Raw genomic sequence first — 56,875 nt, 5'->3', positions numbered from 1 at the left:
GCCAAGAGTTCGAGGTCGTCGCGGTCGCCGGCCTGCAGGAGAGCGTGTGGCCGAACCTCCGACTTCGCGGCTCGCTGCTGCATCCCCAGGAACTCGCCGACGCGGTGGAGGGCCGGGCCACCGAGACGGAGGACGAACGGGCCGAGGTGCTCGGCGACGAGCTGCGGATGTTCGCCCTCGCCGTGTCCCGGGCCCGCGGCCAGGTCATCCTGACCGCCACGGCGAACGACGACGAGCAGCCGTCCCCGTTCCTCCGTCTCGCGGGCGAGCTCGCGTTCGACGACCCGGACGACGGCGCCCATCCGCTGTCCCTGCGCGGCATGGTCGGCCGGCTGCGGCGCCGGCTGGTGACCACGGGAGCGCCGGATGCGGCGGAGGCGCTCGCCCGCCTGGCGGACGCCGAGGTCGAGGGCGCCGATCCGGCGTCCTGGTACGGACTGCTCGAGCCGTCGACCAGCGAGCCGCTGGTCGACCTCGATGACCCCGAGGCGATGGTCCGGGTGTCGCCGTCGCGGCTGGAGACGTTCGAGAAGTCGCCGCTCGCCTGGTTCATCGACACGATGGCCGCGTCGCCGAGCGGCCTGGCCGCCGGGATCGGCACCGTCGTCCACGCCGTGATGGAGGAGGCGAGCACCAGCGACGAACGCGACCTCAGCATCGAGCGACTGTGGCAGGGCATCGAGCGGCGCTGGGGCGAGCTGGCGTTCGAGTCCCCGTGGCTGGAGGAGAAGGAGCGCCGCCGCACGCGGACGCTCACCGCGGGCGTCTCCGAGTACCTGCGCGACTTCGAGCGTGCCGGCGGGGTGCTCCTCGGTTCCGAGGGCGCGTTCGAGTTGCGCGTCGGTCGGGCGCTCGTGCGCGGCACCATCGACCGGGTCGAGCACACCCCCGACGGGACGGTCGTCATCGTCGACCTGAAGACCGGCAACCGCACGCCGACCGCCGCGGAGGCGGCGGAGCACGCCCAACTCGGCGCCTACCAGCTCGCGCTGGAGCACGGCGTGATCGAGCAGGCGGCGGAACTGCCCTCGGGCGGGGCGAAGCTGCTCTTCGTCGCCAAGGGAGTCCGCGGGAAGGGCTACCGGGAGGTCGCGCAGGATCGCGTCGACGACGAGGGACTGGAGCGGCTGCGCGAGCGCGTCGCGCGCGCTGCGGAGGGGATGGCCGCCGCCGGATTCGCGGGCGTGGTCGACCTCGGCGAACGCGACCCGCACGGCAAGTACGAGTACCGCATCCACCTGGTGCCTGCGGTGAGCGCGGGAGGGGGAGCATGACCGACGAAGCGACGCACGTCGACGACGAGGGCCTCCTGGAGTGGGCGACCGAGCAGGCCGGGCTGGACCTGGTGGAGCAGGCGTTCTCGCTGGCGGAGGAGGAGGCGGAGACCTCCGACGATCGCCGGCGCCCGGCGCGGGCCATCAGCGCGGTGGCCATCGCGGACGCCCTCGGGCTGCCGACGCCGACACCCCAGCAGCAGGCGGTCATCGAGGCGCCGCTGCGCCCGGCCATCGTGGTGGCGGGTGCGGGCAGCGGCAAGACGGAGACCATGGCGAACCGGGTCGTCTGGCTGCTCGCGAACGGCCACGTCCGGGTGCCCGAGATCCTCGGGCTGACGTTCACCCGCAAGGCCGCGGGCGAGCTGGCCGGGCGCATCCGCACGCGCATCGAGCAACTCGTCGCCTCGGGTGTGACCGAGGTGGAGTTCGACCCCTTCGAAGCCCCGGAGGTCGCCACCTACAACGCCTTCGCCAACGCCATCTTCCGCGAGAACGCGCTGCTGATCGGCCGGGAGCCGGAGTCGGCGGTCCTGAGCGAGGCGTCGGCCTGGCAGCTCGCGCGCCGGCTCGTCGTGACGAGCACCGACGACCGCCTGGTGGAACTCGACCGGGGAGTCGAGGCCGTGACCAGTGCGGTCGTCGCGCTCAGCAGGGCCCTCAGCGAGAACGTCGCCGATGCCTCCGACGTCGAACGCATGGTCGAGCAGTTCGGCCGCATCGCCGAGCTGCCGACCGGCAACAGCCGGATCAAGGAGGTGTACGCCAGCGTCCGCTCGGCGGTCGAAGCGGTCGGCTCCCTTCCGCCGCTGCTCGATCTCGCGCGGGCGTTCGCCGACGAGAAGCGGCGCCGCGGCTTCGTCGAGTACTCCGATCAGGTGGCGCTCGCCCTGAGCGTCTGCGAGCGGTTGCCCGAGGTGGTCGCCGACTACCGGCGCCGCTACCGCGTGGTGCTGCTCGATGAGTACCAGGACACCTCCGTCGTCCAGACGCGTCTCCTCTCCACGCTGTTCGCCGGCCGGCCGGTGATGGCCGTCGGCGACCCGCACCAGTCGATCTACGGCTGGCGCGGCGCGAGCGCCGCGAACCTGGGCCGGTTCTCCGCCGACTTCACCGGGGAGCGCGCCGGAGCCGACGGCTCCGCGGACGAGTACGCGCTCAGCACCAGCTGGCGCAACCCGACCCGGGTGCTGGATGCGGCCAACGTGCTGGTCGCGCCTCTTACGGCCGCCTCGCCCGTGCCGGTGGAGAAACTGCAGCCCCGCCCGGGCGCGGTGGCCGGCGAGCTGTCGGCGGTGTTCGAGCAGACGGTCGCCGACGAGGCCGAGACGGTCGCGCGCTGGCTCGGCGCACGGCTCGGCGAGCGCGATGGCACGGGCGCACCGCCGAGCGCGGCGATGCTGTGCCGGTCCCTGAAGAAGATCGACGTGTTCACCGCTGCTCTCGCGCGGCACGGCATCCCGTATCACGTGCTCGGGCTGGGCGGGCTGCTGGAGCAGCCGGTGATCGCCGACCTCGTCAGCGCGCTGCGGGTCATGCACGATCCGACCGCGGGATCCGAACTGATCCGCCTGCTGACGGGCGCCAAGTGGCGCGTCGGAGCGAAGGACATCGCCGTCCTGCGGGACGTCGCCTCGTGGCTCGCCGAGCGCGACCACCGCTTCCAGCGGCTCGAGCCGGAGCTGCGGGACCGCCTGAGGCGGTCGGTCGCGGGGGAGGAGTCCGCCTCCCTTGTGGATGCGCTCGACTTCGTCGTCGAAGCACCCGACGGGCACGGCCGGCTGGCCGGATTCAGCCCGGAGGGCCTCGAGCGGATGCGCGACGCCGGACGGCGGCTCGACCACCTCCGCTCCCGCGTCGGGCTCGACCTGCTCGACCTGGTCACCCTGGTGCAGCAGGAGCTGCTGCTCGACATCGAGGTCGCCGCGAATGAGACCGCTCAGTTGGGGCAGGCCAGCCTCGACGCCTTCGCCGAGCAGGTCGCCTCCTACCTCGCGGCCGACGACCAGGCCACCCTGGGATCCTTCCTGTCCTGGCTCGCCGAAGCCGAACAGCGCGACAACCTGGCGCCGCGGAGCGAGGAGCCGGAGCCGGGCACGGTGCAGATCCTGACCATCCACGGCGCGAAGGGGCTGGAGTGGGACGTCGTGGCCGTCCCGCGACTGGTCGACGGCGAGCTCCCCGGGCCTCCGCAGAGCCGCAAGGGCTGGCTCGCGTTCGGGCAGCTGCCCAACGAGTTCCGCGGAGACTCGGCCGAGCTGCCGGTCATCGCCTGGCGCACGGCCGAGTCGCAGAAGGACGTCAACGATTCGATCGCGGAGTTCGAAGCGGAGAACCTGGCGCGGCACCTCGACGAGCAGCGCCGCCTGATCTACGTCGCGGTCACCCGAGCGAGGGTGCGACTGCTGCTCTCGGGCTCGTACTGGTCGACGCAGACGCGGCCCCGGGGACCGGGGGCATACCTGCTCGAACTTCAGCAGGCCGGTCTGCTGCCCGAGGATGCGTTCCCCGACTGCGACGAGCCCGACGAGAACCCGCTGGCGCTCACCACGGCGACGGTGATGTGGCCGCTGGAGCCGCTCGGGTCGCGCCGCAGCCGGGTCGAGGCGGCGGCCGAGGCCGTGCGCCGGGCGCGCGAGCGCGGCCCGGCCGACGGCGGCGTGTACGCGCGCGACCTCGACCTCCTGCTCGCCGAGCGCACCCGCCAGTCGCAGGAAGCGGGTCTGGTCGAGCTGCCCGCGCGCATCCCGGCGTCCCGGTTCAAGGACTACGTGAGCGACCCGGGCTCCGTCGCCGCGTCGCTGCGGCGCCCCATGCCCGAGCGTCCGTACCGCCAGACCCGCCTCGGGACGCTGTTCCACCACTGGGTCGAGGCGCGTTTCGGCACCCTGGCGGGGTCCGCCGACGAGCTCGACGCGCACCCCGCCGAGTCCGACGACCTCGCGGGCGACGTGCTCGAGGCGGAGCGGTTCGAGGAGCTGAAGGCGACGTTCGACCGGAGCGAATGGTCGGGCCGGCGTCCGGAAGAGGTCGAGCTAGAGATCCACATCACGCTCGCCGGCCAGGTCGTGGTCTGCAAGCTGGATGCGGTGTACCGCGCAGAAGACGGAGCCCACGACTTCCAGATCGTCGACTGGAAGACGGGGAAGGCTCCGCGCGACGCGGAAGACCTCGAGCGCAAGCAGCTGCAGCTGGCGCTGTACCGGCTGGCGTTCGCGCGTTACGCGGGCATCGACCCGGAGCGCATCGACGCCGTCTTCTACTTCGTCGCCGACGACCGCGTGGTGCGGCCCGAGCGGCTCTACGCCGAAGAGGAGCTGACGTCGCTCTGGTCGTCGGCCACCGGCTTCATCCCGCCCGAGCGGCGGTAGCCGTCCGGTCGGTCACCGGGGGTGCGGTCGAGCATGGCCTCGACATCGCCGACGGCCATGATCGGGCCGGTCGCGGTCGACAGGGCGTTCATCGAGTTGCTGTGCACCCGATCCACGAGTCCGTCGAGCATCTCGACCGCGTCGTCGACGATCGACTGGTCGCGGACCTCACGGCCGTGGAGCAGCCAGCGTGCGACCTCGAGCTCCGCGTACAGCATGGCGCGCTGCGTGAACTGACGGTCGGTCGCGACCTGACGGGTGGATGCGTAGGCTCCGAGCGCTCCGTCGGTCGCGTCGGGGTTCATGGCGAGCAGCCAGTGCAGGTCGCGCGCCGGATCCCCGACCCGCAGCGCGGACCAGCCGAGGACAGCGGTGACGACGTCGCGATCGACGAGGAACGAGTCGGCGGTCAGCGACCCGTTGATGACGGTCGGCTGGAACTGCCAGATGGAGTGGTCGGCCGCGGCATCCCGCCACCGGTCGCGCAGCGCCGTGGGCAGCAGCCCGGTGGATGCGGCGGACTCGATCACCGAGTTCGCGGCGGTCAGGCACTCGGCCGCGGACATCACCGGCAGTCCCGCCTCCCCGACGAACGCCGTGGGAAGAGCGTGGATGGCCGCGATGGCGTGCCCGATGGAGCCGGCCAGGCCGTCGCCCGGCGGCACCTCCTCGACGGCGATGTGCTCACCGGAGAGGAACTCGTAGACGACAGCGCGGGTCCCGGCCACCGGCGCCTGGCCGAGGTAGCGGGGCACGTCGAAAGGCAGCCGGCTGCGGATGCCGGTGGTCAGTGCGCGGAGCGCGACGAGGTCGGCGCTCTGCTCGGTCTCGGCGATCTGGGAGGTGGGCACGCGCACGATCACCGTGGAGCCGTCCCGCGTCGTCAGCAGCGCGGAGTCGAAGTCGCCTGCGCCGCCGTGGCTGAAGCTGCGGGCGCCCGAGACGTCGAGGTCGGGGACGGCCGAGGTGGCCAGCGCGGCTAGAGTGAAGTGGGATCTGGCCATGCACCTAGGCTAATTGGACCTCCCTGCGACGGCCGTCCGCCACGCCCCGAAAGGACCTCGATGTCGTCCGCCCCGACTCCCACCCTGCCTCTCGCCGCTCTGCCGCTGTCGCGGCACGCGACCGACCGTGACCACGCGGCGCGCTCGCGTCCCGCGCTGTTCGACGAGCTGTGGCAGGAGCCGACGACGCGGGTGCTGGCGTTGTGGAAGGGTCGCGCGCTGCTGACTCCCGCGAGCGTCGAGGCGGCGACTCCGGCGGCCGACGGCTGGTCGTCTCCGGACGCCGGTCCCGCCGAGCTCGACCTGCTGCCGGTGGACCGAGTGACGTCCGCGCTGATCCGCGTCTATCTCGGCCGCACCACCGTGGCCTCGGGCAGTGAGCCCGCGGGCACTCCCGTCGTCTTGCACGTGCTCACGGACGCCGCCGCGCAGGAGCTCGAACCGGACGAAGCCCGCTGGGGCAACCTCCGCACGGTCGCGACCGCGCTCAGCGACCGCGACGCCGGGCTGTTCACCGAGGCGCTCGCCATGGCGAACTGGCACGCCTCGCACACCAACTGCCCGCGCTGCGGGTCGCCGACCGTTGTGGAGCAGGCGGGATGGGTCCGCCGCTGCCTCGAGGACGGCTCGGAGATCTTCCCGCGGACCGACCCCGCCGTCATCGTCACCGTGCTGGATGACGACGACCGCCTGCTGCTCGGCTCCAACGCCATGTGGGAGAACTCCCGCTACTCGCTGCTCGCCGGCTTCGTCGAGCCGGGGGAGTCGTTCGAGGCGGCCGTGGAGCGCGAGATGTTCGAGGAGGCCGGCATCCGCGTCACCGACGCCCGCTACAAGGGATCGCAGCCCTGGCCGTTCCCCGCATCGGTGATGGTGGGGATGACGGCCCGGCTCGCCCACGACCAGGCGGCGAACGAACTCGACCCGGACGGCGAGGAGATCCTCGACGTGCGCTGGTTCAGCCGCGAGGAGCTGTGGGAGGCGCGCGAGCAGATCATCCTGCCGGGGCGCTCCTCGATCGCGCGCGCCCTCATCGAGGACTGGTACGGCGGCCCGCTCGACGAGCCGCCCGCGTCGTGAGCACCGCGCTGTCCGGCCCGGACGCTCTGCTGGCCGGTCTGGATGCGCAGCAGCGGGTGGCGGCGGAGGCGCTGTTCGGCCCCGTCTGCATCCTCGCCGGCGCCGGCACGGGCAAGACCCGCGCGATCACGCACCGGATCGCGTATGGAGTGGCCTCCGGTGCGTACGCACCGAACCGCGTGATGGCCCTGACTTTCACCGCGCGCGCGGCCGCCGAGCTGCGCGGCCGCCTGCGGCAGCTGGGCGCGGGCGGCGTCTCCGCCCGCACGTTCCACTCCGCCGCGCTCGCGCAGCTCAACTACTTCTGGCCCCAGGTGGTCGGCGGCCAGCTCCCGTCGGTGCTGGACGGCAAGGGCCGCGTGCTCGGACACGCGGCCGAGCGGCTCCGCGTCAAGGTGGACACCGCCACGCTGCGCGATGTCGCGGCGGAGGTCGAGTGGCGCAAGGTCTCGGGCCTCACCATCGAGCAGTACACCGCCGCCGGCCGTCCCACTCCCGGGTCGCTCAGCGAGCAGCAGGTGGCCGACCTGCTCCAGAGCTACGAGGACCTCAAGGACGAGCGCAAGCAGATCGACTTCGAGGATGTGCTGCTCGCCTGCGCCGGGATGATCGAGTCGGAGCCGTCGGTCGCGCTGCAGGTGAGGGAGCAGTACCGCTTCTTCGTGGTGGACGAGTACCAGGACGTCTCGCCGCTGCAGCACCAGCTCCTGAAGCTGTGGCTCGGCACCCGCAACGACCTGTGCGTCGTCGGCGACGCCAGCCAGACCATCTATTCGTTCGCGGGAGCCCGCAGCGAGTACCTCCTCGGGTTCGAGCGGGAGTATCGCGGTGCGACCGTGCTGCGGCTGGAGCAGAACTATCGCTCCACGCCCGCGGTGATCGACACCGCGAACCGGCTCATGCGCGGACGGTCCGGTGCGCTGACCCTGCGCCCGGCCGAGGCGGGCGGGCACGCGGACGGGACGGATGCGGTCGTTCCCGAGCCCGCCGCGTACGAGGACGACCGTGCCGAGGCCCGGGCCGTCGCCGAACAGATCGCCGCCGAGCTGGCGGCGGGCGCCCGGCCCGAGCACATCGCGATCCTCTACCGCGTGAACGTCCAGTCCGCGGTGCTGGAACAGGCGCTCGGCGACCGGGGGATCAGCTACCAGATCCGCGGCTCGAAGCGATTCTTCGACCTGCCCGAGGTGCGGCAGGCCGTCATGTCGCTGCGCGCGGCCAGCCTGGCTGCGACCGACGACCCGCTCTTCAAGTCTGTCAGCGACGTGCTGCGGTCGCTCGGCTGGTCCGTCCAGCCTCCGGAGGCCCGCGGCGCCGTCCGGGAGCGCTGGGAGTCGCTCAACGCGATCATGGGATTGGTCGACGAGCAGCCGCCGAATCAGACGCTGCGCGGCTTCACCGACGAACTGCTCGCCCGGCAGGCGGGTCAGCACGAGCCGACCATGTCGGCCGTGACGCTGGCGACGCTTCACGCGGCGAAGGGACTCGAGTGGCCCTCGGTCTACCTGGTCGGCCTGAGCGAGGGGCTCGTCCCGATCAGCTACGCGGGCACGTTCGAGCAGGTGGATGAGGAACGCCGCCTGCTCTACGTCGGCATCACCCGGGCACGCAGGCGCCTGCGCCTCAGCTGGTCGGCGCGCGGCAACCAGCCGGGGCGTCCCTCCCTGCGCCAGCCGTCCCGGTTCCTCGCCGAACTGCGGCCGGCGCTCACCCGGGAAGCGCAAGGCACCCGCACTCCGGGTGCGGATCCCACGCCCGGCTGACCCACTCCGCTCCACCCTGCTCGAGCCGCCAGCTGACCGCGACCGGCGGCGCCGGACCCGTGTCGGCGCGTCGACCCGTCGGCAGCGCGAGCACCTCCGCGACCGCGGTGGCGGCCCGGGCTGCGGCCGCGACCGCGGTGGGCGTCCCGTCACCCGGCGGCGGAAGAGAGTGCAGCTGCGTCGCCATCGCGGGCCACGCCGCATCCGCATCCGTCCGGTGCAGGTCGAGACACCGCAGGCACGGCCCCCGGCCGGGATGCACGAACGGCCCGACCGTGACACCCGCGTCGCTGAGCACGACGGCGAGGTGCGGCACATCGCGCCGCAGCCACCGCACGTGCCGCTGCGGCGCGACCGCGTAGGACGCGACGATGACCGCGGCGTCGGCCCGCTCGACCGCCGGATCCGACCAGCGGAGCCCGCTGAGCACGTCCGCCCCCGCTTCTGCGAGCATCCGCGCGACGGACGCGGCCGTCGCCCCGGCGCCGTCCAGCACCACCAGCGGCGTCGGCAGAGGCAGGGGAGGTTCGGCGCTCCGGAGCACCGGCGCGACCAGCGCGAGCAGGTCCTCCACCGCCCCGGGCGGCGCTCCCGCGCGGCTGGCGATCAGACGGAGCCCGTCGTGCGTCACTCCCGCGGCGAGGGCGGCCAGCATCCGTTCTTCGGCCGCGCTGACCGAGTCGAGCACCAGCACGGCGCGGTCGACGCCGAACTGCAGGCTCTGCGGTGTACGCCAGACGCGCTGGATGCGGGGATCAAGAAGCAGGGTCACTCCGGAATCCTGCACGACACCGACGCCCGATCGGCCCTTCTCCACAGCCCGGCCCGAAGCAGCCGGCCTGTGGATGCGGGAGCAGCAGGTGAGGCCCGGGTCAGCTTTCGGTGGGCCGGTCGCGGTCGTCGCGCAGCAGATCCTCGATCGCCTGGTCGAGCGCATCCTGCTCCGGCAACTGGCCGGTCGCGGCTGCGGTGAGCCGGGCCACCAGGGCCGACGGGTCGTCGAGGTCGGAGGACTGCGGCAGGAGGTCCGGGTGCGACCAGAGGTCGTCGCGCGCGTCCATCCCGACGGCCTCGGTCACGGCCTGCCACATGGCCGCGGCGTCGCGCAGCCGGCGCGGCCGCAGCTCGAGACCGACCAGCGTCGAGAACGCCGACTCCGCCGGGCCGCCGGACGCCCGGCGACGGCGCACCGTCTCGGCGATGGCGTCGGCGCGGGGGAGCAGCCGCGTGGCGTTGGCCGTCACGACGTCGACCCAGCCCTCGACCAGGGCGAGCACCGTCTCCAGGCGCGCGAGCGCCTCCTGCTGCTCCTCCGTCCGTGGCGGGATGAGCCGTCCGCTGACCATGGCTTCGCGCAGCTCGTCGGGGTTCGACGGGTCGAAGTTCTCCGCCAGCGACTCCAGGGCATCGGTGTCGATGGTGATGCCCTTGGCGAAGGCGGTGATCTGGGTGATCAGCTGCAGCCGCAGCCACTTCGCCTGGCGGAACAGGCGCGCGTGCGCGAGCTCGCGCACCGCCAGGTACAGCTGGATCTGGTCGGCGGGGATGTCGAGGCCGTCGCCGAACTCGGCGATGTTCTGCGGGATGAGTGCAGCGGCGCCGTCCGGCAGCAGCGGGATGCCGATGTCGCCGCCCGAGACGACCTCCTTCGAGAGCTGGCCGACCACCTGGCCGAGCTGCATGGCGAACAGGGCGCCGCCGATGGAGCGCATGACCTGGCCGGCGTTCTGCAGCATCGCCTGCATCTCCTCCGGCGCCTGCTCGGCCAGCACCCGCGTCAGGGCGTCGGAGATGCTCAGGGCCACCGGCTCGGCCAGCTGGGTCCATAGCGGCATCGTCTGGCGCGCCCACTCGGCACGGCCGATGAGCTCGGGGGAGGCGCTGAGCCCGGCGACACCGGTCGCCTGGTCGAGCCAGAGCGCTGCGACGTGGAAGGCCTGGTCGAGGGAGGCGCGCTCGGCCGGGGTGACCGCATGCCCGCCGTCGGAGGCGAGCTGGCGCGCCTGCTGCTCCGCGATGTCCCAGTTGATGCCGCCGCCCGGGTTCATCAGCGCGTTCTGCAGCTGACCGAGCAGGGCCTGGATGCTGGCGGGATCGTTTGGCAGACCGGCCGCGCCGGCGAGGCGGCTCGGGTCGATCGACGCGCCGTTCCCCGACAGGAACTGGTTCAGCATGTCGCGGAACTCGTCGTCGTCCCGCTCCTCGTTCTGGTCGTCGGCCATCGTCGCGTCCCTACTTCTCGAAGTGAGCCGGCCGTCCGGTGAAGCTGCCGTCGGGCTCGGCTCCAGGCTTGTCATCTACGCTAGCCGCTGGCACCGGGGAGGCGAGTGAGAATTGGCCTATGCTCGCATCCGGGCCGTGCGCCAGTGGCGAACACGCCCGGGAGCCGCATCCACCGCCGCCGGCACACAGATCGAGAGGACGGCCCCGTGACTCTGTACAGCGACGAGGACCCGACGCTGCAGCAGGACCGCGTGAAGGTGGCGCCCCCGCGCCGCGTCATCATCGGCTGGGTGGCGATCGCCGTCGCCATCGTCCTGGCGCTCGTGCTCGCGCTCGTGCCGGCCCCCTTCGTGATCGAGCAGCCGGGCCCCGTGTTCAACACCCTCGGCACCGACCAGAGGGTCGGCGCGCCGCCGAGCGACGATGCGAAGCCGCTCATCACCATCTCCGGAGAGAAGACCTATCCGACCTCCGGCTCCCTCGACCTGCTCACCGTGTCGGTGGTCGGCAACCCCGAGCAGCGCCCGTCGTGGCTGGAGATCGCCGGCGCCTGGTTCCAGCCGAGCAAGGCCGTCCTGCCGCTCGAGACCGTCTTCCCTCCCGGGACGACGACCGAGCAGTCGAACGCCGAGAACGCGGCGCTGATGGTCGACTCGCAGCAGGATGCGATCGCCGCGGCGCTCAGCGAGCTGGGGTACACCTTCCCGGAGAACGTGGCCGTGAAACAGCTCATCAAGGGCACGCCGGCCGCCGAGGTGCTCAAGGTCGGCGACGAGATCACGTCGGTGAACGGCGAGAAGATCTCGAGCGTGGATGCGCTCCGCGAGGCCGTGAAGAAGAACGGCACGGACAAGGCGGCCGAACTCGGCATCGTGCGCGACGGTGCGGCATCCACCGTCTCCATCACCCCGATCGAGTCGCAGGGCCAGGTCGTGCTGGGCATCGGCGCCGGGATGGACTACACCTTTCCGTTCGACGTCAAGATCCAGTTGAACAACGTGGGCGGCCCGAGCGCCGGCCAGATGTTCGCCCTCGGGATCATGGACAAGCTGACCCCCGACTCGCTCACCGGCGGCAAGCGGATCGCGGGCACCGGGACGATCGACAACGCGGGGGAGATCGGGCCGATCGGGGGCATCCGGCAGAAGATGTACGCCGCTCGGGACACCGGAGAGGCGAGCTACTTCCTCGCGCCGGCGTCGAACTGCGACGAGGTGACGGGCCACATCCCGTCGGGGCTGAAGGTGTTCGCGGTGAAGACCCTGGACGACTCGCTCAAGGTGCTGAAGGCCGTGCGCGACGGAGCGAGCACCTCGGGCCTGCCCACGTGCCCCGCCGGTTGATCCGACGGCACGGCGCGCGCGGTCATAGCCACACCGCAGCGTTCTCCAAGCGTCGGCTGCCTAGGATGGTTCTCATCCCCGCCACGCGAGACCAAGAGGGCCATACGTGAGTTCAACAGCAGCAGCTCGACCCCCAGGCCGCCGTCGCGCGGCCGTCTGGATCACTCTCGGGGTGATCGTCGCGGTCGTCATCCTGTTCTTCGTGTTCGCCGGGCTGTACGCCGACATCCTCTGGTACTCGCAGCTCGGGTATCTCAAGGTGCTGACGACCCAGTGGTTCGCCGGCATCGCCATGTTCTTCATCGGGTTCCTCGGCATGGCGCTCCCGCTGTGGCTGTCGATCCAGCTCGCCTACCGTCTGCGGCCGGTCTACGCGAAGCTCAACTCGCAGCTCGACCGGTACCAGCAGGTCATCGAGCCGCTGCGCCGTCTGGCGATGTACGGCATCCCGATCGTCTTCGGCATCTTCGCGGGCGTCTCGGCCGCGAGCCGCTGGCAGACGGCGGCGATGTGGCTGAACGGGACCGCGTACGGCAAGACCGACCCGCTGTTCCACCTCGACATCGGCTTCTACCTGTTCGCGCTGCCGTTCTACCGCAGCGCGGTCGGCTTCGCGTCGGCCGTCGTGCTCATCTCGCTGCTCGCGACACTGGCGACCTGCTACCTGTACGGCTCGATCCGTGTGAGCGGCCGCGAGGTGCGCATCTCGCGGGCGGCGCGCGTCCAGATCTCCGTCATCTCGGCGCTCTACCTGCTGCTGCAGGGCATCAGCATCTGGCTCGACCGGTACGCGACCGTGACCGACTCCAACGTCAACGACATGATCAACGGCGCGGCCTATACGGACGTTAACGCCACCATCCCGGGCCGTGCTGTCCTGGCCGGGGCCGCCGTGTTCGTCGCCCTGCTCTTCATCGCGACCGCATTCGTCGGCCGCTGGCGCTTCCCGATGGTGGGCACGGCGCTCCTGATCGTGGCAGCCCTCGTGGTCGGCGCGATCGTCCCGTGGGTCGTGCAGCGCTTCCAGGTCGACCCGAGCCAGAAGACGCTCGAGTCCCCCTACGTCCAGCGCGGCATCGACTACACGCGCGAGGCCTACGACCTCAGCGACATCGAGACCATCCCGTACAACGCGAAGACGACGGCCGAGCAGGGAGCTCTCCGGCAGGACGCCCAGACGACCGCGCAGATCCGCATCCTCGACCCTGCGGTGGTCTCGCCGTCGTTCCGCCAGCTGCAGCAGTTCCGGCAGTACTACGCCTTCCCCGAGAAGCTCAACGTCGACCGCTACAAGCAGAACGGCCAGCTCCAGGATGCGGTGGTCGCCGTGCGCGAGCTGCAGCAGTCGGGGCTCGGCTCGGCTCGCAACTGGTTCAACGACACCATCGTCTACACCCACGGCTACGGCCTGGTGGCGGCCTACGGCAACCAGCGCTCGAGCGATGGACAGCCGGTCTTCATGGAGTCGGGCATCCCCACCACGGGCACGCTAGGCACCTACCAGCCGCGCATCTACTTCGGCGAGCAGTCGCCCACGTACTCGATCGTCGGAGCGCCGAAGGACAGCAAGTCCGTGGAGCTCGACTACCCCGGCGGTGACGACGGTGCACAGCAGACCTACACGACCTTCAGCGGCAACGGCGGGCCGAAGCTCGACAACATCTTCAAGCGGCTCGTCTACGCGCTGAAGTTCCAGGACGAGCAGATCGTGCTCTCGGACGCCGTCAACAGCAACTCGCAGATCCTCTACGACCGCGACCCGATCAAGCGCGTCCAGAAGGTGGCGCCGTACCTTACGCTCGACTCGCAGGCCTACCCGGCGGTCGTCGACGGCCGCGTCAAGTGGATCATCGACGGCTACACGACCAGCGACCAGTTCCCGTACTCGCACGTGGGCAGTCTGAGCGACGCGACCGCCGACAAGGACACCCCGAAGCCGGCGTACGCCTTCGACGACATCAACTACATCCGCAACTCGGTGAAGGCGACGGTCGACGCGTACAGCGGCGCCGTCACCCTCTACGCGTGGGACACCTCCGACCCGGTGCTGAAGACGTGGCAGAAGGTCTTCCCCTCGACGGTGAAGCCGGCGAGCGACATGAGCGCCCAGCTGATGAGCCACGTGCGGTACCCCTCCGACCTGTTCAAGGTGCAGCGCTCGGTGCTCGGCCAGTACCACGTGACCGACCCGGGTTCGTTCTACTCGCGCGAAGACGCCTGGACCACGCCGAACGACCCGACGTCGCCCTCCAGCAACCCGGCCCTTCAGCCGCCGTACTACCTGACGATGAAGATGCCGGGACAGACGGCGCCCGCCTTCTCGCTGTACTCGACCTTCATCCCGCAGGGGACGAGCGAGTCCAGTCGCTCGGTGCTGAAGGGCTACCTGTCGGTCGATGCCGATGCGGGCTCGACCAAGGGCGAGATCTCTCCCGGGTACGGAAAGATGCGCCTCCTGCAACTGCCGTCCGGCGACAGCATCCCCGGTCCAGGCCAGATGCAGAACCAGTTCGACTCCGATCCGACCGTCTCCACGCAGCTGAACCTGCTGCGCCAGGGTAAATCGGAGGTCATCAACGGCAACCTGCTGACGCTGCCCGTCGGTGGCGGTCTGCTCTACGTGCAGCCGGTGTACGTCCGGTCGTCGGGCGAGACCAGCTACCCGCTGCTGCAGAAGGTGCTGGTCGCCTTCGGCGACAAGATCGAGTTCGAGGACACGCTCGACCAGGCTCTGGATGCGCTGTTCGGCGGCGACTCGGGTGCCACGGCGGGCGACAACAATGTCCCGTCCAGCGGCGCCACGGGTGGCACCGGCCAGACCGGCAGCGGCACCGGGGGAGGCCAGCAGACCGGCGGAGGCTCGACCGGCGGCTCGTCGGCGGGGAACGCCGCTCTGCAGGAAGCGCTGCAGCGCGCCAACCAGGCGCTGTCCGACAGCCAGGCGGCGCTGAAGTCCGGCGACTGGCAGGCGTACGGCGAGGCGCAGAAGCGCCTGCAGCAGGCGATCTCCGACGCGGTGGCAGCGGAGGGCAAGCCCGCCGCGAAGTGATGCCTGCCGTATCGACGGCATGAGCCAGACGGCCCGCGCGGTTCTCCGCGCGGGCCGTCTCTATGCTCGGGCACCGTGCGAAGTCCCGTCGCGGACGCACCGCGGATGTGCATCCGAGGCCCCACGAGTGCGCCTAACGCATACGAAACATCGTCGCGCTCTTGCCAGGACTTTGATTGTCAGCTTTACTAACAAACATGTCGATCGATCTGGGCAAGCGCGCGGGAGCACCCGAGCGCGCCTCCGCAGCCGACCACGGGCTGGTGCCCGGACGTGCGCTCCGCCCGCGCACCAAGGTGCTGCCAGAGCACGCGCGCGGCCACAACCGGTCGCTCGTCCTACAGTCGCTCTACCGCTCGGGCCGGGTGAGTCGCGCCGACCTGGCGCGGACGACCGGCCTCACCCGGGTCACCATCTCGGATCTGGTGGGGGAGCTGATCGCCGAGGGGCTCGTCGTCGAGCTCGGTCAGCGTGACGACGCCCGGCCGGGCAAGCCGGCCGTCCTTCTCGACGTCAACCGGAGCGCGACGCAGATCATCGGCGTCGACCTCAGCGAGCACGCCGTGTTCCGCGGGGCGGTCCTCGACATGGACGGTCACCTCCTGCACACCGCCGAGGTGGAGCTGGCCGGCAGCCGCGGCCCGGAGGCGACCGCCAAAGTCCTCTCTCTGGTCGACCGCCTGGTCGCGCTCACCACCGCTCCCATCCTGGGCATCGGGATCGGTTCTCCGGGCATCGTGGAGGCGGACGGCGTGGTGGCCGCCGCCCCCAACCTCGGCTGGGTGGACGAGCCGCTGCAGCGCCTGGTCGCCGAGCGCACCGGGCTGCCGGTGTTCGTCGCGAACGACGCGAACGTCGCCGTTCTCGCCGAGCACGGCTTCGCCGACGCCGAGGGCGACATGATGCTGGTGAAGGTCGGGCACGGTGTCGGCTCGGGCCTCCTGGTCGCCGGCGCGCTGGTGTTCGGCAGCCGCTTCGCCGCCGGCGAGATTGGCCAGGTGATGGTCGGGACCGACGCGGGGCCAGAAGCGCCGTACGACCGTGAGCGCTGCCTGGAGGCGTGGCTCGCGGTTCCGCGCCTGGAGTCGCGGGTCGCCGCCGCACGAGCGTCCGGCCAGCCGGTGGAGCCTGTGCTGCGCGAGGCCGGTCAGCGGCTGGGCGTGGCACTGGCGCCGATCGTCGGCGCGCTCAACCTGTCGGAGATCGTCCTCGCCGGTCCGGAGGAGCTGCTCGACGGCATCCTTCTGGATGCTCTGCGCGAGACCCTGCGCAACCGCACCATGGCGGGCTTCCACTCGGGCGTCACCGTCCGGATGACGGGCCTCGGCCGCGACATCGTCCTCCGCGGCTGCGTGGTGATGGTGCTCTCCGCACAGCTGGGGGTGTCCTGATGACGTTGCTCGCGGACGCTCCCGCATTCGTCGACGCGACGACGGCCTTCCGGTTCGCGCCCGGCGTCCGCGAGGCCCTGGGCCGGTTCCAGGGCCGCTGCACGGTCGTCCGGCTGGCGACGGTGGACAACGACGTGCTGGGCGTTCCCCGCTGGTACACCCTGCAAGAGGCCTGGGGCGTGCCGGGGAGCGACGCCGCGTCCACCTGGTCGGCCAATCCGGTGGTGGCGGTCGGCCCGTCGGATGACCCCGACCTGGTGCTCGCCACGGCCACTCCGGTCATCGTGGTCGGCGCGGACATCGCTGCGTCACGCTGGACCCGCCTGGTGGTGGATGCGGTGCGGGCGACGTGCCGCGCGGTCCTCGTCGTCGACGTGGGGGAGCGGCCCGCTCCGCCGTACGCGGACATCGCGACCTTCGGTCACGACCGCGCGCACGGCGCCGCGCTGCTGGGGCTGCTGACCGGCCGCTGAGCGTCACGCCGGCCAACCCGGCGACGCCTGCTCACAGAGACCAGGTCACCCCGAGGGTCGACTTGAGCGCGTGCTGAGCGGCACCACGGTACGGGTGCTCCTGAGCAACCCGCGCGTACCGGAACCCGAGCGGCATGGCCGCCTTGACGGGATGCCGTGCGGCTTCCGCGCGGAGATGCCCGATGAACTCGGGGCCGAGCCGTGGCGCGGCGCCGCCGAGCACGATGTTGGGCACGTCGAGGGCCGCGCCCACGAGGAGCAGTGCGCGGGCCAGCACGCGGGCGCCCTCGGCGATCCGCCGGCGCGACTCCGGCGTCGCCGCGAGCGCCGCCAGGTCGAGCGCTTCCAGGTCGGTGCCGTGGGGGAGGCCGAGCAGGCTCGTCACCGAGACGATCTCCTCCAGGCACCCGCGGTTGCCGCACGCGCACAGGGGCGCATCCGGGCCGAACAGCACCGGGACGTGCCCGATCTCACCGGCGCGGTGCGCCGCCCCGCCGACCACCTCGCCGTCGATGATGACGGCCGCTCCGACCCCGGTGCTCAGGGAGACGAACAGCTGGTTCGCGCCGAAATCGTCCGAGACGGTGGAGTCGGCGACCGCCTCGGCGTCGGCGTCGTTGATGAGGTGCAGCGGGGCGTCCACGATCCCGGACAGCTCGCGGGAGAGGTCGACGTCGGTCCAGCCGAGCTGGACGGATTCACGGATCAGGTTGCCGTCCGCGATACCGGGGACCTGCACCCCGACGGCGACCACCCGGGCCGACGTGGCCGCCACCAGACGGCGGGAGACCGAGCGCACATCCTCGATGGAGCCGGGCGCAGCGGGCCGCTGGCTGACCGTGCTCACCTCGTTGCCGAGCAGGTCGACGACGGCCCCGCGGACGAGGCCGGGCTGCACGATCAGGGACAGCACCACGTGGTCCTCCGCGGCGATCCGCAGCGTCGTGGCGCGCTTGCCCCCGGTGCTCTCGGCGAGCTGCCCCTCGATCACGAGGCCGTCGGCGATGAGCCCGGCCAGGAGGGACGAGACGGTCGCGCTGGTGAGGCCGGTGCGCCGGGCGATGCCGGCCCGGGTGGCCGTCCCGTTCCCGGACAGGACGAGCTGGAGCGCGGTCGTCAGGTTCCGCTCCCTGACGGCGCCCTGGGTCGCCTTGCCGTGCTCCTCTGCCACGCCCCCGACCCTAGCGAATGCCGACCGGGCACGCGCAGAACGGGCGTTCTTCCGCCGTTCACCGGGCCGGGCTATCCTTGCCGCACATTCGGCTGAGGCGGCGCGGGGGCGACATGGATGTTCTGGGCACGGACCGAAGCTTCGCGAGTCTGTCGACGGCGGACCTGATCGAAGCGCGCGACCTCTATCACTGGCACCTCCTCAACAAGAAGAACGTCGTCGGCACGGCCGTGGGGCTCTACCTCATCCGGACGAGCGACCCCTGGCCGAGCGCCGATCGCGGGAGGCGTTCCCGGACGTCCCAGGCGCACGAGGTACGGAGCGAGCGCACCTTCGAGAACTCCGAGGTCCGGGACTACTCGTGGCCGTGCATCCTGGTCCTCGTCGACGAGTGGATCGCGGCCGACCGGTTCGGAGTCGGCGAGTCGCAGGAATCGCCCGAAGACCTCGTCCCGCGCACGCTCTACCTGCCGGACGGCCGGACGGTGCCGGTGTGCGTGGTGAAGGTCACGCCGTCCGTTCCGGACGGGTCGTACCTCCCTCCGCGTACGTGGCCGAGCTCGCGGGTCGGTGGCGGCTTCCCGCTCGTCAGCGACTCCCAGGGGGTGCAGAACCTGGCCAGCGTCGGGACGCTGGTCACCGATGGCCACACGGTGTTCGCCCTGACCAGCCGCCATGTGGCCGGGCCGGAGGGCAGTCCGGTCTCGAGCATCCTGCACGGCGAGGTGACCGAGGTGGGGCATGCGAGCTCCCGTCAGCTGACCCGGATGCCGTTCGGCGAGGTGTACCCGGAGCTGTCGGGGCGGCGGACCTATCTGACCCTGGATGCTGCGCTGGTCGAAGTGAACGACGTGACCGAGTGGACGTCGCAGGCGTACGGCCTCCCGCGCGCCGGCCGGCTCGCCGATCTCAACGAGCTCAACATGGGGGTCCAATTGATCGGCGCGCGGGTCCGGGCCTTCGGGGCCGCCTCCGGCGAGCTCGAGGGACGCGTCGCCGCGCTGTTCTACCGGTACCGCAGCACCGGCGGCTACGACGACGTCACCGACTTCCTCATCGCCCCGCTGCCCGGCGAGCAGGATTCGCGACCCGGCGACTCGGGGGCCGTCTGGTATCTGGTCCAGGCGGACGATGCTCCACTCCGGCCGATCGCCCTGCAGTGGGGCGGCCAGAGCTTCCTCGCCTCGTCCGGTGCCGGCTTCGACTTCACCCTGGCCACCAGTCTCGCCAGCGTCCTCCGGCTGCTCGACGTCGAGTTGGTGGTCGACTACAACACCGGGCCGCAGCCGTACTGGGGGAAGACCGGGCACTACACGATCGCCTCCTTCGCGTGCGACCAGGTGCGACCGGCGAAGCTCCACACGCTGATGACCGGCAACATCGACCGCATCAGCTTCAGCCTGCAGGGTCTCGGGCACGGCCCGATCGATGTGTCGACCGTGGCGGCCAAGAAGAACGGCGGCTTCGTCCCGCTCGCCGACGTTCCCGACCTGATCTGGAAGAACCTGCCGACCGCGGTGAAGGGCGGCCGCGACACCGCCTTCCGCACCGGGCCCGAGCATCCCACTCACTTCGCCGACATCGACCAGCCGCTGGACGGCACCACCCTGCGCGAGCGGTGCGTCGCCGATCCTGCGAACGTCGCGGTGCCGGTCTGGCAGGACTACTACACGCGGCTCGGTCACACGGATCCCGGCGACCGCGGGCTCCTGCCGTTCCGCGTCTGGCAGTTCTTCGACGAGATGGTCGCCGCCGTCTCCGCGGGGGACATCACCCGGTACGTCGCGGCCGCCGGCCTCGTCGCGCACTACGTCGGCGACGCCTGCCAGCCGTTGCATGGTTCGTTCATGGCGGACGGGCTGGAGGACGGCACCGGCAAGGGCGTCCACTCGGCGTACGAGTCGACGATGATCGACCGGCACGACACCGAGATCGCGACGGCCATCGCCGCGGCCCTGACGACGGCGAAGGGTCCTGCGGTCGTCGCCTCGGGCGCGGATGCCGCCGTTGCTGTGGTGCAGCTCATGGACCGGTCGGCGAAGGCCGTCGATCCCCTCACGCTGGTGACCGCGTACGCAGCCGTCGCGACGAAGCCGGGGGATGCTTCGGTGGCGGTGACCGACGCGCTCTGGAGCCGCTTCGGCACGCAGACCGTCGGCCTGCTGGTGGATGGCGCACTGACGCTGGCCATGGTCTGGCAGAGCGCCTGGAAGGCCGCCGGCGGCGACACCGCCTTCACGGCCGGGCAGCTGGCCGCGATCGACACGGCAGCGCTGCAGAAGCTCTACGAGAACCCCGGTTTCGTGCCCTCGCTGGTGCTGGACGACATCGCCTCGGCGCTCAGCGGGGGAGCGAAGACGAGCCGAAGGAAGAAGTAGCCGGCCGCAGCGGTGTCAGTCGTTCTTCAGCGCCTGCGCGAGCATGACCAGGATGCCGCTCGGCCCGCGCAGGTACGTCAGCTTGTAGACGTCCTCGTAGGTCGCGACCCCGCGGAGCGGGTGGCAGCCGTGCGTCGCGGCGATCGCGAGCGCCTCGTCGATGTCGTCGACGGAGAAGGCGACCCGGTGCATCCCGGTCTCGTGCGGCAGCGTCGGCTCGGTCTCGATCGCGTCCGGGTGCAGATACTCGAACAATTCGAGGCGGCCGTCGCCCTCGGGCGTCTGGAGCATCGCGATCCTGGCGTGGTTGCCGTCCAGGCCGACGGCGGTGTCGGCCCAGTCGCCGCTCACGGTGTCGCGCCCGACGACGGTGAGACCGAGATCGGTGAAGAAGGAGATCGCCTCATCGAGATCGCGGACCGCGATGCCGACGTTCTCGAATCTGATTCCCATGCGTCGAATGCTACCGAGCCGGGGAACAAGCCAGAATGGACAAGGCCCCCTGACCGGAGAATCCCCGGTCAGGGGGCCTTTCTTGTTGCGGGGGCAGGATTTGAACCTACGACCTCTGGGTTATGAGCCCAGCGAGCTACCGAGCTGCTCCACCCCGCGGCACAAGAAGAAACTCTAGCACGGGATCGGGGCGGCGTGAAATCGCGAACACGCACCCGGGCGCGTCCGCCGTGTGAACCGGTCGTCCTACTAGAGTCGTTCCGAGATAGGGGATGCGATGGCGAGTGTCGTGACGAAGTACCGGGTTGTCGTGGTCGAAGACGACCCGGATGTGGCCTTCTTCATGAAGACCATCCTGGAGAAACGAGCGGATGCGGTCGCGATCGCGGTCACCGATCCCTCCATAGCCCTGTCGGAGATCGCGGCGTTCGAGCCCGACCTCGTCATCACCGACATCGAGATGCCCGGCATCTCCGGTCTCGACCTGCTCAAGGAGCTCCGCAGCCAGTACCCGGGCATGCCCGTTGTGGTCATGACCGCGCACGTCTCCGTCGATTACGCCGTGTCCGCGCTGCGCGCTCAGGCCGACGAGTTCCTCACCAAGCCGGTCGCATCGGCCGAGCTCGTCGCCATCGTCAACCGCCTCGCCGCCGAGGGACGCGTGAAGCGGGCCGCGAAACGCCAGCAGGTGGTCCTCGCCGTCGGCGCGCATCCGGATGACGTGGAGATCGGCGTCGGCGGCATCCTCGCCGCGCACCGCGAAGCCGGCAACCAGGTGGTCATCCTCACGCTCTCGCGGGGCGCTCGCGGCGGCGACGTCGACGACCGCCAGCACGAGTCGCTCGCGTCGGCCGAGCTGCTGGGCGCACGCCTCTTCCTGGAGGACCTCGAGGACACGCACATCTCGGCCGCCGACCCGACGGTCAGCATCATCGAGCGCGTCGTCGCCGAAGTCCAGCCGGACATCGTCTACACGCACTCCTCGCACGACCGCCACCAGGATCACCGCGCCGTGCACGCCGCGACCGTCGTCGCCACCCGCTCGGTCCGCACGGTGTGCTGCTTCCAGAGCCCCTCGGCGACCATCGACTTCCGCCCGACGCGCTTCGTCCCCATCGACGGGTTCACCGCGACCAAGTTGCAGCTGATCGACTGCTTCCGGTCGCAGACCGAGTTGCGGGACTACCTCGAGCCGGACTTCGTCCTCGCCACGGCCCGCTACTGGTCGCGCTTCGGCGGCGGTAAGAACTGCGAACCCCTGGAGGTGATGCGCGACACGGCGGACATCTCCGTGCCCGCCTCATCCCTCCAGACCGACGCCCGCATCCGAGTGAACAGGACCGCTGAATGACCGACACCCCCCGCACCCGCGTCCTGGTCACGGGCGCTGGAGGCCCGGCCGGCGTCGCGGTGATCCGCTCGCTCCTCGCACGGGACGACGTGGAGGTCTACGCCGCCGACATGGACGGGTGGGCCAGCGGCCTGTACCTCGTCGAGGAGGGCCGTCGCCGCATCGTGCCGCCGGGCCGCTCCGACGGTTTCGTGGATGCGCTGATCGCGATGAGCAGCGAGGACGGCATCGACGTGCTCTTCTCGACGGTCGACGTCGAACTGCCCGGCCTTGCCGCGCGCCGCGACGAACTGGAGGCGGTCGGCACGACGCTCGCCGCGCCCTCGCACGACACGCTCGTCACCTGCCTCGACAAGTTCCGGCTGGTGCAGCGGGTCGATGGCCGGGCCCGGATTCCCGAGACGCACCTCCTGAACCGCGAGGGCGTGGGAGCCGACTGGAGCTTCCCGGTGATCATCAAACCGCGCAGCGGGGCCGGCTCGCGCGGCGTCCGCCTGATCCCGGATCGCGGGACCCTGGAGGCGCTCGGCACGGACGAGAGCATCATCATCCAGGAGAACCTGCCCGGCGAGGAGTTCTCGGTGGATGTCATCGCCGGCCTCGACGGCAACGTCATCGCCGCGGTGCCGCGCTCCCGTGAGCGCGTCGACTCCGGGGTCTCGATCGCCGGCCGCACGGTCCGCCGGCCCGAGCTGTCGGACACGGCCGCTGCGGTCGCCCGCGCCATCGGTCTCACGGGCGTCGCGAACGTGCAGCTGCGGTACAGCTCCGACGGCGTCCCCGCCCTTCTGGAGGTGAACCCGCGCTTCCCGGGCGCGATGCCGCTCACCATCGCGGCGGGCGTCGACATGCCGTCTCTGCTCCTCGACCTCGTGCTGGGGCGCCCGGTGCCCTCGGCCGTCGACTTCGAGGAGCTGGCCAACGTGCGGTTCCTGGAGGACGTCTTCCTGAGCCCCGCCGACGTGCTGATCTCCGACAACGCGGCGCACACGGAGGGTACCGAGGAGTGAGCGGGACGGAGGCCGGCCGGCTGCCCGCGCTGCTGGGCGGCGATTTCCACGTCCACTCGACCTTCTCGGACGACGCGCAGAGCACCCTTGCCGAGAACATCGCCGCCGCTTCGGCCGCGGGGCTCGTGACCATCCGCCTCACCGACCACGTGCGCGCATCCACCACCTGGGTCCCCGAGTTCCTGAGCGCGGTCGCGGCAGAGCGCCTCCCGGAGGGGCTGACCGTCGTGACCGGCGTCGAGGCCAAGCTGCTCGACGCCTCCGGCGCTGTCGACACGCCGCCCGGTCTGCTCAGCGGTGGTGCCGGAGTGGATGCGATCGTCATCGGCGACCACCAGTTCCCCGGCACCGACGGTCCGTGGTCCCCTCGCGCGACGCGCGAGCGACTGGATGCGGGCCTCGCCGACGACGACGCGCTCGACCTGCTCATCGAGGCCAGCATCCGCACGATGGAGCGCACGCCGCACGCGCAGCTGGCGCATTGGTTCTCGATCCTGCCGAAGGTCGGACTGGACGAGTCGCAGCTCGGAGCCGAGCGGCTGACCGCCTGGGCGCAGGCGGCAGCGGCGACCGGCACCATCGTCGAAGTCAACGAGAAGTGGAACTGCCCGGGGCCCGACGCCATCGCCGCGCTTCTGGCCGCCGGCGCGCGTATCGTTGCCTCAACGGACAGCCACATCGCCACGGATGTCGGGCGCTACGACCGCGTGCCCGCCCTGCTCGACGCGGCCGCCGCACGCGTCGGAACCGCAACGGAGGATGCACGATGAGCCCCGTCGAACCCTCGGCAGAGCTGCGGGAGCAGCTCCAGGCCGAACTGGAGCGCAACCGCCGCTGGGAGTACCGGCTGCCCCTCTACGGAGGCATCGCCCTGCTGATCTGCGCAGCGATCGTCGTCGTGCGGGTGGTGTTCCTGCATGTCTGAGGTCTCCGACGCCGTCGCCGGGCGCGCCAAGCGCGTCGTGATCGCGGACGACGACGACGACATCCGCGGCCTGATGACCATCGCGGCGAAGCGGGCCGGTGTGGACATCGTCGCCGCCGTCGACAACGGCCGCGCCGCGCTCACCGCGGTCCAGTCCGGTGACATCGACCTCGCCGTCCTCGACATCTCGATGCCCGGACTCAACGGCGTGGAGGTGGCCGAGGCCATCCGCGCCGACGATGCGACCCGTTCGACGCTGATCCTCATGGTGTCGGCCTCCGTGCAGCTGCTGACCGACCACGGCGTGGTGGCCGACCGGTCGGACAGCTTCCTCGTGAAGCCGTTCAGTCCGCGGGCGCTCTCGACCCGCATCCGCGAGATGTTGCAGCTGGGGGAGCCCGCATGACCTTCGACCGCTGGCTGAGCCGCCTCCCGATCGACTCGCCGTCCGCCTTCATGAAGCAGATTCCGACGATCATCGGCTTCGCGATCGCGGCACTGATCGCCGCGGTTCCCAACGGGGTACCGGTCACCGACGTCACGGAGTTCCTCGCGGGCATCGCCCTGGCGGCCGTCGCGTCCATCCTGTCGTTCGCGGTTCCGTGGCGTCGCTTCCACCAGGAGTGGGCGGTCATCGTCCCGACGTTGTCGTTGCTGGCGGTAGGACTCCTGCGCCTGGGCACGGGTTCGTCCGCCTCCCCGTTCGTGGTGCTGACCCTCCTGCCCTTCGTCTGGATCGCGTCCGAGGAGGGGCGCATCAACATCCTCATCGCGGCGCTCACCACCTTCGTCGTGCTGCTCGCCCCGCTCGTCCTGGACGGGGACGGGCGGACGTCCGGCGAGATCGTCCGGGCCTTCTTCTCGCCGGTCATCTACCTGATCGTCGCCATCGTCATCAACGAGCTCGCGCACCGGATGCGCATCCAACTTCACTCCGCGCAGGAATCCAACGCCAAGCAGGAGATGCTCCTCGCACAGGCGGTCACCGCTCAGGACGAGCTGGTGCTCAACGAAGCGCGCCTGAAGACGGCGAACCGTCTCATCCAGAGCATCTGGAACGCGGTCACCGAGCAGTCGGTGATCGGCACCGACCTCGACGGCCTGATCGACGTCTGGAATCCGGGCGCCGAGAAGATGCTCGGCCTCACCGAGAAGCAGGTGCTCGATGCCAAGCACCATGTCATCGACTTCCACCTGCACGAGGAGATCGATCAGCGGCTTCGGGACATGGATGCCCGGTTCACCACCGTGTCCAGCATCGACGACTTCTCCGCGCTGGTCGACACCGTCCGCGCCGGGTCGGCCGATGTGCGCGACTGGACGTACGTGCGGCCCGACGGCAAGCGCGTCGCCGTGCAGGTCGCGGCCACGCCGCGCCTGGATGAGAACGGCCACCGCGTCGGCTTCATCTTCGTGGCGACCGACATGACGCAGGCGCGCGAGTTCGCCCGGCTCAAGGACGAGTTCGTCGGCCTGATCTCGCACGAGCTCCGCACGCCCCTCAGCTCGATCCTCGGCTACCTGGAGCTCATGCGCGACGACGAGGACGCCCCGCTGTCGGACGAGCAGCTGCAGTACCTGGCCGTCGCCGAGCGCAACGCCCACCGGCTGCTCCGCCTGGTCGGCGACCTGCTGTTCACCGCGCAGGTGGAGTCGGGCCGCTTCCCGCTCGACATCAAGGACGTCGACCTGGGCGGCGTGGTCTCGGCCTCCGTCGAATCGGCCCGGCCGGTGGCCGGGAACGCGGGCGTGACCCTGGTCAGCGATGTCCCCGAGCTGCCGCTGGAGGTCCGCGGCGACACGGTCCGTCTCGGCCAGGCCGTCGACAACCTGGTCTCCAACGCTCTGAAGTTCACGCCGTCGGGCGGCACGGTCACGGTGTCGGTCCGCTCCCAGGGCGATCAGGCGGTCATCGCGGTGACCGACACCGGGATCGGCATCCCGGCCGTTGAGCTGAGCCAGCTGTCGCAGCGGTTCTTCCGCGCCTCCACGGCGACGCGGAACGCGGTCCCGGGGGTCGGTCTCGGGCTCACGATCACCAAGGCGATCGTGACCGCCCACGGCGGCCGCCTCGACATCGCCAGCGAGGAAGGCGTCGGGACCTCGATCAGCATCGTGCTCCCGGTCCGCACGCCCCGGCCCGTGACCGAAGCCATCCCGACCGCGGAGCTGGCGCCGTGACCGACCGGCCGGCGGAGCTGACCATCGACGACCGCACGATCGTCGTCGCGGTCGCGCAGTTCGCGCCCGGTGACGACCGCGTCCACAACCGGGATGTGGTGGCCGGGCTGATCGCGGTCGCCGCGTCCCGCGGGGCCCGCCTCGTGATCCTCCCGGAGTACGCCTCCTACTTCACCGACCCGCTGGGACCGTCGTTCGCCCGTCACTCCGAGCCGCTCGACGGCGAGTTCGTCGGCGCCCTCGCCGCCGCTGCGCGGGAGCACGATGTCTTCGTCGTCGCCGGACTGGTGGAGCGGACGGACGAGTCCAAGAAGTTCTCGAACACTCTCGTCGCGGTCGGCCCGTCGGGGGATGTCGTGGCCACGTACCGCAAGCAGCACCTGTACGACGCCTTCGGGGCGCGCGAGTCCGAGTGGGTGGTCGCCGGACCGCTGGACGCTCCGCAGACGTTCCCGGTCGACGGCCTGACCGTCGGGCTGCAGACCTGCTACGACCTGCGGTTCCCGGAGGTGACGCGCCGGCTGGCGGACGCCGGAGCGGACCTCGTCGCCGTGCCTGCCGAGTGGGTGCGCGGCCCGCTCAAGGAGTTCCACTGGACGACGCTGCTCGCTGCGCGCGCCATCGAGAACACGCTGTACGTGGCGGCGGCCGACCATCCGCCCGCCATCGGCGTCGGAGCAAGCGCGGTCGTCGATCCCATGGGCGTCACCCTGGCCGCCCTCGGCGAGACCACGGGCGTTGCGGTGGCGGAGGTCTCGGCCGCGCGCGTGCGGGAGGTCCGCGAGCGGAACCCCGCGCTGCTGCTGCGCCGCTACGGCGTCACGCCGCTCTGACCCGTCTCAGCGGGACAACGCTGCGAGCCGCAGAGCGGCCTCTTCGAGGACGTCGATGCGCTTGCAGAACGCGAAGCGGACAAGGGAGGCGTTCCGCGCCGCGTACTCGCCGCGGCTGAACGCGCTGAGCGGCACGGCGACGACCCCGGCGAGCTCGGGCAGGCGACGGCAGAAGTCGACCGCGTCGGCGAAGCCGAGCGGGGCCGCGTCGGCGACCACGAAGTAGGTCCCATCGGACCGGTGGACGTCGAAGCCGGCGGCGTCCAGGCCGGCGGACAGCACATCCCGCTTGTGGCCCAGTTCCTGGGCGATCCCGGAGAAGTAGGCGTCGGGCAGCCGGAGCCCCGCCGCGATCGCGGGCTGGAACGGAGCGGCGTTCACATACGTCAGGAACTGCTTCACGGCGAGCACCGCGGTGACCAGCGGCGCGGGCGCCGTGAGCCAGCCGACCTTCCAGCCGGTAGTGTTGAACGTCTTCCCGCCGGAGGAGATGGCGATCGTGCGCTCGCGTGCTCCGGGCAGCGTCTCGATCGCGATGTGCTCCGGCCCGAACGTGAGGTGCTCGTAGACCGAGTCGGTGACGATGATCGCGTCATGCCGTTCGGCGAGCTCGACGATGGCGAGGAGCGTCTCGCGATCCAGCACCGTGCCGGTCGGATTGTGCGGGGTGTTGACGAGGATGACGCGGGTCCTGTCGGTCACCCTCTCGCGCAGGCGCTCGAGGTCGGGTCGGAACGCGGGAGGCTCGAGCGGGACCGTCCGGTGCACGCCGCCCGCGAGCGCGATCACGGCGCCGTACTCGTCGTAGTACGGCTCGAAGGTGACCACCTCGTCGCCCGGCTCCAGCAGCGCGAGGAGGCTGGCCGCGATGGCCTCGGTCGCACCGGCGGTGACCAGCACCTCGCGGTCCGGGTCCCGGTCGATCCCGTAGAAGCGGCGCTGATGCTCGGCGACCGCCAGCCGCAGGTCGGCGATGCCCATCCCGGGCGGGTACTGGTTCTCTCCGGCGCGGATCGCCGCCACGGCGGCTTCGAGCACTTCGGCCGGGCCGTCCTCGTCCGGGAACCCCTGACCGAGGTTGATGGCGCCGGTCTGCATCGCGAGCGCGCTCATCTCGGCGAAGATCGTCGGGCGCACGGAGCCGTCGGCACCGAGCAGCCCGGCGCCGTCCGCGGCCCGGCGCCAGCCTCCGGGAATCGTCATGCCTCCACGGTACGGCCTTACTCGCAACGAACCCATCGGATACGTTGTGGAGAGTCATCGACATGCAGAAGGTCGTCCACAGCATCGGCAAATAGAACGCTCAGGTTCGCATCCCAAGCTGTCTGTGCTTGGAAGGAGCAAGACCATGACCGACACCCCGAACACCCCGGAGCCCGCGAAGCCCCAGCACGACGCCGACACCGACGCGGTCGTGGATGCTGCCGGCTCCGAGCAGAACGGCGCCGCCGCGAACACGGCCGCGCACACCCCCGAGACCCCGGCCGCGCCGGCCGCCGTGCCCGCCTCGGAGCAGCCGACGGCGGTGCAGCCGACGGCGGTGCAGCCGACCGAGCCGCAGCCGACCGTGCCGCAGCCCACCGCGCAGCAGCCGACCGTGCCGCAGCCCAACCTGCAGCAGCCCGCCGCCCACCAGACGCAGCCGACCCAGCCCGTCCCGCCGCAGCAGCCCTACGGTCAGCCGTACGGCCAGCAGCCGCACTACGGCAACGGCTCCTTCGGCCAGCCCGCCGGCTACGGCCAGCAGACCTACGCCCCGAACGCCCACCAGCAGGGCTACGCCGGTGCTCCCGGCGCGGCCACCGCGACCGCTCCGTCGGGCAAGCCGGCCCGCCGTGGGGGCACCGGCCTCATCATCGCCACGCTCGCCATCGGCGCTCTGGTCGGCGGTATCGCGGGTGCAGGTGCCGGTGTCGGCATCTACGCGGCCACCGACGGCGGCAACGCCACGATCAAGACCGTCTCCGGACCGCAGAACATCACGGTCAACGACGCGAACAACGCCAGCACGATCACGGCGGTGGCGGCCAAGGCGTCCCCGAGCGTCGTGACCATCTCGGTGAGCGCGTCCAGCTCCGGCGGCACCGGCTCCGGCATCGTCCTGACCTCGGACGGCTACGTGCTCACGAACACCCACGTCGTGACGCTCGACGGCCAGGCGGCCAACGTCAACGTCACCGTGACGGACAACGACGGCAAGATCTACACCGCGAAGATCGTCGGCACCGACCCGACGACCGATCTCGCGGTGATCAAGCTCGACAACGCCTCCGGGCTCACCCCGATGACCTGGGGCGACTCGAGCAAGCTCAACGTCGGAAGCACCACGGTCGCCATCGGCGCGCCGCTCGGACTCTCCGGCACCGTCACCGACGGCATCGTCAGCGCCCTGAACCGCAGCATCAGCATCGCGTCGTCCGCGGCTCCGAAGGACGACTCGAACAGCGGAGGCGGCAGCCAGAACCCGTTCAACTTCGACTTCCCCGACCAGGGCGGTCAGGGTCAGCAGCAGCAGCAGCCGCAGCAGAGCACCGGCACGATCTCGCTCCCCGTCATCCAGACCGACGCGTCGATCAACCCCGGCAACTCGGGCGGTGCGCTGCTCAACAGCAAGGGCGAGCTGATCGGCGTCAACGTCGCCATCGCCAGCGCGGGCGGCCAGAGCTCGGACGGCTCGCAGTCCGGCAGCATCGGCGTCGGCTTCGCCATCCCGTCGGATCTCGCCAAGCGCGTGTCCGACGAGATCATCAAGAACGGCTCCGCGACGCACGGCCTGCTGGGCGCTTCGGTCGCGGACGCGAGCAGCGACACCAAGGCGACCACGGTCGGAGCGCTGGTCAAGAGCATCTCGTCGGGCGGCGCGGCCGCGAGCGCCGGGCTGAAGGCCGGCGACGTCGTGGTCAACTTCAACGACACCCCGATCACCGACGCGACCGACCTCACCGCTCAGGTGCGGGCGCAGGCCGCCGGTGCCAAGGCGGACGTCACCTACATCCGCAACGGTCAGACCAAGACAGCGACGGTGACGCTGGGCTCCCTCCCCAAGGAGTGACCCGACATCGTCACGAAGGGCCGTCCCGCTTCGGCGGGGCGGCCCTTCGCCGTCGGGTCGTGCGCCCATCCCGCTCCCGGGCTCCGGCAGGGCCCGGCTGATAGGCTCGACGCCGACCCGCTACACCGAAGGACCAGATGCCGGACGACACCGTGAACACCCTCCCGGGTGTCTCGTACGTGATGCCGGTGCTGAACGAGGTCACCCACGTACGCGCCGCCGTCGACAGCCTGCTCGCACAGGACTACGCCGGGCCGTTCGAGGTCGCGATCGCCCTCGGCCCCAGCATCGACGGCACCACCGAGCTCGTCGCCGAGCTCGCGGCGGTCGACCCGCGCATCCGCGTCCTCGACAACGCGATCGGCTCCACGCCTGCTGGGCTGAATCTGGCGATCCGTGAGTCGCGCTACCCGATCGTGATCCGGGTGGATGCGCACAGCGTGCTCCCGGCCGACTACGCCCGGGTGGCCGTCGAGACGATGCTCGAGACCGGGGCGGACAACGTCGGCGGACTGATGGATGCGCAGGGCACGACCGACTTCGAGCGCGCCGTCGCGCGCGCCTACGGCAGCCGTGTCGGCCTCGGCGGGACCAAGCTGCACGTCGGCGGGGAGGCCGGGCCGGCCGAGACGGTCTACCTCGGGGTGTTCCGCCGTGACCGCCTTCTCGACGTCGGCCTCTTCGACGAGGAGATCAAGCGCGGGCAGGACTGGGAGCTCAACCGCCGCATCCGCAGCGCCGGAGGCACGGTGTGGTTCACGCCCCGGCTCAAGGTGACCTACCGTCCGCGACCGAACCTGTACCGCCTCGCGCGGCAGTTCTTCTCGACGGGCATCTGGCGCGGCGAGCTCGCACGCCGGTTCCCCACCTCGAACGGCCTGCGCTACTTCGCGCCGCCGGTCATGGTGCTGGGCGTCGCCATCGGAACCTTGCTCGGCATCGCCGGGATCGTCCAGGCGGCGGTGGGGGCGGCTCCCTGGCTGCTGTGGGGGTTCGCGATCCCCGCGCTGTACGTGGTGATCGTCGTGATCTCCGCTCTGCTGTGGGGCCGGCGCGACGGTTTTCGTGCGTTCCTGTGGTTTCTCGTAGTCTTGCCGTGCATCCATTTCAGCTGGGGGACCGGCTTCGTCCTCGGCTATCTGTCCCTCACCCGTAACATCACGGCCCACATCGGAAGGTAGGCATGACGACCGCACCCGGATCCGCGGCGCACGGCGCCCGTCCGTCCTCGATCGCCGAGCTGAGAGCCGTTGCGCAGCCCCCGGAGGTGCGCGGCCGACGCAACGCCGAGCACTGGACCGCCTCGCTGTACCTGCGGAACCTCTCGCCGTACCTGACCTGGTTCCTGCTCAAGACCTCGATCTCGGCCAACGGCGTGACCGGGCTGATGATCCTGACCGGATGGGCGACCGCCGCCTCCTTGCTCATCCCGGGCATCGCCGGCGCCGCGCTCGCCCTCGTGCTCGGCCAGCTGCAGATGCTCGTCGACTGCTGCGACGGCGAGGTGGCGCGCTGGCGCGGCACGTCGTCGCCCGCGGGCATCTTCCTCGACAACGTCGGGCACTACACGACCGAGACGCTCATCGCCATCGTGCTGGGCATCCGCGCCGCCGGGTATCCCTTCGAGGCGACGCAGGACTTCCTGTGGACGAACCTGGGCACGCTGCTCGCCCTGGTGATCGTGCTCAACAAGGCGCTCAACGACATGGTGCGCGTCGCCCGGGCGAACGCGGGACTGCCGAAGCTCGCGGATACGCAGTCCGAGTACGCGCCGACGCACGGGCTGGTCGCGACGCTGCGGCGCGCCGCCCGCTTCCTGCCGTTCCACCGCCTCTACCACTCCGTCGAGCTGACCATCCTGATCTTCGTGTTCTCGATCGTCGGGCTCTTCATCGGCGCGACCCTCGCCGACCGCATCCTGCTCAGCGTGCTCGTCCCGCTGGCGATCCTGGCGGCGATCGGGCACTTCGTGACCATCATGGCGTCGCGGCGGGTCCGTGGCTGACCAGCCGGCGATCGCGGTCGTGGTGCTCACCCAGGGCTCGCGGCCTGCGGAGCTGCGCCGCGGTGTGGAGTCGGTGCTCGCGCAGGAGCGCGTCACCACCGACGTGGTCGTCGTCGGCAACGGCTGGGATCCGGCCACGGCCGAGCCGGCCCTGCCGGATGGCGTTCGCACACTCGCCCTGCCCGAGAACGTCGGCATCCCCGCCGGGCGCAACGCCGGTGTGCCGCTCGTGTCGGGGGAGTGGCTGTTCTTCCTCGATGACGACGCGGACATCCCGTCGCGCACGTTCCTCGCCGACGCCGTCGCCAAGCTGCGAGCCGATCCCAGCATCGGGATGCTGCAGCCGCGTCTCCGCGTGCCGGATGGCGCCCCGGCGCCCCGGCGCTGGATCCCGCGCATCCGCAAGGGCGACCCGGAGCGGTCGAGCAACGTGTTCGCCGTGCTCGAGGCCGTGATCGTGCTGCCGCGCGAGGTCTTCGAGCGGGCCGGCGGCTGGGCGGCGCCGTTCTTCTACGCCCACGAGGGCATCGACCTGGCCTGGAAGGTGTGGGACCAGGGGAAGCGCGTCTGGTATGCGGGCGATCTGGTGGCAGAGCACCCCTCGGTCTCGCCCACCCGCCACTCGTACTACTACCGCCTCAACGCCCGGAACCGGGTGTGGCTCGCGCGGCGCAACCTGCCGATCGTCCTGGTGCCGCTGTACGTCGGGTCGTGGACGGGCATCCAGTTGCTCCGCTGGTTCCGCAAACCGGCCGTGCTGCGGGCGTGGTTCGGAGGGTGGGCCGAGGGCTGGCGCACCGACCCGGGGGAGCGACGTCCACTGCGGTGGCGCACGATCGCGCGGATGACGGCCGCGGGCCGTCCGCCCATCGTCTGAGTCTCGGGCGTGCGGCTCAGCCGGCGGCGCGCCGGCCGTCGTCGTCGCTCTGAGGCATCGACGACGAGTCGTCCTGCCCCTGCGGCGTCTGCGGCTCCTGGCCGCTTCCGGCGTCTCCCGAGGACTTCTTCCGCCGGCGCGGGCGCGCAGCGCGCAGGGTGTCCCCGAGGCGGGCCACGCGGGCACCGGTCGCCGAACTGACCCAGGCCACGCCGGCTCCCGTCGCGGAGCTGACGCGCGCCACGCCGGTGCCTGTGGCCGAACTGACCCGTGCGACGCCGGTGCCCGTCGCGGCGCCGACGCGGACCACCCCGGCTCCCGTCGCCGATCCGAGGCGACGCACTGCTCCCGGGCCTTCGGCAGGCGTCAGGACTTCCGGGATCACGAGCGGCGACGGCCCGAACGCGATCCGGGCGTTCTGCACGACGCGGCGCGCGAGGATATTGTTGCCCGCCCCGCCGATCACGGCACCGATCCCGAAGGGGATGGCTCGGGCGACGATGCTCGCGCCTCCGCGCACGGCGAACTGACGGATGAACGCACTCTTCAGACGGTCCACGAGAGGCCCGACGACCATCGCGGGAAGACTGGAGGTGACCAGCTCGCCCCAGTACGCCGTCCGGGTCACGCCGCCGCCGGAGAACTGGCCCGCGAGCTGCCGGACGAGGTCGGAGCCCTCGCGGCCGAGCATCATGGTGAGGACGAGGGCGCGTGCCCGCTCCGGATCCTCGACGGCGATGCCGTGCAGTTCGCTCATCGACTGGGCGTACAGGGCGGTCGCCTCGAGGAATGCGGCCGTCTCGATGCCCGACAGCGCCAGCGTCACGCCGGTCCCGATCGCCGGGATGACGGCGGTCGCACCGACGGCGGCGCCGCCGCTCGTCACCGCGGCGATGTATCGCCGCTCCAGGATGCGCGCCAACTCCTCCGCGGAGGCATCGGGATGCCGCCTCCGGATGCTGCGCAGGTGGGCCACCACCACCGGCCGCTGAATGCCCAGGAAACGATCCAGGGTCGTGTTCAGGGCTCGAGGCGTGTCGCCACCCTGCGGCGGGCCGCCGGTGACGGAGACGATCGGTTGCTGCTTCTTGGCCATCTCCACAGAGTGTAGGCCGGATCTCGTTCAGCGCGACCGGCGCGCGCGACGTTCCCGTTCGCTCAGGAAGTCGCGAGCGCGAAGCACGCGCACCCCGGCCGGCAGGTGCTCGCCGGTGATGTCCTGGGTGAGCGAGGCGACGTCCGTCCCGAGGACCGCCGCGATCCGGACGATCGTCAGCAGGCTCGGGTTGGCGTCGCCGCGCTCGATCTTCCCGAAGTTGGTGACGTGCATCGAGGCGAGGCTGGCGATCGCCTCCTGACTGAGCCCGAGCTGGATGCGGACACAGCGGATGCGTTCGCCGAGGAGTTGGGCGGCGGGTGCGACTGCGTTCTTCATAGTCCCCCAGTGAAGAACCCCGGCCCGTTCGACTCCAGAGCGCGTGCACCCCGATCCGGGTACCTCACGCGTTGCCCGCCGGAAATGCGCGCGATTCGGGCAATGACCGCGCCCTCTCGAGCCGTGCGCGGCCCGAGAGGGCGCCGGCGTCACAGGCTGATCTGCCAGAGGTACTCGCGGCCGTCCGGCGGGAACCAGCGGACGACCAGCAGGGTGTCGCGAGCCGGGTCGCGGCCGCTCACGCTGGCCCGGACAGCTTCACCAGGGCGCACGGAGGTCGGCCCGCTGACGGTCAGCCGGGAGTCGCCCGCGACGCTCACGGTGACGCCGCGGAGAGTCTCGCGGCCGTCGTTGACGAGCCGGTAATGGGGCGCCGTGCTCCGGTCGACGCGCCACGGAACGGGGTAGGCGAGGCGACGCGGTCGAGGAGCGGGAGAGGGGCTGCGAAGAAACCGGAGACGATTCATGCGATGACGCTAACCATCCCCTCCGACGCTCGATGCCCCGTAATCGGGCACGAACACCACTTCCGGGGACAACTCGCCGAATTCTTTTCTGTGGACGATTTCGCGCGTCCCGAAACCGGCCGCTGACCGGCTCTTCCGTCAGCTGCCGTAGTCGGCGTTGTACAGCTCCAGCACGTCGGCGATGGGGCCGTCCAGCACGAGAGCGCCCTTGTCCAGGTACAGACCCCGCTCGCAGAAGCGACGCAGGTCCTTCTCGTTGTGCGACACGAAGAACAGCGTGCGTCCGCCGGCGAGGAGCTCCTCGATGCGTCGGTAGCACTTCTCGCGGAAGCCGCGGTCGCCGACGGCGAGCACCTCGTCCACCAGCAGCACCGGCTCCTCCAGCTGCGAGATGACGGAGAACGCGATGCGCACCTTCATGCCACTGGACAGGTGCTTATACGGAGTGTCGACGAAGTCGCCGATCTCGGCGAAGTCGATGATCTCGCCGAACCGCTCGTCGATCTGCGCACGCGACATGCCGTGCAGGCCCGCCGTGAGGTACACGTTGTCGCGCACGGTCAGGTCGTCCACGAACCCGCCGGTAATCTCGATCAGCGGCGCCACCCCATCGGTCACCTTCACCGAGCCCTCGTCGGGCAGCATGACGCCCGCGACGAGCTTCAGCAGGGTCGACTTGCCCTGGCCGTTGCGCCCGACGACGCCGATGGCCTCACCGGGCTGCACCCGGAAGCTGACGTTGCGGAGCGCCCAGAAATCGTCCGGGCGCACCCGGCGCTCCTTGGTGGAGAAGAGATCCTTGAACGATCGTCGGGCTCCGCGGTTGCGCCGGAAGCGCACGCCGAGGCCGTCGACGGCGATGACGGGTGCCACTCAGATCTCCTTCAGCACATCGCGCTCGAAACGCCTGAAGACCGCCCAGCCGATCGCCAGCAGCACCAGCGACATGAGAGCGCTGACTCCGACGAGGAACCAGTCCAGCTCTTCGGCGAAGAAGGCCGAGCGGTACAGGCTGAAGATGCCGGTGAGCGGGTTGAACGCCGACCAGAAGTGCAGAGAGAACAGCACGTCCGTCTGCGCCCCGGGATGCGCGGTGAGGTAGGCCGCGCACTGCCGCGCGGGGATCCCGGCGCCGCAGCCGCCCGGGAGGTCGCGGGCGCTGTAGATGATGGGGGAGGCGTAGAAGAGGAAGCGCAGCGCGAGCTTCACTGCACGCTCGAGGTCGCGGTAGAACACGACCAGCGGGGCCACGATCAGCCCGATCCCGACCGTCAGCACGGTCTGGATCAGGATCGCCAGCGGGAAGAGCAGCACATCCACATTGAGCTTCGCGCCCGTCAGGATCGCGAAGAACGCGAGCACCGGCAGCGACAGCAGGAACTCGATGCCCTTCGAGGCGACGATGCGGTTGACCCAGATGGTGCGCGGGATCATCGTCGAGCGGATGAGCTTGGCCTCGCGGATGTACGCACGCGTGCTGTCGGATACCGCGCCGTTGAACCACATCCACGGCAGCAGGGCCGCCAGGAGGAACACGATGTACGGGTTCTCGCCGACGTCGCGCTTGAAGATGACCGTGAAGACGAACCAGTAGATCGCGCTCATCACGAGCGGATCGAGGATCGACCACAGGTAACCGAGAACGCTCGTGGAGTAGCGGACGCGCAGATCGCGCCGCGTCAGCAACCAGAGCGACTGCCGGTAGCGCGCGAAGCGCGAGCGCTGCGCAGGGCGCACCTCAGCCGGGATAGTGGTCACGAGAACCCATCGTATTGATCGAAGCTGCGTGAGGGCTCACGCGGCGACTTCGACTATACGAAAAGATTCGCGCGTTCCAGGTCCTCCTGGAAGTCGACCTCGACGGCGTACAGGTCGGAGATGTCGACCGGCTCGACCAGGATGCGGTCCTGCTCGATCGCGAGCTCGATGCCGCGCTCGAAGTAGTCCTGGTCGCCCACCCGCTGCAGCTGGCGCAACAGCGTCGCCTTGTCGCCCGACGAGATGTAGTTGATCCCGACGGCCTCGCCGAGACCGTTCTTGACGGTCTTGGACAGCTCGTGGATGTAGCCCTCGGGGCCCGTCGTGTACTTGACCTCTTCGTCGGCGACGGAGGAGGTGTTCACGGTGACGAACGTCTGGTCGCGGGCGACCATCGCGGCGGCGCGGACGAGGACGGCCGGGTCGAAGACCACGTCGCCGTTCATCCACAGCACTCCGCCCGTGCCGGACGCCTGCAGGGCGCGCATCAGGCTCTTCGAGGTGTTGGTCTGGTCGTACTGCTCGTTGTAGACGAACTGAGCGTCGGGGAACGCCTCGATGATGTGCTCGAGCTTGTAGCCGACGACGATCGTCACCTGGGCGTCCTTGCCGAAGGCTGCGTGGATGTTGTCGAACTGCTGCTGCATGATGGTGCGGCCGTCGCTGAGCTCGGTGAGCGGCTTGGGGAGGCTCCGTCCGAGTCGGCTTCCCATGCCGGCCGCGAGAATCACTACCTGGGTCGTCACAATCATCTCCTTGGGATCAACGCGAGCCCGAGGTTCACCCAGGATTCATCCGCGCTTATGCGTATCGACACCCCTTTATGCCTCCGCCAGAATACCGGCGACCCCCTCTCGGGGGCAGGGGTTGACGCAGGACGTTGTTGGGTCGTTATGTTCCTCACAGGACATTCCCACGTGGGAGGACCCCCTCGGACACCGCGGCGAGGGGTTCGCATGCAGGAGTGTCTTGGTACGTTAGCGGGGTGAGTTCTGAGCACGCGCGTCCCCGGAGCACCGAGCCCGATGAGAGTCCGGCCCGGGAAGCAGCGGACGCGACGGAAGCCGACTCGCAGAGGGGGGAGACCATGGCGGAGGGCGCCGATCCGAGTGCCACACCGAAGCGCGCTCCGGCGAAGACGGCCGCTGCCGCGGCCGGGACGAGCACGCGTGCGCCGCGCAAGCGCACCACCACCACCGCGGCTGCGGCGAAACCGCGCCAGACACCGCGCGTGAAGACGCCGGCGGTTGAACCGCTGCCGCCGAAGCCGGTGGATGTGCGGCCGACCGTGCTCTCGATCGGCGGGCTGCACAAACGGTACGGCGAGACCGTCGCCGTCGACGGCGTGACCCTCGATATCAAGGAGGGCTCGTTCTACGGCATCGTCGGTCCGAACGGCGCCGGCAAGACCACGACCCTGTCCATCGTCACCGGCCTGCTGCGTCCCGACGCCGGTCGCGTGGTCGTGCACGGCGTCGACGTCTGGGCCGAGCCGGTCCGCGCCAAGCACATCATCGGCGTCCTGCCCGACAAGCTGCGGCTCTTCGACCGCCTGACCGGCGCCCAGTTCCTCCGCTACGCGGGAACCCTCCGTGGTCTGAGCGCCAAGACCGTGCGGGCGCGGACCGCCGACCTGGCCACCGCCTTCGGCATCGAGGACGCCCTGGATCGCCTGGTCGCCGACTACTCAGCCGGCATGACGAAGAAGATCGCGCTCGCCGCCGCGATGATCCACTCGCCGCGCCTGCTGGTGCTCGACGAGCCGTTCGAGTCGGTCGACCCCGTCTCCGCGGCGAACATCATCGACATCCTCCAGCGCTACACGTCGGCAGGAGGGACGGTCGTCGTCTCGAGCCACGGCATGGACATGATCCAGCGCGTCTGCGACAGCGTGGCGATCATCGTCCGCGGACAGGTGCTCGCGTCGGGCACGATCGAAGAGGTCCGCGGCGAGCAGACGCTCGAAGAGCGCTTCGTCGACCTCGCCGGCGGTCGAAAGGCAGCGGAAGGCATGGAGTGGTTGCACAGTTTCTCGGACTGAAGCTGCGCATCATGGGCAACGCCTTCCGGCGGAGCCCGTGGCAGGTCTTCGGACTGGTGATCGGCCTGCTGTACGGCGGGTTCATCACGGTCCTGGTCGTCGGTTCCCTGGTCGCCGCCCGCGTCGTCTCCGACCTCGCCGCCACGCACAGCGTCGTGGTGGTGATCGGGTCGGTCGTGGTCGCCGGGTTCGCCCTGCTCCCGCTGCTGTTCGGTGTGGACGACACGCTCGACCCGAAGGAGTTCGCGCTGTTCGGCATCCCGAACCGCACGCTCGCCACCGGGCTGCTGCTGGCCGGTCTCATCGGGGTCCCGTCGCTGGTGCTCATCATCTGCAGCGCCGCGACCGTCATCACCTGGTCGCAGAACGCGGGAACCGTCCTCGTCGCGCTCCTCTCGGCCGCCGTAGCTGTCCTCACCTGCATCCTGCTGTCCCGCGTGACCACCGCCATCGCCCACTCGATGCTCTCCACCCGCCGGTCGCGCGAGGCGGGCGGGGTCATCGGCATCCTGCTGCTGGTGCTGATCGCGCCGGTGATCCTGCTGCTCGTGACCGTCGACTGGGGCCGCGACGGGCTCGCCACCCTCGGCGGGTTCGCCGGCTGGCTGTCGTGGACGCCGCTGGGTGCGGCCTGGTCCGCTCCCGGCGCCGCGGCCCAGGGCGACTGGGGCACCGCGGTGCTGCAGCTGCTCGTCGCCGTGGTCTGCCTCGGCCTGCTGTGGGTGGGGTGGGTGGCCCTGGTCGCCCGCGTGGTGGCGGCGCCCGAGCGTGAGGCGCGCTCGAAGGCGTACCACGGTCTCGGCTGGTTCGACCGTCTCCCGGGCGGCCCGACGGCGGCCATCGCCGCGCGGTCCATGACCTACTGGGGCCGCGACGCCCGCTACTGGGTGTCCATCGTGCTGGTCCCGGTCATCCCGGTCTTCGTCGTGGTGGCCCTCGCCCTGGCAGGACTGCCGTCCCACTTCATCGCTCTGGTCCCGCTGCCGCTGGTATGCCTGTTCCTGGGTTGGAGCATCCACAACGACCTCGCCTACGACAGCACGGCCATCTGGCTCCACGTCGTCTCCGGGACACGCGGCCTCGCGGACCGCGCGGGCCGGATGTTCCCGGCCGTGGTGGTCGGGATCCCGGTGCTGATCGTCGGCTCGATCGCGACGACCATCGTCTTCGGGGACTGGGCGGTGCTGCCCTCGGTGGCCGCTCTGAGCGGAGCGATCCTGGTGATCGGGCTCGGCCTGTCCAGCATCTCGTCCGTCCTGTTCCCGTATCCGGCGACCAAGCCGGGCGACAGCGCGTTCACGCAGCCGCAGACCTCCGGCGCGTCGGCCGCGCTGGTCCAGTCGCTCAGCTTCTTCGCCATCCTCATCCTTGCCTCGCCGGTGCTGGTGTTCCTGGTGCTCGGACTGACCGTGAACGCGTTCTGGCTGGCCATCGCGCCGGTCGTCGCCGTGCTGGTCGGCTTCGGGACGCTGTTCTTCGGGCTCTGGCTCGGAGGCCGGCTGTTCGACCGCCGCGGACCCGAGCTGATGGCGTTCGCCAACCGCAACGACTGAACGGCTGCCTCGTCGCGCGGAGCGCTTAGACTGAGGGGATGAACGAAGCGAGCATCTCCGAGCCCGGTGGCCAGCCCTCCGGCGGCGGTGCGACCACGCTCGACCGCGAGCTCGAGGAGCTCCTGCAGAACCAGGAGCCGGGGGATCACGAGCGCTTCTCGCACTACGTGAAGAAGGAGCAGATCCTCGAGTCCGCCATGACCGGCAAGCCGGTCAAGGCGCTGTGCGGCAAGATGTGGACGCCCAACCGCGACCCCGAGAAGTTCCCGGTGTGCCCGACCTGCCGTGAGATCTACGAGGGCCTCACCGCCGAGTAGACCGGCGCCTACTCGAAGAGGGTGGGCAGCACGGGGTCCCCGCGACCCAGGCGGAACGCCTCGTCGGGCAGCTCGTCCATCGCCATCGCGCAGTGATCGCGGGCGCGGCGCGTCCCCTCGATCCCGAGGTGCTCGGTGTGCACCTCGCCGTCCGTGATCAGCGGGACCAGCAGGTCGCGCCCGGTGTCGTCGGGGGTGTCGCCCTTCTCGACGATGTGGACCACCTCGGCCACCGCCGTCCCCGTCGGGTCCAGCCTCCGGACGGGGTGCTTGCGTCCGCCGATGCTGGCCTTCCCGTCGGACTTCTTGGCCACCGGGATCCACTCGCCGTCGCTCCCGGTGCTCCGGTGCGCCACCAGCTTGTAGACCATCCCCGAGGCGGGGCTGCCGGAGCCGGTCACAACGGAGGTGCCGACGCCGTACGAGTCGACGGGCGAGGCGGAGAGCGCGGCGATGGTGAACTCGTCGAGGTCGTTGGTGACGGTGATCCGCGTCTTCGTGGCGCCGAGCGAGTCGAGCTGCTCGCGCACCTGCTTCACGAGCTTGGGGAGGTCTCCCGAGTCCAGGCGCACCGCGCCGAGCTCGGGACCGGCGACCTTCACCGCCGTCTCGATGGCCTTCTGGACGTCGAAGGTGTCCACCAGCAACGTCGTGCCCGGGCCGAGCGCATCCACCTGGGCCCGGAAGGCGGCCTCCTCGCTGTCGTGCAGCAGCGTGAACGCGTGCGCGGCCGTCCCCATCGTCGGGACGCCCCAGGTGCGGCCGGCCTCGAGGTTGGAGGTCGCGGAGAAGCCGGCGATGAAGGCGGCGCGCGCGGCGGCGACCGCCGAGCGCTCGTTCGCCCGGCGCGATCCCATCTCGGCCAGCGGGCGCCCGACCGCCGCCGCGACCATGCGGGCCGCCGCGGATGCGACGGCCGAGTCGTAGTTGAAGACGCTGAGGAGCAGGGTCTCGAGGATAACGCCCTCCGCGAAGGGCGCATCCACGATGAAGAACGGGGACCCGGGGAAGAAGAGCTCGCCCTCCCGGTAGCCGCGGATGGTCCCCGAGAAGCGGTAGTCGGCGAGCCAGTCGACGGTCTCGTCGCGCACGATGTGGTTGTCGCGGAGGAACTGGAGCTCCGCATCCCCGAACCGGAACTGCTCGATCAGTTCGAGCAGACGGCCCGTCCCGGCGAGCACCCCGTAGCGACGCCCGGCGGGGAGGCGGCGGGTGAACGCTTCGAAGACGCACTCCCGGTCGTGCGTCCCGGCGAGGAGCGCGGCGTCGAGCATCGTCAGCTCGTAGCGGTCGGTCAGGAAAGCGGAAGACGCTGCTCGCTCTGTCACGACGCCAGCCTACTCACGCGCGTTCGCGCACGGCGGCCGCGCTCGGGCTCGCGCGCATCCCGGACGGGTAGGCTGGAGTGCTGTGACGGATGCGCCGATTGGGATCTTCGACTCGGGGGTGGGCGGGCTCACCGTCGCGCGGGCGATCCGCGACCAGCTGCCCAACGAGTCGCTCCTCTACGTGGGCGACACCGCGCACTCGCCGTACGGCCCGAAGTCCATCGCCGACGTCCGGCGGTACTCGCTCGAAGTGCTCGACTTCCTCGTCGACCAGGGCGTCAAGATGCTGGTCATCGCCTGCAACACCGCGTCGTCCGCCATGCTCCGGGATGCGCGCGAGCGCTACGACGTCCCCGTGATCGAGGTCATCCAGCCCGCTGTGCGGCGAGCCGTCGCAGCGACGCGCACCGGCCGGGTGGGCGTGATCGGCACCGTCGGCACCATCGCATCGCGAGCGTACGAGGACGCGTTCGCCGCCGCCCCGACCCTCCAGCTCTTCACGCAGGCCTGCCCCCGGTTCGTCGAGTTCGTCGAGGCCGGCATCACCAGCGGGGAGGAGGTGCTGCGCGTCACCGCCGAGTACCTGCAGCCGCTCCGCGAGGCGGACGTCGACACCCTGGTGCTCGGCTGCACGCACTATCCGTTCCTCAAGGGCGCCATCTCCTACGTCATGGGGGAGAGCGTCTCGCTCGTCTCCAGCGACACAGAGACCGCGAAGGACGTGTATCGCACCCTGGTCGGCCAGGGTCTCGAGCGGCGCTCCTCCCTGCCGCCGACCATCCGCTACGAGGCGACCGGCTCGGACGCCGACAACTTCCTGCGCCTGGCCCACCGCTTCATCGGCCCCGAGGTCTCGCGGGTCGATCTGGTGCACACCGGCGTCATCGAACTCCCGCTCTGACCGTTCCCATCCCACCCACCGAGGAGATCCCCGTGACCGACATCACCCGCGCCGACGGGCGCACCCCGGACCAGCTGCGACCGGTCACCATCGAGCGCGGCTGGAGCCGGCAGGCGGAGGGCTCCGCGCTGATCTCCTTCGGCAACACGCGTGTGCTGTGCACCGCATCCTTCACCAACGGCGTTCCCCGCTGGATGTCCGGCAAGGGACGCGGCTGGGTCACGGCCGAGTACGCGATGCTCCCGCGCTCCACCAACGAGCGGATGGACCGGGAGTCGGTCAAGGGACGCGTCGGCGGCCGCACGCACGAGATCAGCCGGCTCGTCGGACGGAGCCTCCGCGCCGTCGTCGACATGAAGGCCCTCGGCGAGAACACGATCGTGCTCGACTGCGACGTCCTGCAGGCCGACGGCGGGACGCGGACCGCGGCCATCACCGGAGCCTACGTGGCCCTCGCCGAGGCACTGGAGTGGGGCCGGGAGCACCGCTTCATCGGCCAGAAGGCCACGCCGCTCATCGACTCGGTGTCGGCGATCTCCGTCGGCATCATCGACGGCACGCCGATGCTCGACCTGGCCTACGTCGAGGATGTGCGGGCCGAGACCGACATGAACGTGGTCGTCACCGGCCGCGGGCTCTTCGTCGAGGTGCAGGGCACGGCCGAGGGCGCCCCCTTCGACCGGAACGAGCTGAACTCGCTGCTCGACCTGGCCCTCGCGGGCACGACCGATCTGGCGCGCATCCAGGCGGACACCCTCGCGCCCGCGGTCGACGCGGAGGTCTGAGCGTGGTCCGCGTCGTGCTGGCCACGCACAACGCGCACAAGGCGCGCGAGTTCCAGGAGATCCTCGGCCGCGAGGTCCCGGGGCTGGAGATCGTCGCGTACGACGGACCGGAACCCGTCGAGGACGGCGTGAGCTTCGAGGAGAACGCCCTGATCAAGGCGCGTGCCGCTGTCGAGCACACCGGGCTGCCGGCGCTCGCCGACGACTCCGGCATCTGCGTGGATGTCATGGGCGGGGCCCCCGGGATCTTCTCCGCCCGCTGGGCGGGCTTGCACGGCGACGCTGAGGCGAACCTGCGCCTGCTGCTCGATCAGTTGGCCGACATCCCGGACGCCGACCGCGGCGCCCACTTCGCCGCCACGCTGGCGCTGCTGGTGCCGGGCGGCGAGCCGACGGTCGTCCAGGGTGTCTGGCCGGGCCGGATCGCGCACGAGCCGCGCGGGGAGAACGGCCATGGCTACGACCCGATCTTCCTTCCCGACGGCCGCGAGGGCACCGCGGCGGAGCTGGCGCCGGAGGCGAAGAACGCCGAGAGCCACCGCGCGCGTGCGCTTGCGGCCATCGTTCCGGCGCTCCGCGCGCTGGCGTGACGGCCGGCTCTGAGAACGGCACTCATTCCCAACTAGCCGCCGCCCCTGGCGGTCGCCGGAAGTTCTATCTACCGTAGAAGCGAGATGAGTCACGACCACGGCCACGGCGCCAACCGCACCCGCCTGACGATCGCCATCGGCATCGTCGCGGCGGTGCTCGTCGTCGAGCTGATCGGCGCTTGGCTGAGCGGTTCGCTCGCGCTGCTGGCCGACGCGGGCCACATGGTGAGCGATCTCGCGGGACTCATCATCGCGCTCATGGCGACCATCGTGGCGGCCCGTCCGGCCACCGACCGGCAGACGTTCGGCTTCCAGCGGGTGGAGGTGTTCGGCGCCCTCATCAACGGGCTCATCCTGGTCGCCGTCTCCGTCACTGTGACGATCGGTGCCATCGGCCGACTGGTCGGCGGCGAGACCGAGGTGCACAGCATCCCGATGCTGATCGTCGCCGTCATCGGCCTGATCGCGAACCTGGGCGCGCTACTGCTTCTCCGCCCCGCCGCGGGACATTCGATCAACATGCGGGGGGCGTACCTCGAGGTGCTCGGCGACCTCATCGGGTCGGCGCTCGTCATCGTGGCCGCCGTCGTCATCCTGACCACCGGCTTCGCCCCAGCCGACGCCATCGCCTCGCTGCTGATCGCCGTGCTCATCGTGCCGCGCGCCGTGTCCCTTCTGCGCGACGTGGTGCGCGTGCTGAGCGAAGCGGCGCCGGCGGACACCGACGTCGCGGAGATCCGGGACCACATCCTCGGCACGACGGGAGTCGTGGCCGTCCACGACGTGCATGTCTGGGCGATCACCTCCGGGGCGCCGGTGTTCAGCGCTCATGTGGTCTGTGACCCGTCCGTGTTCCGGACCGGACGCACCGGCGCGCTGCTCGACGAGCTCTCCGGCTGCCTGTCGAAGCACTTCGACGTGGAGCACTCCACTTTCCAGCTGGAGCCGGCGGAGCACGCCGCCCACGAGGACGAGTTCCACCGCTGAGCGGCGGCGCGCGCTGCGCGCGGCTGTGCCCGTAACGTAGGAGATCCCGCCCGCATCGTCGGAGATCTGCGCCCTGCGGCGCCGGAACTCCGTCCGGGCCGCGGTGCGTCGGAGAATTGCGGGGCGTCCTCCGACGGTACGGAAAGCGGGGCTCAGGCCTCCGGGCGGGAGGGCTCCGGGCGGGAGGGCTCCGGCTCGATGGTGGGCGGAGCCGCGGCGTCGCCCGCGGTGCCCTCGACGGCAGCCTTGCGCTTGGCCTTGCGGGACGACTGGAAGTAGTGGAACAGCGTCGGCACCAGGGTGATCAGCACCGCGCCGATCAGGATGATGTCGATGTAGCTGGAGACGAAGTTCGCGACCGGCGGGATGTAGCCGATCAGGTAACCGAAGTAGGTGACGCCGGCGCCCCAGAGCAGTGCGCCGAGGGCGTTGTAGAGCGAGTACTTGCGGTAGCTCATGTGGCCGACGCCCGCGGCGACCGGCGCGAACGTCCGGACGATCGGCACGAAGCGGGCGACGATGATCGCGAGGGCGCCGAAGCGCTCGAAGAACGCGTTGGTGCGCCGCACGTTCTCCATCGAGAAGAGGCCGGACTCCTTGCGTTCGAAGATCCGTGGACCGGCCTTGTGGCCGATCAGATAGCCCACCTCGCCGCCGATGAAGGCCGCGAACGCGATCGCGAGCGCCACCCACCAGATGTCGAGCCCGAAGACGTGCGAGGTATGGGTGAGCAGCCCCGAGATGATCAGGAGCGTGTCGCCCGGGAAGAGGAAGCCGATCAGCAGGCCGGTCTCGGCGAACACGATTCCGCACACGACCAGCAGCGCCCACGGGCCCGCGGAGTCGATGATCGTGTGAGGGTCGAGCCACGGGATGAGGCCGGCGTGATGGATCACGGTTCTCCAGGAGGGATCGGTGGGAAAGCTGTGCCCGAGTTTAGCGGCGGCTGATGACGGGAAGCTGCACGAAGCGTGCGAATTAGGACGCCACCGGCGAAGATCATCCCTGAGGTCTACCTCGAGGTGCGGGAGAAGGGACTCGAACCCTCACGCTGTGAAGCACAGGAACCTAAATCCTGCGTGTCTGCCAATTTCACCACTCCCGCGGCGCGCTGTGCGCGGCTACGACATTAGCTCATGCACGCGCGGCGCCACCTCGGTGCCGTAGAGCTCGATGGACCGCATCAGGTCGTCGTGGGGGAGCGTCCCGTTGCTCATCTTGATGTCGAAACGGGAGGCGCCGAGCCCCTTCGCCGCGTACGCGATCTTCTGCGCGACCGTCTCCGGCGACCCGACGACGAGGGCTCCGTCCGCTCCGGCCTCGTGCTCGAAGCGTGCGCGGGACGCCGGCGGCCAGCCGCGCTCGCGGCCGATGCGGTTGGTCATGACCTCGTAATGCGGCCACAGGATGTCCTTGGCCTCCTGGTCCGTCTCGGCGATGAAACCGGGGGAGTGCACGCCGATCGGGAGGGTCGTGTCCTGTCCGAACTGCTCCAGAGCCTTGCGGTACAGCTCCGCCAGCGGCTGGAAGCGCATCGGACCGCCGCCGATGATGGCGAGGACGAGAGGGAAACCGTAGTGCGCAGCGCGCACCACCGACTCCGGGCTCCCGCCGACGCCGACCCAGGTCTTCAGCCGGCCGTTCTCGACGTGCGGGTAGACCGACTGATCGGTGAGGGAGGGACGCAGTTCGCCCGTCCACGTGACAGGCTCCTGCTTGCGCAGCTCTGCGAACAGGTTCAGCTTCTCCTCGAACAGCTCCTCGTACTTCGCGAGGTCGTAGCCGAACAGCGGGAACGACTCGATGAAGGAGCCGCGCCCCAGGATGACCTCCGCCCGGCCGCCCGAGATGCCGTCGAGCGTCGCGAAGCGCTGGAACACCCGGACCGGGTCGTCCGAGCTCAGCACGGTCACGGCCGACCCGAGGTGGATGCGCTCGGTCTGCCCCGCGATCGCCGCCAGGACGACTTCGGGGGCGGAGACGGCGAAGTCCTCGCGGTGGTGCTCGCCCACTCCGAAGAAGTCGAGGCCGACGCGGTCGGCCTGCACTCCCTCGGCGACGACGTTGCGCAGCACCTGCGCCTGCGGCAGCGGCGCGCCGTCCGCATCCCGGGTCACGTCGCCGAACGTGTCGATCCCCAGCTGAAGCTTTCCGGTCATCTCATCCTCGTCTCATGCGTTTGCATGGATACAACCGCTTTCGATGACGAGGGTATTCCGCGATCAGGCCGGGCGGGGCCTCCGGGGCACGTAGCGCGGGATGTAGCGGGCGAGCATGGCGGCGCCCGCCAGCCCCAGCACGCCCATCACGCCGCTCGCGAAGGAGATCGACACGAGCGCCGTGAGCAGGGAGACGAAGAGGGGAGCGGCGGCCTGCCCGGCATCGGCGGAGAACCGCCAGGCCCCCAGGAACGGGGCCGGCCGGTCCTTCGGCGCGAGGTCTGCGCCCAGGGTCATGACGATGCCCGAGCCGATCCCGTTGGCGACGGAGAGGAACAGCGAGACGCCGATGTACCAGGCGACGCGCGAGCTCAGGTCGTGCGAGAAGGCCAGCAGGATGAAGCCCAGTCCGAGCCCGATCATGGAGGGGATGGCGCTCCACATGCGCCCGAACCGGTCCATGATCTGCCCGCTGGCGTAGAAGAGCGCGAAGTCGACGGCGCCTGCGATGCCGATGATGAGGGCGGTGTTGGACTCGCTCAGGCCGATGGACACGGCCCACAGCGGCATGAGCACCGTGCGGGCGGAGCGGATCGCCGCCACCAGCGAGACGCCGGCGCCCATCCGCATGAGCACCTCGCGGAACGACCAGATCGTGCGGAACAGGCCGTGCGTCCGCTCTTCCGCATCCTCCTCTCCCTCGGTCACCTGTGCGCCGGATTCGTCGGCCACCCGCGTGGACGGACCGAACATCTTCTCCGGATCCGGCAGCGCCAGCAGCACGATCACGGAGCCCAGGCAGCTGACGATGAAGATCCAGAAGACGGACTGCGTCGACCCGGTGGCCGCGATCACGGCCGACGCGATGAGCGGGCCGACGAACCACCCGGCCCGGAAGATGCCGCCGAGCGTCGAGAGCGCCCGTGCCCGGTACCTGGCCGGGACGTAGGAGGTCATGAAGGCGTGCCGCGCCAGTGCGAACACGGCCGTCGCGATCCCGACGAGGAAGATCCCGCCCATCAGCACCCAGTAGTTCGGCGCGAGCAGGCAGATCACGACGCCGCCGATCGCGACGACGGCCGCGCCGAGCATCGAGGTGCGCTCCCCGACCCGCGACACCACCCAGCCGCTGGGGATGTCGCCCACCAGTTCGCCGAGCATCACCATCGACGCGATGAATCCGGCCATCGCGAGCCCGGCGCCGAGGTTGCCCGCCGCGACCGGGATGATCGGGATGATCGCCCCTTCGCCGATCGAGAAGAGGAGTGTCGGGAGGAACGCAGCGAGGGCGACGGAGCGGAAGCTGAAGGGGCGCTCGTCGGAAGTCATTTGCTTAACACCGTACAACTTCCGATTGGCGGACTTTGAGGCGCTCAACAACACCCCCGCGTCGGAATCCGGAGAATCTGTTACGATTTAGGTAACATAGATGAGTGGAGTTGAAGTACGCCTCGCGCGATCTCGAGCGCATTTGCACCGACGAGCGTCGGATGTATCGGGTGTTGAGCGCTCCGGTCGCAAAGGCGTTGAAGCTGAGAATCGCGGAGATCCGTCGTGTTCGCGAGTATGAAGATCTTCTCTTGGGGACCGGTCGTTGGGAACAGCTTCGCGGTGATCGCGCCGGACAATGGTCTGCGCGGCTCACGGCCAACTGGCGACTGATCATCGCTGAGACAGAGAGCGACGAGGTAGTCGCGCTCCTGATCGAAATTGTCGACTATCACTGACTTCGTGGAGGGAGGAAAAGATGGCTGCCATACCGAATTACGTCGTTACCACTGGTGATTTCATCGCTGAATGGATGGAAGACACCGGAGTCAACGCGGCGGAACTTGCGCGCCGCCTGGGGACCACCCCCAAGCACGTGAGTGAGGTTCTTGCAGGAAAAGCACCAGTATCCGCTCAGCTGGCGTTGTCGCTTGAGCGCGTCACGAGCGTTCCTGCTCGCATCTGGAACATGTACGAGGCAGGCTACCGCGAAGATCTCGCGCGCATGCAGTCAGTCGCGGATCTCGAATCCCAGTACGAGGAGGCGAAGCGGTTCCCTCTCGCGTATCTCCGAAAGTTCGGATTCATCAAGGCGGAGGCGCGCGATCGTGCTGGCACGGTCCGCGAGGTGCTCGGTTTGCTTGGGGTCGCTTCCTTTGATGCCTGGAAGGCGACGTGGTCACACGGCAGCGTCGCATACCGCAGATCGGCTGTCGGCCGCGACGATGTCGCGGCGCTGGCGGTGTGGCTCACGATCGCTGAGCGTCAGGCCACAGCGGACCCTCCGCCTCCCTTCAACCGGACGGAGCTGGAGAAGCTGGTGCCCGAGCTGCGGAATCGAACGGTTGACGATCCGCTCACGGCAATCGAGCGCGCGATTGCAGGACTTCGGGAGGCCGGGGTCGTTCTCTGCTTCGTGCCAGGGGTCCCCGGGCTTGGCATACACGGAGCCACCCGGTGGATCAATGGAAACCCCCTGATCCAGTTGTCCCTCCTATGGAAAAGTGACGATCAGTTGTGGTTCACCTTGTTCCACGAAATCGGCCACGTGCTCTTGCACGGTGATAAGCGCCTGTACGTGAACGGGGAACACAACGAGGCGGAACTCGAGGCTGACCGGTATGCGTCTGATTTGCTGATCCCGCCAGAGTTCATCTCTAGACTTCCCCTCAACCGCAACATAGCGTCTGTGCAAGAGCTCGCCTCTGAGCTTGGCATCGCTCCCAGCATCGTGCTGGGTCGCGCTCAACGCGAAACCAGAGATTATGGCTGGGGACACTCGCTCAAGCGGAAGTTCGAATTCGTCGCTGACTAACCGTCCGTATAGACCGAAAGTGGTCCATATAGGCTGGATGCCGACATGATCGAACTCGACCTCGCCTCCCAGATCGCCGACCTGCGCTCCACCTTCGCCGACATCACGGCGGTGGTGAACGTCGACAAGCTTCGCGCGGACATCGCCGACCTCAGCGAGAAGGCCGGTGCGCCCGACCTCTGGGACGACACCGCCAACGCGCAGAAGGTGACCAGCGCGCTGAGCCACCGCCAGTCCGAGCTGGCGCGCATCACCGCCATCGAGCGGCGCCTCGACGACCTTGAAGTGCTCGTCGAGCTGGCCAACGAGGCGGAGGACGAGGAGTCCGCCGCCGAGGCCCGCACCGAGCTGCAGTCCCTGCAGACCGCGCTCGGCGACCTCGAGGTGCAGACCCTGCTGAGCGGTGAGTACGACGAGCGCGCGGCGATCGTCACCATCCGCTCCGGCGCCGGCGGCGACGACGCCACCGACTTCGCCGAGATGCTGATGCGCATGTACCTGCGCTGGGCCGAGCAGCACAAGTACCCGGCGAAGGTCATGGACACGTCCTACGCCGAGGGCGCGGGCATCAAGTCCGCGACGTTCGAGATCGACGCGCCGTACGCGTTCGGCACGCTGTCGGTCGAGGCAGGAACGCACCGCCTGGCGCGCATCAGCCCGTTCGGTTCTGCGGACAAGCGCCAGACGTCCTTCGCCGCGGTCGAGGTCATCCCGCTCATGGAGGAGGCGACCGAGGTCGACATCCCCGAGGGCGACATCCGCGTCGACGTCTTCCGCTCCTCCGGCCCCGGCGGTCAGTCGGTCAACACGACCGACTCCGCCGTCCGCATCACCCACCTTCCGACCGGCATCGTCGTCTCGATGCAGAACGAGAAGTCGCAGATCCAGAACCGCGCCACCGCGATGCGCGTGCTGCAGACGCGACTGCTCCTCCTGCAGAAAGAGGAGGAGGCCGCGAAGAAGAAGGAGCTCGCCGGCACCATCACGGCGAGCTGGGGCGACCAGATGCGCTCCTACTTCCTCTACGGCCAGCAGCTGGTCAAGGATCTCCGGACCGGCTACGAGTCCGGCAACCCGAGCGCCGTGTTCGACGGCGACCTCGACGGCTTCATCGCCGCGGGCATCCGCTGGCGGGCGGGCAGCAAGAGCGAGGCTCAGGCGTAACAGCGCCCGCACTCACGAGGCGTCCGGCTCGCTGTCAGGCTTGACGCGAAAGCGCATGTCGCTACTGCGGAACTCCGCATGACTGCTTAGTCTCAAGGGGTCATGATCCGGTTCGAACACGTATCCAAGCAGTATCCGGGCACAGCGCGCCCGGCTCTGAACGGCATCAACCTCGAAGTGCTGCGCGGCGAGTTCGTCTTCCTCGTCGGCGCGTCGGGGTCGGGGAAGTCCAGTTGCCTGCGCCTGATCCTCAAAGAGGAGAAGCCGTCGAAGGGGAAGATCCACGTGCTGGGTCAGGACCTCGGCACGATCTCCTCCCGCAAGGTGCCCTACTTCCGCCGCAACATCGGTGTCGTCTTCCAGGACTTCCGGCTGCTGCCCAACAAGACGGTGTTCCAGAACGTCGCGTTCACCCTCCAGGTGATCGGGAAGTCGCGCGGCTTCATTCAGGAGGCCGTCCCGGATGTGCTCAAGATGGTCGGTCTGGACGGCAAGGCGCAGCGCCTGCCGCACGAGCTCTCGGGTGGTGAGCAGCAGCGCGTCGCGATCGCACGCGCCGTGGTGAACAAGCCCCAGGTGCTCCTCGCCGACGAGCCGACCGGAAACCTCGACCCCGCGACGAGCGCCGGCATCATGGCGGTGCTCGAGCGGATCAACGCCGGCGGAACCACCGTGCTGATGGCCACCCACGAAGCGGCGATCGTCGATCAGATGAAGCGCCGCGTGATCGAGCTGGTCGGCGGACAGATCGTCCGCGACGAACGCCACGGCGGCTACGGCTTCACCGCCGCGGTGCCGATCGCGCAGCCGCTCGAGCGGGATGAGCCCGTGTCGGTCGCCACCCCGGCGTACGCGACCGTCGCCGCTCCTGCGGCCTCGGCTCCGCAGGCCCCGGCCGCCGTTCCCGCGCCGATGCCTTCGGCCGCCCCGGCTCCCGCGCCCGCGTCGTACGAGCAGCAGCCCGCGCAGGAAGCGCCGATGTCCCGTCCGCACGCTCCGACGTCGACGCCGACCGCACCCGTCGCTGTGCCGCGCCAGGCGCCTCCCGCTCCGGTGCAGTTCGCGACAGCGCCCGTGCCGCCCGCACCCGCGTCGGAAGAGCTGCCGGACCACCTCAACTTCACCGCGAACCTCGACCTGAGCGGACTCCGCGAGGGGTCCGACCGGGACGGCGACCAGAATGTGGGGCCGACGAAATGAGATTCGGACTCATCTGGTCGGAGGTCGGCAACGGCCTCCGCCGCAACCTGTCGATGGTCGTCTCGGTCATCCTCGTCACGTTCATCTCGCTGACCTTCGTCGGTACGGCCGTGCTGCTGCAGATGCAGATCGGCCAGATGAAGACCTACTGGTACGACCGTGCGCAGGTCGCCGTCTACATGTGCACGACGACCGACAACTGCCCGAGCGGCGCGGCCACGGCGCAATCGATCGAGGCGGTCAAGAAGCAGCTCGAGTCGCCGGAGCTGGCCCCGTACATCCAGAAGTTCTACTTCCAGGATCAGAAGCAGGGCTACGAGCAGTTCAAAGAGCAGTTCAAGGGCAACCAGATCGCCGACTTCGTCACGCCGGACATGATCCCGCAGACGTACTGGGTGAACCTCAAGGACCCGAACCAGTCCGCGGTGCTCACCGAGACGCTGTCCGGGTCGGCCGGCGTGCAGAGCGTGGTCGACCAGCGCAGCTACCTGGATCAGATCTTCAGCATCCTGAACTCGGCCAGTTACACCGCGATCGGGATCGCCGCGCTGATGCTGGTCGCCGCGGTGCTGCTGATCGCGACCACGATCCGGCTCTCGGCCTTCTCGCGAAGGCGGGAGATCGGGATCATGCGGCTGGTCGGCGCATCCAACCGGTTCATCCAGACCCCGTTCATCATCGAGGGCGTGATCGCGGCGCTGATCGGTTCGATCCTCGCTTCGGTGGTCATCGCCCTCGGAGTGCAGTTCTTCGTGCGCGGCTACCTGAGCCAACGCATCCAGTCGATCAACTTCGTCGGGATGGAGCAGGCCTGGCTGGTCATCCCCATCCTGATCGTGATCGGGATCGTGCTGGCCGCGGCCTCGGCGAACTTCGCGATCCGGCGCTACCTGCGGGTCTGATCGGCCGAGTGGACTCTCAGACCGGCTAGACTGGTCTGCTGCCCGGCAACGAGCCGGGCGGCATCCCCTCGTCGACGTCAGGAGCTCGCAGTGCCGAAGGAACGTGGCCAGAAAGTCGTGGCCACCAATCGCCGCGCGCGCCACGACTACACGATCGAGGACACCTTCGAGGCGGGCCTGGTGCTCACCGGTACCGAGGTGAAGTCGCTGCGGATGGGTCGCGCGTCGCTGGTCGACGGCTACGCGTTCGTCGACGGCGGCGAGGCGTGGCTGGATGCCGTGCACATCCCCGAGTACGCCGACGGCACCTGGAACAATCACGCTCCGCGACGCAAGCGCAAGCTGCTGCTGCACAAGGCGCAGATCCTCAAGATCGAGAACAAGGTCAAGCAGGGCGGCTACACGATCATCCCGCTGTCGATCTACTTCAACGACGGTCGCGCGAAGGTCGAGATCGCGGTGGCCAAGGGCAAGCGCGAGTACGACAAGCGCCAGGCGCTGCGCGAGCGGCAGGACCAGCGCGAGGCGCAGCGCGCCATGTCCACCCGCGGTCACCTGGGGGAGTGACAGACTGGGTCCATGGACTCGACCGCTCAGCGCATCCCGATCGCAGGCACCTACAACTTCCGGGATGTGGGCGGGTATCGGGTCGATGGAGGGGTCACCCGCTCGGGCAAGCTGTACCGCGCTGACGCGCTCGGCCGCCTCGGCAACGCCGGCCGCGAGGGGCTGCGCGAGCTCGGCATCCGGATCGTGATCGACCTGCGCGACGACTTCGAAGTGGATGCGCTCCCTGACGACCTCGAGGGGCTCGACATCGAGGTGCTGCGGTTGCCGGTCTTCGAGGGGTCGGGGGCGTCGGCCTCCACGGTCGGGGCGACGATCGTCCACCTGTACGACAAGATCGTCTTCCAGCACACGGACGTGATCGTCCGGGCGCTCCGCGAGATCGCCGACACCGGCGATGAGCCCGTCGTCGTGCACTGCACCGCGGGCAAGGACCGCACCGGCATCGTGGTGGCGCTCGCGCTGCTGGCCGTCGGCGTGGACCGCGAGACGGTCGTCTCGGACTACGCGCTCACCGAGGCGAACCTCGACGGGCCCTGGCTCGAGGGGATGCTCGAACTGGTCCGCGGCTACGGGGTCGAGGTCACGCCCGACCTCCGGGTGATTCTCGGCGGCAGTCCGCGCGAGGCGCTCGAGACGACGATCGACCGAATCGAGGAACGCGCCGGCAGCGTTCGCGAATACCTGCTCGGCGCGGGACTGGATGAGCTGGAACTGGCGAAGCTGCGTTCGGTGCTGGTCGATCCGTCCTGACCTCAGCGCGACGGGTCCGGATTCTCATTAGACCCATAACCGCTTCCCAGCCCGGTGATGGCCCGGGCCTGCTTTCATGTGAGCATGAGCAACACCCAGCCGACTGAGCCCTTGCCGCCGCACCAGAACCAGCCGCCGTACACGTCGCCTGCCGTCGTGCCGGCGGAGCCGTTCTACAAGCGCCACGGTCTCGCGTTCGCGATCTCGACCCTGGTGCTGTCGTGCGTGATCCTTCTCGGCCTCTTCACCGCCGGCGCCTTCGCGGTCGCCAACGTGGTCACGCACGTGGGGGAGCGGGCGATCTCCCGGGCCGTTCCGCAGGGTCCGGGGCAGCATTACCCCGGGGTTCCCGGTATGCCGGGGATGCCCGGCGACGGCCAGGGCAACGGGGGCAAGGGCAACGGGGGAGGCGATGGCGGCAAGCAGGGCGGCCAGGCGCAAGGCCGGGTGCTGCTGCGCGGCACGATCGCTTCCATGTCGGGGAGCACGTGGAGCATCGACCGCCAGAAGGGCGCGGCCGTCACGGTCACCGTCGACGCTTCGACGGTCTTCGGTGCGCCGGGTCAGCAGGCTTCGAAGTCGGACTTCGCGAAGGGTGACGAAGTGATCATCGTCGGCACGCGGTCCGATGGGAAGCTCGTGGCGTCGCGTGTGCTCAAGCTCGACGCGTTCCCGACCCGTCCGCCGTCGACACCTGGGACGCCGTCGACTCCCGGCTCCTGATCGAGGGTCCGGCGTCAGTTCGCGGAGAACCGCGCGTGCACCTGGACCGCGATGGTCAGTTGCTCCGGCTTGAGGGCGAGCGTCGCGCCGCCGGAGTCCGCCGACATCGCGCGTGCGAACAGCGGCTGCGGCGGCTGCCCGGGGGCGGAACCGTCGCCGAGCATCCCCGGGTCGCTGAGCGCGAGCGGCTTGACGTTGGTCAAGCCGAGACTCGTCGCGTACACGGTCGCCTTCGCGACGGCGTTCTCGACCGCACGGCGTCGCGCCTCCTGCGTCAGGGTCTGGCGGCGGGCCTCCGTGAGCGACCAGGTCACCCCGTCGATCGTGACGCCGTCGAGCAGCGAGACCACGCCCACCCAGTCCGAGAGGGCGGCGAGATCGCTGAACAGCGCATCGATCCCCACCTCGGCGTTGTGCACCACATCCAGTCGTCGCCCGTCGTTGCTCCAGGGGCGCTCGCCCCACACCCGCAACTGATCGGAGGACCACTGCGTCACCGGCCCGCTCTGCGGGTTGTGCAGTTCGCGCAGCTCGCTCGACAGAGAGAGCTGCCGCTGCGTGGTGAGCGCGAGGACCTCATCCCGAGACGGTCCCTCGTAGGAGACGCGCAGTCGAACCGCGCCACGCTCGGCCGGGTGGCGGAGCTCGTACTCGCCCTGGACGGTGATGATCGTGTCGGCCATGCCCCGATCGTGGCATAAACGACGGCGGCCGGGTGTTGTACGATGAGTAACTCGCCACTCGTGGCGGGATCCGTAACTGGAAAATTCAACAGCGCGCAACAGCGACCCGGCCTCACGGCCGTTCACGGGGATGATCGGTTTCGACATTGTCTGCGTGACTGTGAGAAGCGGGTCGAGGACGCATGGTTATCTCGTTAACGATCCATGCAAAAAAATAAGTGCCAATAACAAGCGCACTGTCTCGGCTCAGGCCGACTTCGCCCTCGCGGCGTAAGTCCAACTCAGCCATTTGAGAGACCGTCAGTCCGGGAATCGTTCCCTACCCGGATCCTGGCGTCAGCTAGGGGACTTGCTTCTGCGTTGAGCATCAGGGCGCAGAGGGACTCCAACTGATACTGGGCCCGCCGGAGCAGATGCCAGTGACAAGCTCCGGGGCCGAGAAAGCGACTCCACTGGATACGCCCGTAGAAGGCACATGACCACAGCAGTGGACGGGGGTTCGATTCCCCCCATCTCCACCACTCGGTCGCTGTTGCGCGTTCGTTGAGTTCC

52 protein-coding genes, 2 tRNA genes and 1 other RNA gene (1 of these 55 cut by a window edge) are annotated in these 56,875 nt (G+C 69.9%); 36 read left to right on the top strand and 19 right to left on the bottom strand.

All coding sequences use genetic code 11. From position 1 onward, the window contains the following. Together QRN40_RS00275 and QRN40_RS00270 are read left to right on the top strand one after the other, a co-directional pair. Positions 1 to 1,274, top strand: the 3' portion of a protein-coding gene (locus tag QRN40_RS00275) for an ATP-dependent helicase (RefSeq protein ID WP_285113374.1). 1,876 nt of this gene lie to the left of the window's left edge; 1,274 of the gene's 3,150 nt are visible here — the last part of the coding sequence; its start codon lies off the left edge, out of view; its stop codon occupies positions 1,272 to 1,274. Continuing rightward, entirely contained in the window at positions 1,271 to 4,645 is a 3,375-nt protein-coding gene (locus tag QRN40_RS00270; protein WP_285113372.1) for an ATP-dependent helicase, read from the top strand. Before QRN40_RS00275 ends, QRN40_RS00270 begins: the two co-directional genes overlap by 4 nt. Here the strand turns inward: QRN40_RS00270 and QRN40_RS00265 are convergent. Next, the gene (locus tag QRN40_RS00265; RefSeq protein ID WP_285113370.1) at positions 4,576 to 5,649 is read right to left on the bottom strand and encodes a phosphotransferase; all 1,074 of its coding nucleotides are present in this window, start codon (positions 5,647 to 5,649) and stop codon (positions 4,576 to 4,578) included. The two genes, QRN40_RS00270 and QRN40_RS00265, sit on opposite strands and share 70 nt — an antisense overlap. 60 nt (positions 5,650 to 5,709) lie before the next feature. On the opposite strand from QRN40_RS00265, the gene nudC reads away from it, so the two are divergent. Next, a complete protein-coding gene (nudC, locus tag QRN40_RS00260; RefSeq protein ID WP_285113367.1) occupies positions 5,710 to 6,729 on the top strand; it encodes an NAD(+) diphosphatase in 1,020 nt (339 codons plus the stop codon). Further along, entirely contained in the window at positions 6,726 to 8,492 is a 1,767-nt protein-coding gene (locus QRN40_RS00255; protein ID WP_285113366.1) for an ATP-dependent helicase, read from the top strand. Before nudC ends, QRN40_RS00255 begins: the two co-directional genes overlap by 4 nt. Here the strand turns inward: QRN40_RS00255 and QRN40_RS00250 are convergent. Next, on the bottom strand, positions 8,437 to 9,264 hold the full coding sequence (locus tag QRN40_RS00250) for a hypothetical protein (RefSeq protein ID WP_285113363.1): 828 nt from the start codon (positions 9,262 to 9,264) through the stop codon (positions 8,437 to 8,439). The genes QRN40_RS00255 and QRN40_RS00250 overlap by 56 nt on opposite strands. Before the next feature lie 100 nt (positions 9,265 to 9,364). Continuing rightward, a complete protein-coding gene (locus tag QRN40_RS00245) occupies positions 9,365 to 10,714 on the bottom strand; it encodes a zinc-dependent metalloprotease (RefSeq protein WP_285113362.1) in 1,350 nt (449 codons plus the stop codon). A 207-nt stretch (positions 10,715 to 10,921) separates the two neighbouring features. Here QRN40_RS00245 and QRN40_RS00240 point away from each other — a divergent pair, with 207 nt between their 5' ends. The 4 genes from QRN40_RS00240 (at position 10,922) to QRN40_RS00225 (ending at position 16,971) form a co-directional block, all read left to right on the top strand. Further along, positions 10,922 to 12,058, top strand: coding sequence for a YlbL family protein (locus tag QRN40_RS00240; protein WP_285113360.1), 1,137 nt, complete (start codon positions 10,922 to 10,924; stop codon positions 12,056 to 12,058). A 106-nt stretch (positions 12,059 to 12,164) separates the two neighbouring features. Continuing rightward, a complete protein-coding gene (locus QRN40_RS00235) occupies positions 12,165 to 15,107 on the top strand; it encodes a UPF0182 family membrane protein (RefSeq protein ID WP_285113358.1) in 2,943 nt (980 codons plus the stop codon). A 197-nt stretch (positions 15,108 to 15,304) separates the two neighbouring features. Beyond that, on the top strand, positions 15,305 to 16,498 hold the full coding sequence (locus QRN40_RS00230; protein WP_285113356.1) for an ROK family transcriptional regulator: 1,194 nt from the start codon (positions 15,305 to 15,307) through the stop codon (positions 16,496 to 16,498). Beyond that, positions 16,498 to 16,971, top strand: a complete 474-nt coding sequence (locus tag QRN40_RS00225; protein WP_285113354.1) for a hypothetical protein — start codon at positions 16,498 to 16,500, stop codon at positions 16,969 to 16,971. Before QRN40_RS00230 ends, QRN40_RS00225 begins: the two co-directional genes overlap by 1 nt. A gap of 31 nt (positions 16,972 to 17,002) precedes the next feature. On the opposite strand, the gene QRN40_RS00220 is transcribed toward QRN40_RS00225, so the two are convergent. After that, positions 17,003 to 18,142 (bottom strand): ROK family transcriptional regulator, encoded by a 1,140-nt coding sequence (locus QRN40_RS00220; RefSeq protein ID WP_285113353.1) that lies wholly within the window; start codon positions 18,140 to 18,142, stop codon positions 17,003 to 17,005. Between the two features lie 113 nt (positions 18,143 to 18,255). On the opposite strand from QRN40_RS00220, the gene QRN40_RS00215 reads away from it, so the two are divergent. Beyond that, positions 18,256 to 20,520: a Nal1-like putative serine protease gene (locus QRN40_RS00215; protein WP_285113352.1), complete on the top strand. Its 2,265-nt coding sequence runs from the start codon at positions 18,256 to 18,258 to the stop codon at positions 20,518 to 20,520. Positions 20,521 to 20,535: 15 nt separating this feature from the next. Here QRN40_RS00215 and QRN40_RS00210 read toward each other — a convergent pair whose 3' ends face one another. Beyond that, positions 20,536 to 20,973, bottom strand: a complete 438-nt coding sequence (locus QRN40_RS00210) for a VOC family protein (RefSeq protein WP_285113351.1) — start codon at positions 20,971 to 20,973, stop codon at positions 20,536 to 20,538. 85 nt (positions 20,974 to 21,058) lie between these two features. Continuing rightward, positions 21,059 to 21,132, bottom strand: a tRNA-Met gene (locus QRN40_RS00205). A gap of 118 nt (positions 21,133 to 21,250) precedes the next feature. Between QRN40_RS00205 and QRN40_RS00200 the strand changes: the two genes are divergently transcribed. The 7 genes from QRN40_RS00200 to QRN40_RS00170 are packed head-to-tail and all read left to right on the top strand — an operon-like array spanning position 21,251 to position 27,273. Then, positions 21,251 to 22,324, top strand: coding sequence for a response regulator (locus QRN40_RS00200; RefSeq protein ID WP_285113349.1), 1,074 nt, complete (start codon positions 21,251 to 21,253; stop codon positions 22,322 to 22,324). Beyond that, a complete protein-coding gene (locus tag QRN40_RS00195; protein WP_285113346.1) occupies positions 22,321 to 23,334 on the top strand; it encodes an ATP-grasp domain-containing protein in 1,014 nt (337 codons plus the stop codon). Before QRN40_RS00200 ends, QRN40_RS00195 begins: the two co-directional genes overlap by 4 nt. Continuing rightward, positions 23,331 to 24,104 (top strand): PHP domain-containing protein, encoded by a 774-nt coding sequence (locus QRN40_RS00190; RefSeq protein ID WP_285113344.1) that lies wholly within the window; start codon positions 23,331 to 23,333, stop codon positions 24,102 to 24,104. The genes QRN40_RS00195 and QRN40_RS00190 overlap by 4 nt, the downstream gene beginning before the upstream one ends. Further along, on the top strand, positions 24,101 to 24,259 hold the full coding sequence (locus QRN40_RS00185) for a hypothetical protein (protein WP_285113343.1): 159 nt from the start codon (positions 24,101 to 24,103) through the stop codon (positions 24,257 to 24,259). Before QRN40_RS00190 ends, QRN40_RS00185 begins: the two co-directional genes overlap by 4 nt. Then, on the top strand, positions 24,252 to 24,665 hold the full coding sequence (locus tag QRN40_RS00180) for a response regulator (RefSeq protein ID WP_285113342.1): 414 nt from the start codon (positions 24,252 to 24,254) through the stop codon (positions 24,663 to 24,665). Before QRN40_RS00185 ends, QRN40_RS00180 begins: the two co-directional genes overlap by 8 nt. Then, entirely contained in the window at positions 24,662 to 26,440 is a 1,779-nt protein-coding gene (locus QRN40_RS00175; protein WP_285113341.1) for a sensor histidine kinase, read from the top strand. Before QRN40_RS00180 ends, QRN40_RS00175 begins: the two co-directional genes overlap by 4 nt. Continuing rightward, positions 26,437 to 27,273 (top strand): carbon-nitrogen hydrolase family protein, encoded by an 837-nt coding sequence (locus tag QRN40_RS00170; protein WP_285113340.1) that lies wholly within the window; start codon positions 26,437 to 26,439, stop codon positions 27,271 to 27,273. The genes QRN40_RS00175 and QRN40_RS00170 overlap by 4 nt, the downstream gene beginning before the upstream one ends. Positions 27,274 to 27,279: 6 nt before the next feature. Here QRN40_RS00170 and QRN40_RS00165 read toward each other — a convergent pair whose 3' ends face one another. Then, positions 27,280 to 28,476 carry a pyridoxal phosphate-dependent aminotransferase gene (locus QRN40_RS00165; RefSeq protein WP_285113339.1) on the bottom strand — a complete coding sequence of 399 codons (1,197 nt, stop codon included), beginning with the start codon at positions 28,474 to 28,476 and terminating at the stop codon, positions 27,280 to 27,282. 145 nt (positions 28,477 to 28,621) lie between these two features. Here QRN40_RS00165 and QRN40_RS00160 point away from each other — a divergent pair, with 145 nt between their 5' ends. From QRN40_RS00160 to QRN40_RS00145, 4 genes are all read left to right on the top strand, one after another. Next, positions 28,622 to 30,325, top strand: a complete 1,704-nt coding sequence (locus QRN40_RS00160) for a S1C family serine protease (protein WP_285113337.1) — start codon at positions 28,622 to 28,624, stop codon at positions 30,323 to 30,325. A gap of 137 nt (positions 30,326 to 30,462) precedes the next feature. After that, positions 30,463 to 31,506: a glycosyltransferase family 2 protein gene (locus QRN40_RS00155; protein ID WP_285113335.1), complete on the top strand. Its 1,044-nt coding sequence runs from the start codon at positions 30,463 to 30,465 to the stop codon at positions 31,504 to 31,506. A gap of 2 nt (positions 31,507 to 31,508) precedes the next feature. Continuing rightward, positions 31,509 to 32,330, top strand: a complete 822-nt coding sequence (locus QRN40_RS00150; protein WP_285113333.1) for a CDP-alcohol phosphatidyltransferase family protein — start codon at positions 31,509 to 31,511, stop codon at positions 32,328 to 32,330. Beyond that, positions 32,323 to 33,207, top strand: coding sequence for a glycosyltransferase family 2 protein (locus QRN40_RS00145; protein ID WP_285113330.1), 885 nt, complete (start codon positions 32,323 to 32,325; stop codon positions 33,205 to 33,207). The genes QRN40_RS00150 and QRN40_RS00145 overlap by 8 nt, the downstream gene beginning before the upstream one ends. Before the next feature lie 16 nt (positions 33,208 to 33,223). Here QRN40_RS00145 and QRN40_RS00140 read toward each other — a convergent pair whose 3' ends face one another. The 6 genes from QRN40_RS00140 to QRN40_RS00115 form a co-directional block, all read right to left on the bottom strand. Further along, entirely contained in the window at positions 33,224 to 34,303 is a 1,080-nt protein-coding gene (locus QRN40_RS00140) for a hypothetical protein (protein WP_285113329.1), read from the bottom strand. A 27-nt stretch (positions 34,304 to 34,330) separates the two neighbouring features. Beyond that, entirely contained in the window at positions 34,331 to 34,642 is a 312-nt protein-coding gene (locus QRN40_RS00135) for a helix-turn-helix domain-containing protein (RefSeq protein WP_285113328.1), read from the bottom strand. A gap of 149 nt (positions 34,643 to 34,791) precedes the next feature. Beyond that, positions 34,792 to 35,109 carry a hypothetical protein gene (locus QRN40_RS00130; RefSeq protein ID WP_285113326.1) on the bottom strand — a complete coding sequence of 106 codons (318 nt, stop codon included), beginning with the start codon at positions 35,107 to 35,109 and terminating at the stop codon, positions 34,792 to 34,794. Positions 35,110 to 35,247: 138 nt separating this feature from the next. After that, positions 35,248 to 35,982 carry an ABC transporter ATP-binding protein gene (locus tag QRN40_RS00125; protein WP_285113325.1) on the bottom strand — a complete coding sequence of 245 codons (735 nt, stop codon included), beginning with the start codon at positions 35,980 to 35,982 and terminating at the stop codon, positions 35,248 to 35,250. After that, a complete protein-coding gene (locus QRN40_RS00120; RefSeq protein WP_285117411.1) occupies positions 35,983 to 36,846 on the bottom strand; it encodes an ABC transporter permease in 864 nt (287 codons plus the stop codon). A gap of 74 nt (positions 36,847 to 36,920) precedes the next feature. Beyond that, on the bottom strand, positions 36,921 to 37,613 hold the full coding sequence (locus QRN40_RS00115; protein WP_285113323.1) for a phosphocholine cytidylyltransferase family protein: 693 nt from the start codon (positions 37,611 to 37,613) through the stop codon (positions 36,921 to 36,923). 341 nt (positions 37,614 to 37,954) lie between these two features. On the opposite strand from QRN40_RS00115, the gene QRN40_RS00110 reads away from it, so the two are divergent. The 3 genes from QRN40_RS00110 to QRN40_RS00100 are packed head-to-tail and all read left to right on the top strand — an operon-like array spanning position 37,955 to position 40,778. Further along, on the top strand, positions 37,955 to 38,908 hold the full coding sequence (locus QRN40_RS00110; protein WP_285113321.1) for an ABC transporter ATP-binding protein: 954 nt from the start codon (positions 37,955 to 37,957) through the stop codon (positions 38,906 to 38,908). Next, positions 38,884 to 40,461, top strand: coding sequence for a hypothetical protein (locus QRN40_RS00105; protein WP_285113320.1), 1,578 nt, complete (start codon positions 38,884 to 38,886; stop codon positions 40,459 to 40,461). The genes QRN40_RS00110 and QRN40_RS00105 overlap by 25 nt, the downstream gene beginning before the upstream one ends. A gap of 38 nt (positions 40,462 to 40,499) precedes the next feature. After that, on the top strand, positions 40,500 to 40,778 hold the full coding sequence (locus QRN40_RS00100; protein WP_285113319.1) for a DUF3039 domain-containing protein: 279 nt from the start codon (positions 40,500 to 40,502) through the stop codon (positions 40,776 to 40,778). A gap of 8 nt (positions 40,779 to 40,786) precedes the next feature. On the opposite strand, the gene QRN40_RS00095 is transcribed toward QRN40_RS00100, so the two are convergent. Then, on the bottom strand, positions 40,787 to 42,106 hold the full coding sequence (locus QRN40_RS00095) for a nicotinate phosphoribosyltransferase (protein WP_285113317.1): 1,320 nt from the start codon (positions 42,104 to 42,106) through the stop codon (positions 40,787 to 40,789). A gap of 82 nt (positions 42,107 to 42,188) precedes the next feature. On the opposite strand from QRN40_RS00095, the gene murI reads away from it, so the two are divergent. From murI to QRN40_RS00075, 4 genes are all read left to right on the top strand, one after another. Beyond that, positions 42,189 to 43,007: a glutamate racemase gene (murI, locus tag QRN40_RS00090; RefSeq protein ID WP_285113316.1), complete on the top strand. Its 819-nt coding sequence runs from the start codon at positions 42,189 to 42,191 to the stop codon at positions 43,005 to 43,007. 32 nt (positions 43,008 to 43,039) lie between these two features. Continuing rightward, on the top strand, positions 43,040 to 43,792 hold the full coding sequence (rph, locus tag QRN40_RS00085) for a ribonuclease PH (protein WP_285113315.1): 753 nt from the start codon (positions 43,040 to 43,042) through the stop codon (positions 43,790 to 43,792). Positions 43,793 to 43,794: 2 nt separating this feature from the next. Next, on the top strand, positions 43,795 to 44,382 hold the full coding sequence (rdgB, locus tag QRN40_RS00080) for an RdgB/HAM1 family non-canonical purine NTP pyrophosphatase (protein WP_285113314.1): 588 nt from the start codon (positions 43,795 to 43,797) through the stop codon (positions 44,380 to 44,382). A gap of 84 nt (positions 44,383 to 44,466) precedes the next feature. Further along, on the top strand, positions 44,467 to 45,369 hold the full coding sequence (locus QRN40_RS00075; protein ID WP_285113312.1) for a cation diffusion facilitator family transporter: 903 nt from the start codon (positions 44,467 to 44,469) through the stop codon (positions 45,367 to 45,369). 152 nt (positions 45,370 to 45,521) lie between these two features. Here the strand turns inward: QRN40_RS00075 and QRN40_RS00070 are convergent, their stop codons facing one another. The 4 genes from QRN40_RS00070 to QRN40_RS00055 form a co-directional block, all read right to left on the bottom strand. Beyond that, positions 45,522 to 46,265, bottom strand: coding sequence for a DedA family protein (locus QRN40_RS00070; RefSeq protein WP_285113310.1), 744 nt, complete (start codon positions 46,263 to 46,265; stop codon positions 45,522 to 45,524). Between the two features lie 127 nt (positions 46,266 to 46,392). Further along, a tRNA-Leu gene (locus QRN40_RS00065) sits at positions 46,393 to 46,474 on the bottom strand. Positions 46,475 to 46,490: 16 nt separating this feature from the next. Beyond that, the gene (locus QRN40_RS00060; protein ID WP_285113309.1) at positions 46,491 to 47,528 is read right to left on the bottom strand and encodes an LLM class flavin-dependent oxidoreductase; all 1,038 of its coding nucleotides are present in this window, start codon (positions 47,526 to 47,528) and stop codon (positions 46,491 to 46,493) included. A gap of 63 nt (positions 47,529 to 47,591) precedes the next feature. Beyond that, positions 47,592 to 48,857 (bottom strand): MFS transporter, encoded by a 1,266-nt coding sequence (locus QRN40_RS00055; RefSeq protein WP_285113308.1) that lies wholly within the window; start codon positions 48,855 to 48,857, stop codon positions 47,592 to 47,594. 104 nt (positions 48,858 to 48,961) lie between these two features. Here QRN40_RS00055 and QRN40_RS00050 point away from each other — a divergent pair, with 104 nt between their 5' ends. The 8 genes from QRN40_RS00050 to QRN40_RS00015 all read left to right on the top strand — a co-directional run bounded on the left by QRN40_RS00050 (position 48,962) and on the right by QRN40_RS00015 (position 55,640). After that, a complete protein-coding gene (locus QRN40_RS00050) occupies positions 48,962 to 49,255 on the top strand; it encodes a type II toxin-antitoxin system RelE/ParE family toxin (RefSeq protein WP_285113306.1) in 294 nt (97 codons plus the stop codon). Between the two features lie 20 nt (positions 49,256 to 49,275). Next, the gene (locus tag QRN40_RS00045) at positions 49,276 to 50,331 is read left to right on the top strand and encodes an ImmA/IrrE family metallo-endopeptidase (RefSeq protein WP_285113305.1); all 1,056 of its coding nucleotides are present in this window, start codon (positions 49,276 to 49,278) and stop codon (positions 50,329 to 50,331) included. Positions 50,332 to 50,376: 45 nt separating this feature from the next. Further along, positions 50,377 to 51,495 (top strand): peptide chain release factor 2, encoded by a 1,119-nt coding sequence (gene prfB, locus QRN40_RS00040; protein ID WP_285113304.1) that lies wholly within the window; start codon positions 50,377 to 50,379, stop codon positions 51,493 to 51,495. 102 nt (positions 51,496 to 51,597) lie between these two features. Beyond that, a complete protein-coding gene (gene ftsE / locus QRN40_RS00035; protein WP_285113303.1) occupies positions 51,598 to 52,695 on the top strand; it encodes a cell division ATP-binding protein FtsE in 1,098 nt (365 codons plus the stop codon). Then, positions 52,692 to 53,597, top strand: coding sequence for a permease-like cell division protein FtsX (gene ftsX / locus QRN40_RS00030; protein ID WP_285113301.1), 906 nt, complete (start codon positions 52,692 to 52,694; stop codon positions 53,595 to 53,597). Before ftsE ends, ftsX begins: the two co-directional genes overlap by 4 nt. Before the next feature lie 90 nt (positions 53,598 to 53,687). Then, the gene (gene smpB, locus QRN40_RS00025) at positions 53,688 to 54,164 is read left to right on the top strand and encodes an SsrA-binding protein SmpB (protein ID WP_285113298.1); all 477 of its coding nucleotides are present in this window, start codon (positions 53,688 to 53,690) and stop codon (positions 54,162 to 54,164) included. A 12-nt stretch (positions 54,165 to 54,176) separates the two neighbouring features. Further along, the gene (locus QRN40_RS00020; RefSeq protein WP_285113297.1) at positions 54,177 to 54,917 is read left to right on the top strand and encodes a tyrosine-protein phosphatase; all 741 of its coding nucleotides are present in this window, start codon (positions 54,177 to 54,179) and stop codon (positions 54,915 to 54,917) included. Between the two features lie 84 nt (positions 54,918 to 55,001). Further along, complete coding sequence (locus tag QRN40_RS00015; RefSeq protein WP_285113295.1) at positions 55,002 to 55,640, top strand: DUF5666 domain-containing protein; 639 nt, start codon at positions 55,002 to 55,004, stop codon at positions 55,638 to 55,640. 14 nt (positions 55,641 to 55,654) lie between these two features. Here QRN40_RS00015 and QRN40_RS00010 read toward each other — a convergent pair whose 3' ends face one another. Then, entirely contained in the window at positions 55,655 to 56,323 is a 669-nt protein-coding gene (locus tag QRN40_RS00010; RefSeq protein ID WP_285113294.1) for an SIMPL domain-containing protein, read from the bottom strand. Between the two features lie 126 nt (positions 56,324 to 56,449). Here QRN40_RS00010 and ssrA point away from each other — a divergent pair. After that, positions 56,450 to 56,844, top strand: a transfer-messenger RNA (tmRNA) gene (ssrA, locus tag QRN40_RS00005). Positions 56,845 to 56,875 lie beyond the last annotated feature (31 nt).

This window comes from Leifsonia sp. fls2-241-R2A-40a (assembly GCF_030209575.1).
Classification (GTDB): Bacteria; Actinomycetota; Actinomycetes; order Actinomycetales; family Microbacteriaceae; genus Leifsonia.
Note: the sequence above shows the minus strand (reverse complement) of the source record. Positions and strands in the feature narration are given on the sequence as shown.

What these genes read in the sequence shown, in the direction of transcription:
- QRN40_RS00075 (WP_285113312.1), top strand. Translation starts at nt 44,467, where the DNA reads ATGAGTCACGACCACGGCCACGGCGCCAACCGCACCCGCCTGACGATC.
- QRN40_RS00100 (WP_285113319.1), top strand. Translation starts at nt 40,500, where the DNA reads ATGAACGAAGCGAGCATCTCCGAGCCCGGTGGCCAGCCCTCCGGCGGC.
- QRN40_RS00185 (WP_285113343.1), top strand. Translation starts at nt 24,101, where the DNA reads ATGAGCCCCGTCGAACCCTCGGCAGAGCTGCGGGAGCAGCTCCAGGCC.
- QRN40_RS00270 (WP_285113372.1), top strand. Translation starts at nt 1,271, where the DNA reads ATGACCGACGAAGCGACGCACGTCGACGACGAGGGCCTCCTGGAGTGG.
- QRN40_RS00135 (WP_285113328.1), bottom strand. Translation starts at nt 34,642, where the DNA reads ATGAAGAACGCAGTCGCACCCGCCGCCCAACTCCTCGGCGAACGCATC.
- QRN40_RS00215 (WP_285113352.1), top strand. Translation starts at nt 18,256, where the DNA reads ATGGATGTTCTGGGCACGGACCGAAGCTTCGCGAGTCTGTCGACGGCG.
- QRN40_RS00180 (WP_285113342.1), top strand. Translation starts at nt 24,252, where the DNA reads ATGTCTGAGGTCTCCGACGCCGTCGCCGGGCGCGCCAAGCGCGTCGTG.
- QRN40_RS00140 (WP_285113329.1), bottom strand. Translation starts at nt 34,303, where the DNA reads ATGGCCAAGAAGCAGCAACCGATCGTCTCCGTCACCGGCGGCCCGCCG.
- QRN40_RS00010 (WP_285113294.1), bottom strand. Translation starts at nt 56,323, where the DNA reads ATGGCCGACACGATCATCACCGTCCAGGGCGAGTACGAGCTCCGCCAC.
- prfB (WP_285113304.1), top strand. Translation starts at nt 50,377, where the DNA reads ATGATCGAACTCGACCTCGCCTCCCAGATCGCCGACCTGCGCTCCACC.
- QRN40_RS00020 (WP_285113297.1), top strand. Translation starts at nt 54,177, where the DNA reads ATGGACTCGACCGCTCAGCGCATCCCGATCGCAGGCACCTACAACTTC.
- QRN40_RS00015 (WP_285113295.1), top strand. Translation starts at nt 55,002, where the DNA reads ATGAGCAACACCCAGCCGACTGAGCCCTTGCCGCCGCACCAGAACCAG.
- QRN40_RS00155 (WP_285113335.1), top strand. Translation starts at nt 30,463, where the DNA reads ATGCCGGACGACACCGTGAACACCCTCCCGGGTGTCTCGTACGTGATG.
- QRN40_RS00245 (WP_285113362.1), bottom strand. Translation starts at nt 10,714, where the DNA reads ATGGCCGACGACCAGAACGAGGAGCGGGACGACGACGAGTTCCGCGAC.
- ftsX (WP_285113301.1), top strand. Translation starts at nt 52,692, where the DNA reads ATGAGATTCGGACTCATCTGGTCGGAGGTCGGCAACGGCCTCCGCCGC.
- QRN40_RS00055 (WP_285113308.1), bottom strand. Translation starts at nt 48,857, where the DNA reads ATGACTTCCGACGAGCGCCCCTTCAGCTTCCGCTCCGTCGCCCTCGCT.
- nudC (WP_285113367.1), top strand. Translation starts at nt 5,710, where the DNA reads ATGTCGTCCGCCCCGACTCCCACCCTGCCTCTCGCCGCTCTGCCGCTG.
- QRN40_RS00175 (WP_285113341.1), top strand. Translation starts at nt 24,662, where the DNA reads ATGACCTTCGACCGCTGGCTGAGCCGCCTCCCGATCGACTCGCCGTCC.
- QRN40_RS00165 (WP_285113339.1), bottom strand. Translation starts at nt 28,476, where the DNA reads ATGACGATTCCCGGAGGCTGGCGCCGGGCCGCGGACGGCGCCGGGCTG.
- QRN40_RS00230 (WP_285113356.1), top strand. Translation starts at nt 15,305, where the DNA reads ATGTCGATCGATCTGGGCAAGCGCGCGGGAGCACCCGAGCGCGCCTCC.
- ftsE (WP_285113303.1), top strand. Translation starts at nt 51,598, where the DNA reads ATGATCCGGTTCGAACACGTATCCAAGCAGTATCCGGGCACAGCGCGC.
- QRN40_RS00195 (WP_285113346.1), top strand. Translation starts at nt 22,321, where the DNA reads ATGACCGACACCCCCCGCACCCGCGTCCTGGTCACGGGCGCTGGAGGC.
- QRN40_RS00210 (WP_285113351.1), bottom strand. Translation starts at nt 20,973, where the DNA reads ATGGGAATCAGATTCGAGAACGTCGGCATCGCGGTCCGCGATCTCGAT.
- QRN40_RS00045 (WP_285113305.1), top strand. Translation starts at nt 49,276, where the DNA reads ATGGCTGCCATACCGAATTACGTCGTTACCACTGGTGATTTCATCGCT.
- QRN40_RS00150 (WP_285113333.1), top strand. Translation starts at nt 31,509, where the DNA reads ATGACGACCGCACCCGGATCCGCGGCGCACGGCGCCCGTCCGTCCTCG.
- QRN40_RS00130 (WP_285113326.1), bottom strand. Translation starts at nt 35,109, where the DNA reads ATGAATCGTCTCCGGTTTCTTCGCAGCCCCTCTCCCGCTCCTCGACCG.
- QRN40_RS00060 (WP_285113309.1), bottom strand. Translation starts at nt 47,528, where the DNA reads ATGACCGGAAAGCTTCAGCTGGGGATCGACACGTTCGGCGACGTGACC.
- QRN40_RS00265 (WP_285113370.1), bottom strand. Translation starts at nt 5,649, where the DNA reads ATGGCCAGATCCCACTTCACTCTAGCCGCGCTGGCCACCTCGGCCGTC.
- QRN40_RS00160 (WP_285113337.1), top strand. Translation starts at nt 28,622, where the DNA reads ATGACCGACACCCCGAACACCCCGGAGCCCGCGAAGCCCCAGCACGAC.
- QRN40_RS00225 (WP_285113354.1), top strand. Translation starts at nt 16,498, where the DNA reads ATGACGTTGCTCGCGGACGCTCCCGCATTCGTCGACGCGACGACGGCC.
- QRN40_RS00110 (WP_285113321.1), top strand. Translation starts at nt 37,955, where the DNA reads ATGGCGGAGGGCGCCGATCCGAGTGCCACACCGAAGCGCGCTCCGGCG.
- QRN40_RS00200 (WP_285113349.1), top strand. Translation starts at nt 21,251, where the DNA reads ATGGCGAGTGTCGTGACGAAGTACCGGGTTGTCGTGGTCGAAGACGAC.